Source organism: Bacillus sp. SA1-12, from assembly GCF_000981385.1.
Classification (GTDB): Bacteria; Bacillota; Bacilli; order Bacillales; family Bacillaceae; genus Metabacillus.
Map to the genome: position 1 here is coordinate 1 of NZ_LATZ01000134.1, position 54658 is coordinate 54658.

Annotated in this window: 74 protein-coding genes and 1 pseudogene; 20 read left to right on the top strand and 55 right to left on the bottom strand. The window is 34.9% G+C overall.

The genetic code is table 11. The annotated features are described in order from the left end of the window. Positions 1–55 precede the first annotated feature (55 nt). The 5 genes from WQ54_RS29475 to rarD all read right to left on the bottom strand — a co-directional run bounded on the left by WQ54_RS29475 (position 56) and on the right by rarD (position 3888). The gene (locus WQ54_RS29475) at positions 56–1411 is read right to left on the bottom strand and encodes an IS1182 family transposase (RefSeq protein WP_046590156.1); all 1356 of its coding nucleotides are present in this window, start codon (positions 1409–1411) and stop codon (positions 56–58) included. 141 nt (positions 1412–1552) lie between these two features. Next, positions 1553–2218 (bottom strand): bacillithiol biosynthesis deacetylase BshB2, encoded by a 666-nt coding sequence (gene bshB2 / locus WQ54_RS29480; protein WP_046590158.1) that lies wholly within the window; start codon positions 2216–2218, stop codon positions 1553–1555. Positions 2219–2266: 48 nt separating this feature from the next. Then, the gene (locus WQ54_RS29485; protein ID WP_046590160.1) at positions 2267–2617 is read right to left on the bottom strand and encodes a YojF family protein; all 351 of its coding nucleotides are present in this window, start codon (positions 2615–2617) and stop codon (positions 2267–2269) included. Between the two features lie 50 nt (positions 2618–2667). After that, entirely contained in the window at positions 2668–2931 is a 264-nt protein-coding gene (locus WQ54_RS29490) for a hypothetical protein (protein WP_046590161.1), read from the bottom strand. Between the two features lie 15 nt (positions 2932–2946). Beyond that, the gene (gene rarD / locus WQ54_RS29495; RefSeq protein WP_046590163.1) at positions 2947–3888 is read right to left on the bottom strand and encodes an EamA family transporter RarD; all 942 of its coding nucleotides are present in this window, start codon (positions 3886–3888) and stop codon (positions 2947–2949) included. Between the two features lie 142 nt (positions 3889–4030). Between rarD and WQ54_RS29500 the strand changes: the two genes are divergently transcribed. After that, on the top strand, positions 4031–4483 hold the full coding sequence (locus WQ54_RS29500) for an Hsp20/alpha crystallin family protein (RefSeq protein ID WP_046590166.1): 453 nt from the start codon (positions 4031–4033) through the stop codon (positions 4481–4483). 426 nt (positions 4484–4909) lie between these two features. Here WQ54_RS29500 and WQ54_RS29505 read toward each other — a convergent pair whose 3' ends face one another. From WQ54_RS29505 to WQ54_RS29515, 3 genes are all read right to left on the bottom strand, one after another. Beyond that, the gene (locus WQ54_RS29505; RefSeq protein ID WP_084822380.1) at positions 4910–5119 is read right to left on the bottom strand and encodes a hypothetical protein; all 210 of its coding nucleotides are present in this window, start codon (positions 5117–5119) and stop codon (positions 4910–4912) included. Between the two features lie 118 nt (positions 5120–5237). Beyond that, positions 5238–5978, bottom strand: coding sequence for an SDR family oxidoreductase (locus tag WQ54_RS29510; RefSeq protein WP_046590167.1), 741 nt, complete (start codon positions 5976–5978; stop codon positions 5238–5240). Positions 5979–5982: 4 nt separating this feature from the next. Then, positions 5983–6303, bottom strand: a complete 321-nt coding sequence (locus WQ54_RS29515; RefSeq protein WP_046590169.1) for a helix-turn-helix domain-containing protein — start codon at positions 6301–6303, stop codon at positions 5983–5985. Positions 6304–6449: 146 nt separating this feature from the next. Here WQ54_RS29515 and WQ54_RS29520 point away from each other — a divergent pair, with 146 nt between their 5' ends. Then, complete coding sequence (locus WQ54_RS29520; RefSeq protein WP_046590171.1) at positions 6450–7073, top strand: nitroreductase family protein; 624 nt, start codon at positions 6450–6452, stop codon at positions 7071–7073. Between the two features lie 199 nt (positions 7074–7272). Here the strand turns inward: WQ54_RS29520 and WQ54_RS29525 are convergent, their stop codons facing one another. After that, complete coding sequence (locus WQ54_RS29525; protein ID WP_046590478.1) at positions 7273–8631, bottom strand: S41 family peptidase; 1359 nt, start codon at positions 8629–8631, stop codon at positions 7273–7275. Between the two features lie 450 nt (positions 8632–9081). Here WQ54_RS29525 and WQ54_RS29530 point away from each other — a divergent pair, with 450 nt between their 5' ends. The 3 genes from WQ54_RS29530 (at position 9082) to WQ54_RS29540 (ending at position 10754) form a co-directional block, all read left to right on the top strand. Continuing rightward, positions 9082–9354, top strand: a complete 273-nt coding sequence (locus WQ54_RS29530; RefSeq protein ID WP_046590172.1) for a hypothetical protein — start codon at positions 9082–9084, stop codon at positions 9352–9354. A 58-nt stretch (positions 9355–9412) separates the two neighbouring features. Then, positions 9413–10129, top strand: a complete 717-nt coding sequence (locus WQ54_RS29535; protein WP_052738041.1) for a class I SAM-dependent methyltransferase — start codon at positions 9413–9415, stop codon at positions 10127–10129. Positions 10130–10496: 367 nt separating this feature from the next. Further along, entirely contained in the window at positions 10497–10754 is a 258-nt protein-coding gene (locus WQ54_RS29540; RefSeq protein ID WP_046590173.1) for a hypothetical protein, read from the top strand. A 121-nt stretch (positions 10755–10875) separates the two neighbouring features. On the opposite strand, the gene mug is transcribed toward WQ54_RS29540, so the two are convergent. The 3 genes from mug to deoD all read right to left on the bottom strand — a co-directional run bounded on the left by mug (position 10876) and on the right by deoD (position 13182). Continuing rightward, positions 10876–11382 carry a G/U mismatch-specific DNA glycosylase gene (gene mug, locus WQ54_RS29545; RefSeq protein WP_046590482.1) on the bottom strand — a complete coding sequence of 169 codons (507 nt, stop codon included), beginning with the start codon at positions 11380–11382 and terminating at the stop codon, positions 10876–10878. Positions 11383–11395: 13 nt separating this feature from the next. Beyond that, positions 11396–12229 (bottom strand): D-alanyl-D-alanine carboxypeptidase family protein, encoded by an 834-nt coding sequence (locus WQ54_RS29550; RefSeq protein WP_046590174.1) that lies wholly within the window; start codon positions 12227–12229, stop codon positions 11396–11398. A gap of 251 nt (positions 12230–12480) precedes the next feature. Further along, positions 12481–13182, bottom strand: a complete 702-nt coding sequence (gene deoD / locus WQ54_RS29555) for a purine-nucleoside phosphorylase (protein ID WP_046590175.1) — start codon at positions 13180–13182, stop codon at positions 12481–12483. A 183-nt stretch (positions 13183–13365) separates the two neighbouring features. On the opposite strand from deoD, the gene WQ54_RS34460 reads away from it, so the two are divergent. Together WQ54_RS34460 and WQ54_RS34465 are read left to right on the top strand one after the other, a co-directional pair. Further along, positions 13366–13506 carry a hypothetical protein gene (locus WQ54_RS34460; RefSeq protein ID WP_197089693.1) on the top strand — a complete coding sequence of 47 codons (141 nt, stop codon included), beginning with the start codon at positions 13366–13368 and terminating at the stop codon, positions 13504–13506. 5 nt (positions 13507–13511) lie between these two features. Next, positions 13512–13652 (top strand): hypothetical protein, encoded by a 141-nt coding sequence (locus WQ54_RS34465; RefSeq protein WP_197089694.1) that lies wholly within the window; start codon positions 13512–13514, stop codon positions 13650–13652. A gap of 40 nt (positions 13653–13692) precedes the next feature. On the opposite strand, the gene WQ54_RS29560 is transcribed toward WQ54_RS34465, so the two are convergent. From WQ54_RS29560 to WQ54_RS34470, 7 genes are all read right to left on the bottom strand, one after another. Next, positions 13693–14004, bottom strand: coding sequence for a YodL domain-containing protein (locus WQ54_RS29560; RefSeq protein ID WP_046590177.1), 312 nt, complete (start codon positions 14002–14004; stop codon positions 13693–13695). 74 nt (positions 14005–14078) lie between these two features. Continuing rightward, a complete protein-coding gene (locus tag WQ54_RS29565; RefSeq protein ID WP_052738042.1) occupies positions 14079–14705 on the bottom strand; it encodes a phosphatase PAP2 family protein in 627 nt (208 codons plus the stop codon). A gap of 190 nt (positions 14706–14895) precedes the next feature. Beyond that, a complete protein-coding gene (locus WQ54_RS29570; RefSeq protein ID WP_197089695.1) occupies positions 14896–15660 on the bottom strand; it encodes a MerR family transcriptional regulator in 765 nt (254 codons plus the stop codon). A gap of 186 nt (positions 15661–15846) precedes the next feature. Continuing rightward, positions 15847–16461: a PH domain-containing protein gene (locus WQ54_RS29575; protein ID WP_046590183.1), complete on the bottom strand. Its 615-nt coding sequence runs from the start codon at positions 16459–16461 to the stop codon at positions 15847–15849. 44 nt (positions 16462–16505) lie between these two features. Continuing rightward, complete coding sequence (locus WQ54_RS29580; RefSeq protein ID WP_046590184.1) at positions 16506–17276, bottom strand: sporulation protein; 771 nt, start codon at positions 17274–17276, stop codon at positions 16506–16508. A 16-nt stretch (positions 17277–17292) separates the two neighbouring features. Beyond that, positions 17293–18087 carry a protein kinase family protein gene (locus WQ54_RS29585; protein ID WP_046590186.1) on the bottom strand — a complete coding sequence of 265 codons (795 nt, stop codon included), beginning with the start codon at positions 18085–18087 and terminating at the stop codon, positions 17293–17295. Beyond that, positions 18087–18260 carry a hypothetical protein gene (locus tag WQ54_RS34470; protein ID WP_197089696.1) on the bottom strand — a complete coding sequence of 58 codons (174 nt, stop codon included), beginning with the start codon at positions 18258–18260 and terminating at the stop codon, positions 18087–18089. Before WQ54_RS34470 ends, WQ54_RS29585 begins: the two co-directional genes overlap by 1 nt. Positions 18261–18402: 142 nt before the next feature. On the opposite strand from WQ54_RS34470, the gene WQ54_RS29595 reads away from it, so the two are divergent. Then, positions 18403–19542 (top strand): DUF2515 family protein, encoded by a 1140-nt coding sequence (locus WQ54_RS29595; RefSeq protein WP_052738043.1) that lies wholly within the window; start codon positions 18403–18405, stop codon positions 19540–19542. Positions 19543–19632: 90 nt separating this feature from the next. Here the strand turns inward: WQ54_RS29595 and WQ54_RS29600 are convergent, their stop codons facing one another. Further along, on the bottom strand, positions 19633–19815 hold the full coding sequence (locus WQ54_RS29600; RefSeq protein WP_046590190.1) for a YozD family protein: 183 nt from the start codon (positions 19813–19815) through the stop codon (positions 19633–19635). A gap of 297 nt (positions 19816–20112) precedes the next feature. Between WQ54_RS29600 and WQ54_RS29605 the strand changes: the two genes are divergently transcribed. Continuing rightward, positions 20113–20301, top strand: coding sequence for a hypothetical protein (locus WQ54_RS29605; RefSeq protein ID WP_046590191.1), 189 nt, complete (start codon positions 20113–20115; stop codon positions 20299–20301). Between the two features lie 17 nt (positions 20302–20318). On the opposite strand, the gene WQ54_RS29610 is transcribed toward WQ54_RS29605, so the two are convergent. From WQ54_RS29610 to msrA, 7 genes and pseudogenes are all read right to left on the bottom strand, one after another. Next, positions 20319–20927 (bottom strand): hypothetical protein, encoded by a 609-nt coding sequence (locus WQ54_RS29610; protein WP_046590491.1) that lies wholly within the window; start codon positions 20925–20927, stop codon positions 20319–20321. A gap of 285 nt (positions 20928–21212) precedes the next feature. Then, complete coding sequence (locus tag WQ54_RS29615; protein ID WP_046590193.1) at positions 21213–21440, bottom strand: YozE family protein; 228 nt, start codon at positions 21438–21440, stop codon at positions 21213–21215. 234 nt (positions 21441–21674) lie between these two features. After that, positions 21675–22658 (bottom strand): biotin synthase BioB, encoded by a 984-nt coding sequence (gene bioB, locus WQ54_RS29620; protein ID WP_046590194.1) that lies wholly within the window; start codon positions 22656–22658, stop codon positions 21675–21677. A gap of 306 nt (positions 22659–22964) precedes the next feature. Further along, complete coding sequence (locus WQ54_RS33175; protein WP_084822382.1) at positions 22965–23081, bottom strand: YjcZ family sporulation protein; 117 nt, start codon at positions 23079–23081, stop codon at positions 22965–22967. Positions 23082–23231: 150 nt separating this feature from the next. Continuing rightward, positions 23232–23609 (bottom strand): VOC family protein, encoded by a 378-nt coding sequence (locus WQ54_RS29625; RefSeq protein ID WP_046590493.1) that lies wholly within the window; start codon positions 23607–23609, stop codon positions 23232–23234. 63 nt (positions 23610–23672) lie between these two features. Next, complete coding sequence (gene msrB, locus WQ54_RS35065; RefSeq protein WP_269431605.1) at positions 23673–24119, bottom strand: peptide-methionine (R)-S-oxide reductase MsrB; 447 nt, start codon at positions 24117–24119, stop codon at positions 23673–23675. 45 nt (positions 24120–24164) lie between these two features. After that, positions 24165–24746 (bottom strand): annotated as a pseudogene (msrA, locus tag WQ54_RS35070) (peptide-methionine (S)-S-oxide reductase MsrA); the annotation flags it as partial. 133 nt (positions 24747–24879) lie between these two features. Here msrA and WQ54_RS29635 point away from each other — a divergent pair. Continuing rightward, positions 24880–25302 carry a MarR family winged helix-turn-helix transcriptional regulator gene (locus WQ54_RS29635; protein WP_046590196.1) on the top strand — a complete coding sequence of 141 codons (423 nt, stop codon included), beginning with the start codon at positions 24880–24882 and terminating at the stop codon, positions 25300–25302. Positions 25303–25436: 134 nt separating this feature from the next. After that, positions 25437–25682: a hypothetical protein gene (locus WQ54_RS29640; protein ID WP_046590198.1), complete on the top strand. Its 246-nt coding sequence runs from the start codon at positions 25437–25439 to the stop codon at positions 25680–25682. Between the two features lie 54 nt (positions 25683–25736). Here the strand turns inward: WQ54_RS29640 and WQ54_RS35385 are convergent, their stop codons facing one another. Next, positions 25737–25868: a hypothetical protein gene (locus WQ54_RS35385; RefSeq protein ID WP_269431601.1), complete on the bottom strand. Its 132-nt coding sequence runs from the start codon at positions 25866–25868 to the stop codon at positions 25737–25739. A gap of 735 nt (positions 25869–26603) precedes the next feature. Between WQ54_RS35385 and WQ54_RS29645 the strand changes: the two genes are divergently transcribed. Then, positions 26604–26798 (top strand): hypothetical protein, encoded by a 195-nt coding sequence (locus WQ54_RS29645; protein WP_046590199.1) that lies wholly within the window; start codon positions 26604–26606, stop codon positions 26796–26798. A 70-nt stretch (positions 26799–26868) separates the two neighbouring features. On the opposite strand, the gene ypmT is transcribed toward WQ54_RS29645, so the two are convergent. The 10 genes from ypmT to ilvA form a co-directional block, all read right to left on the bottom strand. Further along, positions 26869–27063: a protein YpmT gene (gene ypmT, locus WQ54_RS29650; RefSeq protein WP_046590201.1), complete on the bottom strand. Its 195-nt coding sequence runs from the start codon at positions 27061–27063 to the stop codon at positions 26869–26871. Positions 27064–27169: 106 nt separating this feature from the next. Next, positions 27170–28294 carry a S1C family serine protease gene (locus WQ54_RS29655; RefSeq protein WP_046590202.1) on the bottom strand — a complete coding sequence of 375 codons (1125 nt, stop codon included), beginning with the start codon at positions 28292–28294 and terminating at the stop codon, positions 27170–27172. Between the two features lie 3 nt (positions 28295–28297). Continuing rightward, positions 28298–29458: an FxLYD domain-containing protein gene (locus tag WQ54_RS29660; RefSeq protein WP_046590204.1), complete on the bottom strand. Its 1161-nt coding sequence runs from the start codon at positions 29456–29458 to the stop codon at positions 28298–28300. 270 nt (positions 29459–29728) lie between these two features. Further along, positions 29729–30307 carry a YpmS family protein gene (locus WQ54_RS29665; protein ID WP_046590206.1) on the bottom strand — a complete coding sequence of 193 codons (579 nt, stop codon included), beginning with the start codon at positions 30305–30307 and terminating at the stop codon, positions 29729–29731. Between the two features lie 7 nt (positions 30308–30314). Further along, positions 30315–31121: an SGNH/GDSL hydrolase family protein gene (locus WQ54_RS29670; RefSeq protein ID WP_046590207.1), complete on the bottom strand. Its 807-nt coding sequence runs from the start codon at positions 31119–31121 to the stop codon at positions 30315–30317. 166 nt (positions 31122–31287) lie between these two features. Further along, positions 31288–31830, bottom strand: coding sequence for an SCO family protein (locus WQ54_RS29675; RefSeq protein ID WP_046590500.1), 543 nt, complete (start codon positions 31828–31830; stop codon positions 31288–31290). A gap of 146 nt (positions 31831–31976) precedes the next feature. Further along, positions 31977–32927 carry a nucleoside hydrolase gene (locus tag WQ54_RS29680; protein ID WP_231597701.1) on the bottom strand — a complete coding sequence of 317 codons (951 nt, stop codon included), beginning with the start codon at positions 32925–32927 and terminating at the stop codon, positions 31977–31979. A gap of 222 nt (positions 32928–33149) precedes the next feature. Beyond that, positions 33150–33992, bottom strand: coding sequence for a DegV family protein (locus WQ54_RS29685; RefSeq protein WP_046590210.1), 843 nt, complete (start codon positions 33990–33992; stop codon positions 33150–33152). Between the two features lie 278 nt (positions 33993–34270). Next, on the bottom strand, positions 34271–34522 hold the full coding sequence (locus WQ54_RS29690; RefSeq protein ID WP_046590211.1) for a DUF2535 family protein: 252 nt from the start codon (positions 34520–34522) through the stop codon (positions 34271–34273). Positions 34523–34754: 232 nt separating this feature from the next. Continuing rightward, on the bottom strand, positions 34755–36023 hold the full coding sequence (ilvA, locus tag WQ54_RS29695) for a threonine ammonia-lyase IlvA (RefSeq protein ID WP_046590213.1): 1269 nt from the start codon (positions 36021–36023) through the stop codon (positions 34755–34757). Positions 36024–36300: 277 nt separating this feature from the next. On the opposite strand from ilvA, the gene WQ54_RS29700 reads away from it, so the two are divergent. Beyond that, positions 36301–36942, top strand: coding sequence for a hemolysin III family protein (locus WQ54_RS29700; protein WP_046590215.1), 642 nt, complete (start codon positions 36301–36303; stop codon positions 36940–36942). A gap of 313 nt (positions 36943–37255) precedes the next feature. Here WQ54_RS29700 and WQ54_RS29705 read toward each other — a convergent pair whose 3' ends face one another. The 9 genes from WQ54_RS29705 to WQ54_RS29740 form a co-directional block, all read right to left on the bottom strand. After that, positions 37256–37747, bottom strand: a complete 492-nt coding sequence (locus WQ54_RS29705) for a dihydrofolate reductase (RefSeq protein WP_046590217.1) — start codon at positions 37745–37747, stop codon at positions 37256–37258. Beyond that, complete coding sequence (locus WQ54_RS29710) at positions 37744–38538, bottom strand: thymidylate synthase (protein WP_046590219.1); 795 nt, start codon at positions 38536–38538, stop codon at positions 37744–37746. Before WQ54_RS29710 ends, WQ54_RS29705 begins: the two co-directional genes overlap by 4 nt. A 42-nt stretch (positions 38539–38580) precedes the next feature. Then, a complete protein-coding gene (locus WQ54_RS29715; protein WP_046590220.1) occupies positions 38581–39321 on the bottom strand; it encodes a hypothetical protein in 741 nt (246 codons plus the stop codon). Positions 39322–39557: 236 nt separating this feature from the next. Beyond that, positions 39558–40160: a YpjP family protein gene (locus tag WQ54_RS29720; protein ID WP_046590222.1), complete on the bottom strand. Its 603-nt coding sequence runs from the start codon at positions 40158–40160 to the stop codon at positions 39558–39560. A gap of 755 nt (positions 40161–40915) precedes the next feature. Next, entirely contained in the window at positions 40916–41047 is a 132-nt protein-coding gene (locus tag WQ54_RS33180; protein WP_084822384.1) for a YuzL family protein, read from the bottom strand. 35 nt (positions 41048–41082) lie between these two features. Further along, entirely contained in the window at positions 41083–41856 is a 774-nt protein-coding gene (locus tag WQ54_RS29725) for a class I SAM-dependent methyltransferase (RefSeq protein WP_046590224.1), read from the bottom strand. 145 nt (positions 41857–42001) lie between these two features. After that, positions 42002–42436 carry a BrxA/BrxB family bacilliredoxin gene (locus WQ54_RS29730; RefSeq protein WP_046590226.1) on the bottom strand — a complete coding sequence of 145 codons (435 nt, stop codon included), beginning with the start codon at positions 42434–42436 and terminating at the stop codon, positions 42002–42004. 94 nt (positions 42437–42530) lie between these two features. Beyond that, complete coding sequence (locus tag WQ54_RS29735) at positions 42531–43655, bottom strand: conserved virulence factor C family protein (RefSeq protein WP_046590228.1); 1125 nt, start codon at positions 43653–43655, stop codon at positions 42531–42533. Between the two features lie 95 nt (positions 43656–43750). Beyond that, positions 43751–44362, bottom strand: a complete 612-nt coding sequence (locus WQ54_RS29740; protein ID WP_046590230.1) for an HD domain-containing protein — start codon at positions 44360–44362, stop codon at positions 43751–43753. A gap of 101 nt (positions 44363–44463) precedes the next feature. Between WQ54_RS29740 and WQ54_RS29745 the strand changes: the two genes are divergently transcribed. Beyond that, positions 44464–44700: a hypothetical protein gene (locus WQ54_RS29745; protein WP_046590231.1), complete on the top strand. Its 237-nt coding sequence runs from the start codon at positions 44464–44466 to the stop codon at positions 44698–44700. 122 nt (positions 44701–44822) lie between these two features. On the opposite strand, the gene WQ54_RS29750 is transcribed toward WQ54_RS29745, so the two are convergent. Genes WQ54_RS29750 through WQ54_RS29760 form a run of 3 tightly spaced genes read right to left on the bottom strand, consistent with a single transcriptional unit; the run spans position 44823 to position 47580 of the window. Further along, complete coding sequence (locus tag WQ54_RS29750; protein WP_046590233.1) at positions 44823–45314, bottom strand: glutathione peroxidase; 492 nt, start codon at positions 45312–45314, stop codon at positions 44823–44825. Positions 45315–45374: 60 nt separating this feature from the next. Then, positions 45375–45878 (bottom strand): hypothetical protein, encoded by a 504-nt coding sequence (locus WQ54_RS29755; protein ID WP_046590235.1) that lies wholly within the window; start codon positions 45876–45878, stop codon positions 45375–45377. Between the two features lie 10 nt (positions 45879–45888). After that, positions 45889–47580: a formate--tetrahydrofolate ligase gene (locus tag WQ54_RS29760; RefSeq protein ID WP_046590237.1), complete on the bottom strand. Its 1692-nt coding sequence runs from the start codon at positions 47578–47580 to the stop codon at positions 45889–45891. 213 nt (positions 47581–47793) lie between these two features. Here WQ54_RS29760 and metA point away from each other — a divergent pair, with 213 nt between their 5' ends. The 4 genes from metA (at position 47794) to WQ54_RS34475 (ending at position 51533) form a co-directional block, all read left to right on the top strand. Continuing rightward, positions 47794–48702 carry a homoserine O-succinyltransferase gene (gene metA / locus WQ54_RS29765; RefSeq protein ID WP_046590238.1) on the top strand — a complete coding sequence of 303 codons (909 nt, stop codon included), beginning with the start codon at positions 47794–47796 and terminating at the stop codon, positions 48700–48702. 300 nt (positions 48703–49002) lie between these two features. Then, a complete protein-coding gene (locus WQ54_RS29770) occupies positions 49003–50163 on the top strand; it encodes a diglucosyl diacylglycerol synthase (RefSeq protein ID WP_046590241.1) in 1161 nt (386 codons plus the stop codon). 48 nt (positions 50164–50211) lie between these two features. Next, positions 50212–51204 (top strand): metal-dependent hydrolase, encoded by a 993-nt coding sequence (locus tag WQ54_RS29775; RefSeq protein ID WP_046590242.1) that lies wholly within the window; start codon positions 50212–50214, stop codon positions 51202–51204. 182 nt (positions 51205–51386) lie between these two features. Next, positions 51387–51533, top strand: a complete 147-nt coding sequence (locus WQ54_RS34475; protein ID WP_197089697.1) for a hypothetical protein — start codon at positions 51387–51389, stop codon at positions 51531–51533. An 81-nt stretch (positions 51534–51614) separates the two neighbouring features. Here WQ54_RS34475 and WQ54_RS29780 read toward each other — a convergent pair whose 3' ends face one another. After that, positions 51615–51881, bottom strand: a complete 267-nt coding sequence (locus tag WQ54_RS29780) for a phosphocarrier protein HPr (RefSeq protein WP_046590244.1) — start codon at positions 51879–51881, stop codon at positions 51615–51617. 165 nt (positions 51882–52046) lie between these two features. Beyond that, complete coding sequence (locus WQ54_RS29785; protein ID WP_046590246.1) at positions 52047–52301, bottom strand: hypothetical protein; 255 nt, start codon at positions 52299–52301, stop codon at positions 52047–52049. A gap of 271 nt (positions 52302–52572) precedes the next feature. Between WQ54_RS29785 and cspD the strand changes: the two genes are divergently transcribed. Next, the gene (cspD, locus tag WQ54_RS29790) at positions 52573–52773 is read left to right on the top strand and encodes a cold-shock protein CspD (RefSeq protein WP_046590248.1); all 201 of its coding nucleotides are present in this window, start codon (positions 52573–52575) and stop codon (positions 52771–52773) included. A 125-nt stretch (positions 52774–52898) separates the two neighbouring features. Here the strand turns inward: cspD and WQ54_RS29795 are convergent, their stop codons facing one another. Beyond that, positions 52899–53099, bottom strand: coding sequence for a hypothetical protein (locus WQ54_RS29795; protein WP_046590249.1), 201 nt, complete (start codon positions 53097–53099; stop codon positions 52899–52901). A gap of 196 nt (positions 53100–53295) precedes the next feature. Between WQ54_RS29795 and WQ54_RS29800 the strand changes: the two genes are divergently transcribed. Next, positions 53296–53562, top strand: coding sequence for a DUF2564 family protein (locus WQ54_RS29800; protein WP_231597703.1), 267 nt, complete (start codon positions 53296–53298; stop codon positions 53560–53562). A gap of 57 nt (positions 53563–53619) precedes the next feature. Here the strand turns inward: WQ54_RS29800 and WQ54_RS33185 are convergent, their stop codons facing one another. Then, positions 53620–53796: a zinc-finger domain-containing protein gene (locus tag WQ54_RS33185; RefSeq protein WP_084822385.1), complete on the bottom strand. Its 177-nt coding sequence runs from the start codon at positions 53794–53796 to the stop codon at positions 53620–53622. Further along, positions 53789–54466: a ribonuclease H family protein gene (locus WQ54_RS29805; RefSeq protein ID WP_046590250.1), complete on the bottom strand. Its 678-nt coding sequence runs from the start codon at positions 54464–54466 to the stop codon at positions 53789–53791. The genes WQ54_RS33185 and WQ54_RS29805 overlap by 8 nt, the downstream gene beginning before the upstream one ends. Between the last annotated feature and the right edge of the window lie 192 nt (positions 54467–54658).

Sequence of the window (54658 nt, forward strand, 5' to 3'; positions counted from 1 at the left end):
AACCCCATTTCAAATCCTTGATTTGAAATGGGGTTTGCATTTTCTCTTTATTTTCTTAGGCTGGGCATGGATACTTCCATGCCCAGTTTGCCATTTTCTTGAGATTCATGGCAGCAAAAGTTAGCATCGCCTGCATGGCCACTTTTTTAATTCCTCTTAAAGTGGTCCATCGCATACCATGCTTTTCTTTAGCATCTGCAAAGACACGTTCTATTGTCTCTTTTCGTTTAGCGTATATGCTTTTATTCATTTCTGTATGCCGTAAATGATTAACTTCATCAATGTTATCTTCCCAAATATGTCGGTGAATCATTTTCCTCTTGTTCTTACTTTGTGTACAGGAATCAAGGAGTGGGCAATCCTTACAAATGGCTGGATTTGATGCGTATTGTCTGTAACCATCCCTGGTCGTTGTACGGTAAGGAAGTATTTGATCCTTCGGACAAATATAACAATCATAATATTCATCGTAGACATATTCATATTTTTTCATGAATTCATCTTTAGTGTGGGGTCTTGTGTAAGGCATAACAGGTCTAATTTCTTTGTCCATTAAATATTTCGCAACGGGTGGAGTTTTATATCCTACGTCTCCAGCAAGAGCATTAGGCTTGCCTACTTTTTCAATCAATTCATCTACAAGAGGATTTATTACCTGACTATCGTGTACATTTCCACTGGTCACTTGATTGGCAAGTATAAATCCCTTATTGTCACAAACTGTGTGAAAGGAGTAGGCAAATTGTTTCTCTCGTTCATTTTTAACATAATAGCCACTTTCAGGATCAGTTGTGCTTACTTTAATTTCTTTCGTCTCCGCCTTTGTTTGAGGGGGTAAAGGCTTTTTTCCATGTGCAATTCGATCTTCGTTTATCTCTTCTTCTAGTTGAGTTTGATAGCTTTTTGTTTCTGCTTTGACAGCTTCTTTTATAAACTTCCTCTTGTTTGCATTTGCTTTAACATGTGTAGAGTCTATAAAAACAACAGAAGGATCAACAAACCCTTTTTCTATAGCTTCATTAAGAATATGGTAAAAAATCTTCTCAAAAAGATCAGTGTCTTTAAATCGTCTCTCATAGTTTTTACCGAAGGTGGAAAAGTGGGGAATCTTTTTATTGAAGTCAAAACCTAAAAACCAGCGATACGCAACGCTCGTATCAATCTCATCTATTGTTTTTCTCATTGATTTAATTCCGAATACATATTGAATAAATACCATCTTTATTAACACAACAGGGTCGATACTTGGACGACCATTATCCAAACAATACAAATCTTCAACTAAGTCATAAATAAAACTAAAACCAATAGCGGCTTCAATCTTTCGAACAAGATGATTAGCAGGAACTACTTCATCAAGTGCAATCATCGATATTTGATAACGACCTTCCATTGATTGTTTCGATAACATATATTTGCACCCCTCAAACCAACTTTACTTCTTTATTCGACAAAAAAAGCTTGTAGACCTGCCTGAATATCAGACTTTGTCTACAAGCTGAAAGCTAATTCTATTTAGAATTAGCTTTTTGTAATATTTAATGAGGTTAAATTAATCTTTCCAATTATACGTATAGTACACTTCTGTTTCAAACCAATGCTTAGCTTCTGGATCTTTATTCAACAGTTTTTCCTCCATTTGCTTTAGCATTCCCTCCGTTTGTGAACGATGAGCCTTAAGAGCATTAAATTTGATATCTGCTACATCAGTTATATTGATTGTGACATCAGGATCCCCAATTTTCTCAAATCGATCATTGGAAAATGCTAAACAATATGTTAATGGGCGCTTTTCAACCGGTCGTCTTTTCAACGCACGGATCACAGCTGCCCCACAAGCATCATGATCAGGATGTACGGCAAAACCTGGATAAAAGGTTACAACAAGTGATGGTTCAATTTCATCAATAATCTTTTCCATCATATCTGCCAAAAGTTCATCATCTTCAAACTCAATAGTTTTATCACGTAAACCAAGCATTCTTAAATCTTGAATACCCATGGCTTCACAAGCAGCTTCTAGCTCTTTTTTACGGATAAGCGGCAAGGATTCACGATTTGCAAATAAAGGGTTCCCCATATTTCTTCCCATCTCGCCTAATGTACCGCAAGCATAAGTTACAGGAATACCTGCTTTTCTTTTTTGTGCAATCAGTCCTGCAACACCGAACGATTCGTCATCAGGATGTGGCAAGATTACTAGAACATGTTCTTTCATACTTCAATCTCCTTTTTTTACAAAGAATTTAATTTACTCCATATTGACTTAATATTTAAAAGGATTCTCACTTATTTGTAATGCAATGGCCAATTGACCTTCTGAGTTGTGTCCGGCCATAAGCAGCTGATTTTCTTCATTGTAATGAAAATCAGTTAACCCTTCGGCATAGATCCAGCCCTCAGCCAGCTTTAACCCAACACGGTAAGGACCATTTCCTGTAATTTTTGCTTGATTATAAACTACCTTAGTATTGCGAATGAAAGCAACCACAGTCATGTTTGATTCGTTTTTATGGGCTGAATAAGCACCAGTAGTTGTTTCTAAATGAATATATACTTGTTTATTTAAAAATTGATCAAGATATGCTTGTACATCCTTCTTATTTATAGGTAACATTATTAAATCCTCCTTCATAACCATTTATTATAAGCTTCACAGTTTCCACTTTAATTTTTAACTTCTTCTAATACCTTGCTGTGCAATTCAATTAATTTAACTTTATAAGTATCAGGTAATGATGATGAAATAATTCTTTTAATAGCTGAATGAAATTTCACATCCGGTGTTTTTCTTATCCGCGGGTGTGTCATTTCGTCCTTCAGCTCTATTACAATGGAAGACCAAAGTGTTTCAAATTCATCCTCTTTTACATGTAATGAACGATTTACCCATAATTGTCGATAAGCATCTAATAATTCCTTAGCATCCATTCCTATGTTCTCCCTTTATAAACCAATTGACTTTTTTCTTGTACGTCTTATTTCCACTTTACTTAAGTATTTTGAGTTAGATAATGTAAATAGAATTAACGCACTCCAAATAAACGAAAAGGTAATGATTTCAATAGTAGAAAAAGGTTCTTTGTATAAAACAATCCCAATAATCAAGGTGATTGTTGGTGCAATATACTGTAAAACACCGACCATGTATAATGGAATGCGCTGGGCACCACTTGCAAATAGCAATAAAGGTAATGCAGTTGCAATCCCAGCACCAACCAATAACGCATTTGTCGATATATCAAATGCAAGAAACTCTGCTTTCCCATTGCTGAAAATCAACCATAAATAATAAGCAGCAATTGGAGTTACCACCAATGTTTCGAAAGTTAGCCCGATGGCAGGACTTAGCTTTGTCATCTTTTTTGTTAATCCATAGAGGCCAAAACTTAATGCCAATGTAAGTGCAATCCATGGAACCTGACCATAATGGAGTGTCATAATCATTACTCCAATAGCGGCAATAAGAAAAGAGACCTTTTGCAAAAGATTTAGCTTTTCCTTAAAAAAGATCATCCCTAAAAGCACACTAATTAAAGGATTTATGTAGTATCCTAAGCTTGCCTCAATCATATTGTCATGGTTAACAGACCATATATAGACGAACCAATTAATGCTAATTAGCAATGATGACAATAGTAAAGAAAAAAATAACAAAGGCTGTTTGATGATCCTTTGGCTTGCAGTCTTAACATTTTTCCATTCTTTTTTAAATGTTAGTAAAACGATCATAAACATAAAGGACCAGAAAATTCGATGTGCCAATATTTCTTCTGCTGATACATGTTCAACCATTTTCCAATATAAAGGCAAAATTCCCCAAAGAAAATAAGATCCTGCAGTATAAAAAAGACCTATTTTGTATGTACTCATTTCTGATGTATTCATCTGATGACCTCACTCCTTATTTACCTAATGACCATTATAAACATTAAGCTTTATGTCCTACAACATATACGCTTTACTAACCTATTTATAGACCCATGCATATCATGCTAATATCTATTTTTTAAGGTAAGGATGTGGAAGGATGTTTCCTTGGAATAAGCAGTTTCCATTTGACCAAACAGGCTTTACCCAACACTTTAATAAAATGAATCCAAAGGAAGTTGAAAATTATATACAGACTGTTATGAAAAACGTTTTTGGAGGGGATTTATCACAACAATTCCCATTTCAAGGAGAGTTTTTGCAAAAAAATAAGAATGAGAGATCTTTAAAGCAAGGGACTCCTGAAATATTTGAAACGAATGATTATATTTATGTAAAACTACCTGTATCAAATGAGGAAGTTGGCAATTTAAAACTGCAGCACACCCGCCACCAATTTTTTATCCAGCGGGAGTCAGAAGAAACCATGCATATGTTGCCTGCTCCAGTTAAACGGAAAGGTACAAAAGCAAGGTATATCGACGGCTTCCTTGAAATCCAGTTTATTAAACTACAGGATGAGAGTATCTCTGAAGTTGAGATTTCTTTTTAATCAACTTGAATCATTAAAAATTAGAAAACTACCTGTTTTCACAGGTAGCTTCTTTTCTTTGTCCCACTCTTAACGGGCTTTAAATCCCCGCATCATTTTTCTAAAAATGTTTAGCTATGTTGTGGGATAACTGATAAATGCCCGGTAAGAACCGACGAGGAATTGTTTTCCAAGTCAGGTGAGACATAAGGATGATTATTTAAACGTGAAAAGTCTCACGATAGACTCTGTCATATGGAAAAATTCTTTTTAAAGCTTTGAAGAACAGGGCTTACAAGTGCAGTAAAGAGATAAGGACATATGTGTTTGACTGCCATGGTTAGCTGCATAAACCTGACCACTCAGGAACGGAAGACAAGAAACATCTTCTATTCCTGAGTGACTTATTGTTCTAAAGATGGTCAAGGCACACCATCTTTTTATTCCTTAATAAGGATAACCCCCGCCATAAGGGTAACCATAACCGTATCCATAACCCTTAGGAAAACCGCCATATGGATAATATGGGTAAAAAGGTGGTCTTGGTCTAAAAATGGCCGTTCCGACTAAACCGCCAAGTAATCCGCCTAAAAACGGTCCTCCAAAAAAGAACCTCTCACCTGGGTAAGGTCTATTGCGCATCATATAAGGTGACATTATTTACCTCCTCTACTATTTACCTACACTAAAAAGTATTCAAAAAAGTAAACATTGGAGTGGGCTAATAACTATTTTTAGGTAATTTGCTTATTTTTCTAGATTTAGACGTAACAACTTACTCTTCATATATCATCTTTTTTGTCATTCCTCCGTCAATAACAAGATTAGTCCCTGTTATAAAATCATTTTCCTCTATTGTTAAATACAAGCACGCCCTTGCAATATCTGATGGTTTTCCGACTCGTTTGGAAAAATGCTGCAAATGATCTATTTCACGTAATGATTCATATTCTCCAGTCTCAATCCAACCAGGTGAAATCGCATTCACCTGAATGTGATCTTCTCCTAATGAGGCTGCTAGGGCATGTGTTATTGCCAAAATACCCCCCTTTGCTGCCGCGTATGCCTCAGAATTTTTTTCAGACATGATTGCTCTTGTTGAGGCAATATTGATAATTTTCCCTCCCATAGGATTGAGTCTCATTTTTTTTGCTGCTTCTCGAGATGCAAACATAACACTTGTTAAATTCGTTGCAATGACTTTGTCCCACTCTTTGGACGTTATTTCATATGGAGATACCCATTTTGAAACCCCTGCATTATTAATTAAAATATCAATGGAATGGAACCGCTTTTTCGCTTCCGTCATCAGGGATTCAATTTCTGTTAGTTGAGAAACATCTGTTTTAATAAAGTAAACTTGCAAGTTTTTGACAAGACAGTCATTTTCAAGTTTTCTTCCGCACTCTTCATCAATATCAGCAATAACAACGTTGTATCCCTTCATTGCATATTGTAAAACAATCTCTTTGCCTATCCCCTTTGACCCTCCTGTAACGATAACGGTTTTTGCCATTTACTTAGTCCTCCTCAGGAACACAATATCTATTAGCCCAGATTCCAATTTCTCGCACCACACCTTCCAGGCTTTTCCCCTTATCAGTTAATTGGTAAATCACTTTAACTGGAGTTTCATCAATTACAATTCTTTCTAAAAGCCCTTCATTTTCCAATTCCTTTAGACGCTCAGATAACATCTTTTGACTAATACTAGGGATAATGTCTGTCAAATCCTTAAACCTTTTAGGGCCATCTAATAAAACATGAATGATAATTCCAATCCAGCGTTTACCTAAAAGACGAAAGGCTGATTCCATCTTTGGACAAAGATTGATTGACATTTTTTTCGCTCCTTGTTTTTAATTCTTGACTCATTTTATCACATCTATTATGATATGAGAGATGTTACACAACTTACGAAAAGTAAGTTTATTACTTTTAGTATAAAAGAAAGTTACTATAAATTCAACTAAGGAGGCAATTCAATATGAATGCAACAAATACATCTGATTTATTATCTGTATTTAAAGAACGTGCATCTGTACGTAACTATGATTCAAGTGCTGAAATTTCTAAAGAAGAAGTAGCTGAGATATTAACCTATACAACAAAGGCACCTTCAGCTTGGAATCTCCAGCATTGGCATTTTACTGTATTTAAGAGCAAGGAGTCAAAGGAAAGATTACTTCCCATTGCTTTTAATCAAAGTCAAATTGTTGAATCATCGGCTGTTATTGCGATTTTAGGAGACCTTGAAGCAAACAAAAATACAGATCAAGTATATGATCCTTTAGTAGAAGCAGGTTATATGACTTCAGAAATAAAAGATACACTAGCAGGGCAAATTGATCGTGCATATACAGATAAAGGATTCGCAAGGGATGCGGCTTTTTCGAATGCTTCATTAGCTGCAATGCAATTAATGCTTGTTGCAAAAACCAAGGGGTATGACTCTTGCGCAATTGGCGGCTTTAATAAAGATTTATTCATGAAGGAATTCAATATTACAAACAGGTATGTTCCAATCATGCTCATTTCCCTTGGAAAAGCCGTAAAACCAGCCCATCAAAGCAACCGTTTAGACTTAGACAATGTTTCAACATGGTTATAGTCAAAAGCGGAAGCGCCTTAATTAGCGAAGGGGCTAGGCAGATAAATGGGTAACGTCAATCTTCATGAATGCACATGCAAGTCAAGTGCTTCGAAGCTGATACATGAGCACTAATCCACAGTACTGCTTTTAAAAATAAAAAAGGCAGAACTCTCAGATTGCTTTATAGCAATAGAAAGTTTTGCCTTTTCATCAATATCTACATTTCTTCTTTTAACACTGATATTGCCTTTTCTAACTGTGTATCATTTTCTTTTAATTTATTTTGAATTTGTTCCATTATTTTTATAGTTGTTTCACCGGATATGTTTCCATCAACCTTTAATTTTTGTTGGGCTTGTAATTCTTCAACAGCCTGAACCGTACTTTCATCAAAATACCCTTCTACACTATTGTCAAATCCTAGTGCCTTTAACATTTGTTGCGCTGCCTTTACTTCTGCATTGGAATTTCCCTTTTTAAGGACTGTTTCCGGATTTATATAAGGCAAATTGGCATATGCCGGGAGCTCTGCTTTTACCTGTGGCTCTATTCCTTTTTCGTGTATCCATGTTCCATTAGGTGTCAGCCATTTTGCAGTTGTAAATTTCACTGAAGACGAATCCTTAAATGCCTGAGCTGTTTGAATAGTCCCTTTTCCAAACGTCTTTTCTCCAACTAAAGGAATTCCTGCTGATTGATGCAGGGCAGCAGCCATTATTTCACCTGCACTAGCCGTTCCTCCGTCTATAATGACAGTTGTAGGCAGGTCTATAAATGTATCGTCTTCTGCTTTATACACTTCTTTTGAACCATCACTATTTTCGACCTGTAAAATGTTCTTGCCTTTTGGAAGGAAGAGATCTGACATGGCTAGGGCTTGATCCATTAATCCACCAGGATTTTGTCTTAGATCAATGATTAGTCCTTTAACATTTTTATTCTGAAGATCTGTTAGAGCGTTAGCTAACTCTTCTCCTGTAGACTCAGAAAATTTCGTTATTTGAATTTTACCGATATTTCCTTCTATTATCTCAGAATAAACTGTTTCCAATGGAATGGTATCACGAGTTATCGTAAAGTTCAGTTGACCGACACCTGCACGTTGGACAACTAAGTTAACCTTTGTCCCCTTTTCCCCTCTGATTTTCATGACGGCTTCATTAACTGAAAGTCCTTCCATAGAAGCATCATTTACTTTAAGAATTATATCTTTGGGCTTTATACCAGCCTTTTCAGCGGGAGATCCTTTAATTGGCGAAACAATCATAATACTTCCATTGCTTTCTTGAACTTCTGCACCGATTCCTTCAAAAGAAGAAGATATATTTTCGTTAAAGCTTTTTGCTTCCTCCACATCCATATAAACTGTATATGGGTCCTCAAGGGATTCAACCATTCCCTTGATGGCTCCTTCTACTAACTTGTCAGTATCGACGTCCTTGTAATAACCATCTTGTAAAATGTCATATGTTGCTCGTAATTTTTGAAAGGGATCACCGTTATCGCCGCCTGCGATTGCTTTTAGCTGTACAGCACTGTATGTAGCTGCTGACGCGATAACTGCTGTAATGATCATCCATATAATAAATTTACTTTTCTTCACGTACCTCTCACACCACCTTTATGTATGTAACTATTATGTCTAAGCAACTTTCATACGTCAACTATTAAGGAATAGAATTATTGTTACGATATTGAGAAATTTGCAGCTGGCTCTGTCTTTTTTGGATGCACTGTTAAGCCAGCTAATTTTTTTGCTCGGTGTGATCAATTTACCGTTACAGGATCACATTATTCTAATTACACCTGCTTGTTTCCATAATTCTGTTTTTAATTGCAAGTGGTTTGGATATAACTTTCAAAAAATTCCCTTAAAATAAAGAAACCCGACTTTTTATCTAGAACGTTTTATTTTTTTTTGAATAGTTATAATATTGTTTTTTAATATTCGACAAATTGTACGATACTTTTTTATTGATTAATTGTAAAGTTTATTACACGAATGTAAATTTAGGAGGTAGATACAATGCAACTAACTGATTACATTGGAAAATCTGATTTAGAAATTATTCATTTTGTCTTTTCATTAATTAAAGAGATTGATTATAAAATTAAGAATAAAACATTTTTTTATAAAAATCAGGTTACTCATTATATAAATGAGCGTGTCGATCATTTCATCAATCGATTACATGTCAGATGTTCTTTACAAAAGATTTACAAGGCAGAAATTCATCATATGATTACGCCAAAACTAAAGAACATTTTCGAAAGACATTCACTTTTAAGCTGTGTCTAACACCTGCCAATCTGTTCTCGCATAGCTTAGCTTAGAGAACAGATTGGAGGAAGAATAGTTGAATTATTTAAAAATGCTGTCTTTGTTTGGAATTGGCGGTGCACATCCTGGCGGTCTTTCATTAACTAAAAATATTTTTGAAAGTGAACAAGTCCCTTTAAATATAAATATTCTTGATGCTGGCTGCGGTACAGGGCAAACGGCAAGCTACCTTTATCAATTGGGTTATACTATTACTGGATTAGACATTGATCCCCTAATGATTGAACATGCACAAATGAGAAATCAACAATTAGACTTTGAAATTCCTTACTTAAATGAAGACCTTTCGCATACATCTCTGCCTGCTAATACATTTGATCTTATTTTATCTGAATCGGTTTTAAATTTTACCTCGCTTTCTAAAACTTTACCTGAAATTTCTAGGATTTTAAAGCCAAATGGTCTGGTTGTTGCTATTGAAATGATTCGCAAAGCTCCACTTTCAACAGCTGAAGAAAATGAACTGAAATCATTCTATGGATGTAATGGCATCTTTTCTGTTAGTGAATGGGAAAGACAATTCACTGAAAATGGATTTATCATTTATAAGGTGTTACAAGAAGAAGATATTTTCCTTCAAGATCTGGGTGAACCCTCAACAGAATTTTCACCCGTTAAAGCATTACATGAAGATGCTTTTATGTTTCTTTCTGAACATGAAAAAATTTCCATTAAGTATAGTAATAAACTTTCTTTTTCTGTTTTCCTTGCCCGCAAGATAGCCCCGAAGTGAATTTTAATAAAAGAAAGTATTACTTCCATCAGTGGGGTTTTCTCTATTTAATGATGATTAAATGCCGACTATGCTACAGAACTTGGCGAAGTTAACCAAAGCCATCCCCCACTGACACTTAGTGATATTTATCACATTTCAACCCCCACATAACTTTAACTCGCCTAGCTTGGAAACCATCCCTCGTTAAATCTTTTCAGTCAGTTATCCCTATTTTTTTCTTAACAAACTTGAATTGTATAGAAGGGCTTTACTACCCGTTATACTTAAGCTAAAAATAATTGTGCATAGCTAGTATTTACGTACAATCCTTCCTTTTTAATTCACATAGTATGTGTTAAAGAACGGAAGGAGGGAAAAAAAAATCATGTCACAACATTATTATGGTTTATGCTGTCGATATAATGGAAAAGTAGTTCGTATCCATGAGAGAAATGGTCGTGTTCATGTCGGTAGAATCTGTCGTGTGACACCGAATAAAGTCTTTATCGAACCAATGAGGCAAAGAAGCGGATATGGACTTGGTTTTTATGGCGGTTACGGTTACGGCGGCTATGGGTACCCATATGGAATTGGCTTAGGTTTTATAACTGGAATTGCTTTAGCTGGCTTATTCTTTTGGTAATAATCTTTAATTTATAAAAATGGGGCTTGCACAATACAAAAGGGCCAGCCCCCAACAAATGAAAGAAACAAAAAGTTCTGAATCTAATCATTTGTTTGTGAGCTAAAGCCCAATTTTAATGTTAATTATGAAAAATATTATGAACTTGACGATAGATTGTTATGATTGTTTCTAAATCCATTCTAACTAAGCCACTTGATGAGGGTGCGACGAAATCAATAACACCTTCTATCATACTTTGTTCTTGTTTTCCCCATTCAGCGTTTTTTCGTTGACTGTATTGAAGATAAACACCTTTTCCTACAAAAAAAGCGACTTTAGGGCGATATTCAGAAATTTTCCTTTTTAAAATCTCTCTCCCTATCTTATACTCCTCACGTGTGATTTCATTTGCTGTTTTAGTTGGACGTGCGACAATATTAGTAAACCCAATTCCCCTTTTTACTAATGAGGCATCCTCTTCTGGTTTATACAGACGGTCCGTGATCCCCGCCTTAAAAAGGATCTTCCAAAATCGATTGTTTTTATTTGCGTAATGATGACCTGTTTTCCCAGATACAAGACTTGGATTAAATCCAATGAAAAGAATATCCAATTCCTTTTGAATGATATCCATTTTGTCATCCATATTCATCACCAAATTAAATCTTTTTCACCTTTTCGAAATATTCTTCTAATGTAAGGTCATTCTCATAGATAAGAGACGCCTTTTCCTTTCCAACATAGCGTAAATGCCAAGGCTCATATTGATAACCGGTAATTGGCTCTTTCCCTTTAGGATAACGGATAATAAAGCCTGCTTTATGAGCATTTTCTTTCACCCATTTTCCTTCTTTTGTTGCACCAAATTCTTCTTTTATTTCCAAGTTAACACTTCTGCTAGTTACATCCATTGCCAAGCCGGTTTGATGCTCACTTTGCCCTGGTAAAGCCACAGCCTGAAGCGCCTTTTCTTCTCCTTTATTTTCTTTTTCAACATTAAAGATTCCTTGTTGCCTTGAATAAGATCTAAATCCCGATACAGCAAGCAATTCAATTCCATCTTGTTCAGCAAGAACAAATAATTCCTCTAATGCCTTTGCTGCTTCTTCTCTAATATAACGCTGTGGTACATCTGCGTCGCCAAAAGAAAATTCTACATTAGGAACAACCAAGTCCTCTGGCTCATATGATTCTGGTAAACTAAACTCTTTATTTACCATGGCAAGTATGTTGGTTGGATTTTCAATAATTTTATTACCATTTGCCTCTTTCACAACATTAAAATATTGTGAATCTAATAAGAAATCTTCATCAATTTGTTCTTCATCTTGCCCTATATTTTGCTCAATATCGTTTTTTTGTCCAGATTGTTTAATTTCCTGTCCCTCATGTTCTCCGCTAAAAGAAATTCCTTTAGGTAATGAAAAACTCATACAAGCGGATAAAGTTACACTAAGCAGCAAAATAATCGTTATTTTTACATAAAAATACATTTTATCACCCTATCTAAAATCAATAACATTCACATTTTATCATTAATTGTCACCCGAAATAAATGATTATAAGCTCCTACTCTCATCTTTACCTTTATACCTAGAGATTAAAACGTGTATTTGCTCCTGATATTAAAATTATATCGACAAATTTTGCATTCATGCAAGACTTAAATATGCAGAATTCTTGGACATACAAAAAACGCGTGCTAATTGCACACGTTTTTTGCTCTAAATTACTATTAAATGTATTATTTTATTGTAGCATCAAGGGCTACAACAATCATATCATTAAAGGTTGTTTGCCGTTCTTCTGATGTTGTTTCCTCACCTGTTAAAATGTGATCGCTAACAGTTAAAACAGAAAGTGCTTTTCGATTAAACTTTGCTGCTAAGGTGTATAATGCTGCTGTTTCCATTTCAATTGCCAAGATCCCATACCGGGCCCATTTTTCTAATTCTGCGTTATCATTATAAAACATATCTGCAGTAAACACATTACCAACCTTTAAATTTAAGCCTTTTTCAACCCCAGTTTCATATGCCTTCTTTAGAATCTCAAAATTAGCGGTTGGTGCATAATCAACCCCCCCAAATGTTAAACGATTCATTTGTGAATCTGTTGAAGCACTCATCGCTAAAATGACATCACGAACATTTACATCTTTTTGTATCGCACCACAAGTTCCTACACGGATCAGCTCTTGAACACCATAGCTGCTCATAAGTTCATTTATGTAAATAGAAATTGACGGGACACCCATTCCTGTACCTTGAACAGAAATACGCTCCCCCTTATATGTACCAGTAAATCCCAACATTCCTCTTACTTCATTATAACAAGTCACATTCTCTAAAAAGGTTTCTGCGATATATTTAGCACGTAATGGATCACCCGGAAGCAAAACTTTATCAGCAATTTCATTTTCCTTTGCACCAATATGTACACTCATTTTGATTTCCTCCTATTTATGTAACAATAAAAGTCACCTAACTATACCATAAGTCATAAACGAATAACATTCATTACCTCTTTAACTTACCAGCTCTTTTTTATTCTAAGCATTATTTGTCAGCTTTATCAGGAAAATAATCGGATAACATAAAAATGCAAATCATTTTTTGGAGGGATCACCTTGAAAAAGAAATTAGCTCAAGCTGTTCAATATGCCAATGAAACAAATCCAGGGTCTCGTAACGGGGGACACCCTCATGAATCAAAAAAAGGACAAAAACAAAGAACTCACAATACAAATAAAACGAATGAATTGAGGTAATTGAGATGGGAAAAAAACACCGGAATAGAAATACTCCTAAAAAAAATAATCATATTCCACCTGAAGTAACAGCTGCAGAAGAAACTGCACATGCAAAGGAGCATACCTCTGCTAAAAGAAAAAATGGTCCAGGCCATCATTTGTAAACAAAACGAAGGCTGACATGATTAATAATAACAGTCAGCCTTATCTTACATGGATTCTATTTATTTTTTTCCAGCCTTCTGGATAAAGCTTATAATAAAACTGCCCTTTTTTTCCTTCATCAATTAACAAAATATCACCGGTGCAAATATAGCGAGCAACGTAGTCAGTCGGCATTCTGTCTGCTACATTAAAGGTTTGAAATACCTTTTCTAAAACATCCCTATGTTTATTACCATCAACTAAATAGCGGTAAACAACTTCATATCCTTTTTCTTCTCCAAATTTTGGTGTTTGAAAAATGGTAATATCCAATGTTTGGCTGCGTTTTTTGGTTAAAAAAGAATATACCATAAAGACGACTCCTCCCCATTAGCAACATTATGTATAACTACTTAATTAAAGATATAGAGAGGAATTTCCTTCTTCTAAATACTTCTATTTTTGTCGAACTTCTTGCCCATTTTATCAAAAATTGTTGCAACGATAATAAACCATGCAATTCCTGCACTAAATCCTGCAATAACATCAGTTAAATAATGAACACCTAAGTAAATTCTGCTAATCCCAATTAAGGCAATTAAGATTATAGTTGAGAGCAACATTGCTTGCTTTTGATATTTTTTGTGAATGAAACGTGTGATCAGTATATAACAAATAAAGCTGTAAATAGCAGCAGAATTCATAGAATGTCCGCTCGGAAAGCTATAATGTGATGCTTCATAAACAGCATTGAAGTGCGGACGCTCCCTGCTAAAAATCTCTTTTAACTGGTAATTCAATAACCTGACACTAAACAATATTGCTAATAGTAAAAGGGCATCTAATACTTTTCGCTTCAATATAAAAAAAACAGCAATTGCAGCAGATATGGGCAAATAAAATTTTATCGAGCCAATATCTGATATAAATAAAAAGAAATCGGTCAAAAAGGGAGATCGCATTTTTTCAGAGAATAGTGTTACATTTATATCTAAAGCTGTTATCATTTTGAGGGGATACGCTGCAGCACAAGCAATAAACAATAGGAGTGTGATAATAAACCAATTTCTCATCTTCATTTCCCCTTCAATATTATAGTAAGCAAAAACTCATACGGCCTTTCAGGACGAGCCTTACAAATCATTGTATACCATAAACACCGTGCCGTCATCTTTCTAATTTTGCTTACCTTCTTAATCTAAAATAGAAAAAACGACCGGCTAAGATAGAAGCCAATCGCTTTTTTTTTTTTTGATAAATAAATTAGTTTTTCATCCCTGTGTAAATCAAAATTGCATCTCTTAGAAATTCAGCCGTTCCAGGTTGATTCTTATCATAATATGCAGTAAATCTTTCATCATCAACATACATTTGTGCGAGACCTGCATGTGCTTCTTTAGAGTATTTATCCCAATAAAAACTTAACCATTTGCGATGGAGGTTTGCCGCCTTTTGTGCAAGTTCACCTGCAGGATCACCTGTTTGGTACGCTTCGTTTAGGGTTTTAAGCACTTTTTCTCCAAGCTGCTCAACCTCGGCATATTGCTCCTTTGTCATATTTTTAAATTTTTTGTTGCTTTTATCAACCTGTTCATCCCCATATTTAGAACGAATCTCTTCCCCATATTTTTTTTCATTTTCATCTATGAGCTTTTGTTTAAAGCCTTCAAATTTTTCATTATCAGACATCATTATTCTCCCTTCTGCTTCAGCTATTGTTTTATCAACATTAGCAATTAGCCTTTCAATTTGATTCCGCTTTGCCAGAAGCTGATGGCGATGTTCCTTCAGTGCATTTGTCCGATCAAAGTTAGGAGAAGATACAATCCGTTTAATTGTGTCCAAGCTAACCCCCAATTCCCGATAAAAAAGAATCTGCTGTAATTGATCAACCTCTGATCTGCCATACAATCGGTATCCTGATGAATTGATTCTTGCCGGCTTAAGAATCCCAATTTCATCATAATAACGCAGAGTCCTTGTACTGCAGCCTGCTAATTTCGCTAGTTTTTGCACTGTGTATTCCATCCTTTCACCTCCTGACAATTTCACTATACACCTTTACGTTACGTCAAAGTAAATAGGTTTTTAATAATATTTGTTTATCACTTATATTTTTCAAAATATTATGTTTAGGCTTATTGTTGATTTTGCTTAATACAAAAAAGCTGAAGGAACATATTCCTCCAGCTTTAATGAATGGTAAATAAATCTTTAGTTATTAATATATTTTTCAAATACTTTTCCAAAATCCTTTTCATGGTATTGTTCACGAGCTGAAGAAAGCCAATTAAAACCAAATTCAGTTAACCCTTTATATGTATCACCCAAATGGTTATCGTCTGTTCTTGAGTTTTGCAAAACAGCCACTGCTTTGTCTAAGCTTTGTGATGCCATTGTCAGCATGATCTCATTTTCATAGGAAATTTCCGAAATACGCAGCAACGCTTTGTAAAGATCTTTTAATTGTTCAATTTGATCTTTTCGCACATCAATATCCATTCTCTCGCTGCCAATTAAAAACTTTATTTCTACGTCCATATCAATTTTTCCAGCTGTTTCAAGCATGACTCCAGAGATTTTGTGTTGGGAATATGGATAGCGCTTGAGTGTTCGTTTTGATGAAGCTGCACTGGTACCATCTACATGGATAATTGCGAGATTTGTAAAACAATATTCATCAGATTTTGTTTTAATTAAAAAGTAAATTTTTTCATTATCTTCGTGCATCACATAATCGTCAGCATCTGTTTTATCAAAATCAGATGGGTGTATGATTGTACCTATATCAGATAATCCTAAAGCATCAGCAGCAATTTTTTTAAACATCTTTCATCCAGCTCCCTTTAAATAAATATTATATTCTCTTACTATTAACCATGCTTCTTTAAAATATCTGTAAATGCACCTTTTAGAGTCGATAATTCATGTTTATTCATTGTAAAACGAATAACGGATTCATCCATATCTAAAGCTTCTGAGAATAAACCTGCCAAACCTTTTGAACGTCGATCAACCTCTATTATAATTTCTAGTTTATCTTCGTTTATTGGAAAGAAGATTAACTCAACTTCATCAAATTTCCCATAATATTGACCCGAGCTAGGAAAAAATTCAAATTCTTGGATAAATGGCAGCCTTTTTCGAATTTTATAAGAAGCTTCCTCATTTTTTACTTTTCTTAATGTAAATCCAAGCTCCGAAAATACCTTTAATGTCTCATCGATCATATCATTAGGCAAGATTTCTAACATATCACGGTCACTTGGATCGACTGAACCTTTTATATCCACTCCAGTTTGCACCCATACTTTTGAAGTACCGGCACTAATTGGAGTATCAAGCGGAATTTCTAATTTAAACGGAATCGTTTTAGTTTCACCAGGCAAGATAACAAAAGGCTCGTTTAGCTTAATGGTTGAGATGACAGCCTGTTTATGAAAAACTTTGTCATCATCTTCTTTTTCATAAGTCGTATTTAATGTTAAGTAAATTTCATCAACCTTTTGTTCAATGTTTCCACCTTTAATTTCAACAATCCCATCTACCTCTTCGCCAGCTTTTATAGATGAATGTGCAAGTTTTGTGTCTACCTTCGCAGATCCTATTCCTACGCTGGCTAAGATTTTGTTAAAAAGTGACATAACTCTTTTCCTCCCATTATATACATGCCGCAACATCATTCATAAGCAATGATACCTCATAATATGGTTCATCTAATTGCAGCATTTTCCGCAATATTTTTTTTGCAGAATACGATATTTGCAATTCTTCTTCCCAGCTTTGCTGTTTCTTAGATGTTGGTTCATACGAGGAATAAAGTAAAAACAATAAAAAATGTCCTAAAGCATAGAAGTCACTTTTAAAGGAAACTTCCCTAAACAATCGCTTCTCTAAATGGTTTATGTTTTCTTCAATTTTATGAGATTGATCATTTATTTTTCTGGCAAGCCCAAAATCGATGATATAGTATTCTTCTTCATTTTTTAAAATGTTTGGAATTCTTAAATCACGATGAACATAGCCATTTCCATGGATATACCGTACTAATTTTAATATTTCGTATAGTTCTTTCAAAGCAGCTGATTCTGAAAAGGCACTATTTTCTTGGAAGATAAGATCCTCAAATGTTTTACCTTTTTTATACTCCATCACAATAAATTGCTTTTGATTGTCCTCAAATTGCTCGTAAAAGACAGGAAAAGCCGGATGGTTTAGAGCCTTTAATGTATGGGCCTCGCGTTTAAATGCTTCACGTCCTGATGCTTCGAGCATTTTATATCTCCGTAATTGTTTTAATACAGAAATTTGGCCAAGATCATCTTTTACTAGATACGTAAACCCATAACTGCCCTTCCCTATCATTTCAATAATCTTGTATTTACCGCAAATCCAATCAGAGGTCTTTAAAGGAGTTTCACTTAATTCTATTAATTTTGAATAAATTCTTTTCATTAACTGCTGTAGGAGCTAAAAAAACCACTTGATTTATGCTTTTTCTTATAATATTGATGGCCATATTTTGATGGATGATAACCACTCTTACGGCGTTTAAAATCGCTTGAACTATAATGGCGTTGATGGGAATGCTTGTTTGAGACAATTGATTTAAGGATTTTTCGTAACATACTTGATCCCTCTTTTCACATTTTATAAATATATATACGACATAAAAGAACAAAGGTTTCACTTTTTCATACAATAATACATCCATTATAACCTAAAGTTATTATGAGAGTATTAATTCCTCTTTACAAAAGGATGAAACAAATGTACGGAATGTTAAAGCTCTTTAATTTTCAACAAAAAAACAAAAATGAATATAATGAATCCTCTTCTATATCAGAGGATGCTCGGCAGAACCTATACAATTATCTTAAAGAAACTTTAGCCCATCCTTCCCCGGTTATAACAACCCAAAATGAGCGCAGGTTAATACGAACTATTCAAAGTGAAACCGAAAAACATAATGTTAATAATCTAACTCGTACAAAAGCATATCTCCATTTCTTTAACAACCATAATGAAATTCATTGGTCTTTACTTGCACATATGGTTTCCCGTAATGGAGGATATAATATGACTGACTTAAAGAGCTCTTTAATCGGACGCTTTTTATCTGAGAAAGAAAAGAAGAAATTATTCCATTTTATAGAACGAGCAAACGCCTTAATATTTCATGATGCCTATCCACAGCTGCTGCTTTATGAATTAAGTAAAAGAGAAAACACCTCCTTCTTTCACTTGCTACCAGCGTTAGGAATAACAAAATTTATGATACCGGTATGGGAGCATTTTCTCTTGTCAGCTAATTCACAATTTTTAACTTTAGCTTTAATTACCAATGAACAACATTATATTGAAAAACATTTGATCAATTTAAAAACAACAAATGAGTCAATTTTTAAGACTTTCACCTTTATTTTGCAAGAAAAAATGGGCTTAACTCATGTTATTTTTCCATTTAAACGTTATCCTTTTTTAAGAACTTATTCATTGGCTGGTATTGAAGTACGTGAATTTTCTTCTGTGCAGGACCGAATAAAGATTGGGAAGCAGCTCTATTCCATATTGTTTTCAAATCTTTATTTTGACTCTATCATGCATTTTGCAAATCATATCATCCATACTGCGTCTAGAAGCGACTATTGGCCACACAATTTTTCTAAACAAGTTCAAAATGATCAAAAAATATTAAGTCCCTCACTATCTAATGCATGGGATGATGTCTCACATCTTTTTCCTTATCGTAGTGATTGGTTTACTGAAATTTCCATGATTAAAGATTTTGAAAGAGGAATGATCGTTGAGGATGGGGATATTACAAAAGAAGTAAAGCGTGATCTTCACATGTTAATAGCAATGGGTAAACTGCCACTGCCTTCATTGGCCGAAAAAAAAAAGAGATAGCTAGTATCTCAAGTAAAAAGTAAAAATTACTTCTGGTTGTGGCTGACGGCTACAATCTTTTTTATGGTCAGCCCCCAATGTCAGCAATTATTAATCACCCATATCAAAATCCAAATCTTCATCAATAATACATTTTTTTAGAAGGTAATCGAATGTTATATCTGCTAATTCTTCCAGTTCTTCTTCTCCTGGAACATACCCTCTTTTTGTGAGCTCATTGTAAAAGAACTCAGCAATCTCCTCTGTATCAATTATCACTTCAATTTCCTTCACAATATCGCCCCCCTCTTATTGTTTATGTCCAAAGAAAAGGACATATGTCAGTAAATTTAAAAAATTAATTACGGAAACAGAGGAAGGATATTAGAGCCTTCCACCCTACAGTCTTAAGGATGCTTCTTGACACATGCTGAAAAGGTGGTAGAAGTGGCAGAAATTATTCCGGCAAGTTTTACAGTGCTCAAAAAAATGAGAAATTGGAGTCTTAAATGGAGGAATAAAGAAAAACCTTGTACATATAAATAGTTTTAGATGGACAAGCTCTTACATTACTATACAGGGGTGATCGAAATGTTAAAAGTAATGAATCAAAAAGAGATAATCGTGAAAGAGGAACATCAGACCAATAAATTCCTTCAGTTTATAGATGGTCCGGGTTATGAAAAGCTTTTACAATTAATGATAAAAGGGTTATTTTCAGGGATTCTATTTTTCTGTATCCCTTACTTTTTATATCTTTTATTGACTTTGTTTAATTAATGCTCCAAGTCCGTTATTTAATAGTTACGCAGCCTTTTCAAAATGTAATCCATCATTTCTTTATATTCTGGTTCTTTGAACAGTTCGTATAAAGCTTTATAATCATTATAAATATCCAATAATTCATCAATCATTTTTTTTCGTTTCAGCAGCTCTTTTGAAGCTTCTGTTTCACCTTTATTATGTTGATTCATCATCATTATTGAAAAATGCCCTTTCTCTCCGATTGTATTATTTAGGTGAAGTTGCTGAATGAATGAATCCGCCTCTTGGTTGCCCACCATTAAGCTCATCTCATCTTCAGTTGCTTCCAGCCATGCACCATCTGAAATCCTGGTTAATTCATATGTTAGTTCTTCCCATCCATCATCGGCATATCTCCAAACTTCTGTTCGAATACCCACGATGCGGAATAATGTACTCCCATAACCTTTAACAATCACAATATCCCCAATTTGATAGAGGATCTCTATACTAATCTGCTCCGATTCAATCACCGTACCATCATAATCAGAATATAATTGCAAAGCGTTTTCGAAGAATAAGGTGTCACTGTGATTTACTTCATAAACAAAGTGCTGATCAACCTTATGCAACTTTGTAATTGTCCCAACTGTTCCATACATAATAATCACGACAATATCCCCAATATTAAATTTTGGCCTGTTTGTATTTTTCACTATCCATCTCTCCTTTGTCGTGATTATGAAGGATATGATAGTATATGCTAATTTTCAAAAATCGTCATGGGCATCTATTGGTTAGATCTTTGCTGCCACTAAGAATAGCCGAATTCATTATTTATCCATTAAAACAAAAAGCTGGTCCAATCAGTCGTCAATATCGACTAACCAGAACCAGCTATTAATAAAAAAGGCAATTTGATTGCTTAATGACAAATTTATTATCCATTATAGTTGTTTTAAAATCTCATTTTGATAACGATCCCACGCCTCATCAAATATCGACATACTTGATAAATAAAGACCATTCATCTCTAAATAAGAACTTACCTCATCATATGTATCGGCATTTTTTGGAAAGCTATGATCTTGATATGCCTCATTGGCAAATTTTGAAATCTCGTCCTTTGGCTTAGGATGCCGATATTTCATTAAATAATGATAAAAAGATTTCATTCCTCATTCCCCCAGCAATAAGATTTTTCTATTATAGCTTGTTATGAATTGGAATGAAACCTTAAAGCTTAACTGGGAACAAGAATAATCCCATCTTAACGGGCAGTATAACACCAAATTCAAAACTGTCGACGAATTATTGAATTAGTTTGTGTTAACAGAACATAAAGATCCGATACGTCTTAGGACAACCAACAGTGGGAAGAAGTAAATCGCACTGTTGGTTGTCTCGCTTTAATTGCTATATACGTGAAAATCTATTTCGAAGCCTAAATCTTCAAGCATTTTGTGATCATCTGTACTTTCTTGACCCTTTGTTGTTAAGTAATCACCTACAAATATTGAATTTGCCGCATAAAGTCCTAGGGGCTGTAATGTCCTTAAATTCACTTCTCGTCCGCCTGAAATTCTTATCTCTTTTGTTGGATTAACATAGCGGAATAATGCCAAAACTTTCAAACAATATCTTGGGTTTAATTCATCAGTTCCTTCTAATGGTGTTCCATCAATGGCATGCAAAAAGTTTACAGGTATAGAGTCTGCATCCAATTCTCTTAAATGATACGCCATGTCAACGACATCATTAAGAGATTCACGCATACCAATGATTACGCCAGAACAAGGTGATATCCCGCTCATTTTGACTGTTTCAATCGTATTTATTCGATCATCATATGTATGACTGGTTGTAATTGCAGAATGATGGCTGCGGGAGGTGTTGATATTATGGTTATAACGATCAACACCAGCATCCTTTAGCCTTTTTGCTTGATCAGGCTTTAAGATTCCTAAGCAAGCACATACTTTTAACCCATATTTTGATTTAATTTCCTTTACTGCATCTGCAACATGTTCCACTTCCATATTTGACGGTCCTCTTCCGCTTGTAACAATACAATAGGTACCAACATTTAAATGATGGGCTTGTTGTGCACCTTGTAAAATTATCTCCTTATCTAGCATTCTATATTTTTTTATCGGTGCTGTTGACACAGCAGATTGTGAGCAATAACCGCAATTTTCAGGACATATCCCTGATTTTGTATTCATGATCATGTTGAGTTTAACTTTCTTTCCATAAAAATGTTTTCTAATTTTAAAGGCACCGTTTAAGAGTAATAGTATATCATCATCAGAACATTGCAGGATGGCCCTTGCCTCCACTTCATTTAATTTTTTTCCTGCAATGACTTCCTCAGCTAAATGTTGCCAATTCATCTTCATTCCCCCATTATTTTTGTACTAAATTAATGGTAATGGAGGGAAAGATTGTATGTCAACTAAATTATTATTTAAGTTAACATATTTCACAGTTATATCAGTAGCTTTTGATTATTGATTTTCCAACATAGGCACATTCGCTCTGCTCCAGAAGTAGCTCTCTTGTCCTGTTTTTTCCCGCAGGAGTCTTGCACACATACCCTCCAATCAACAGAGCAGCAAATTCAATAATCAACTCTCATATACCTTATGAAATGATAAAAAAAAGAGCTCACATACGGAGCTCTTTATCAATTGTGTATTTTATAGGTAAGCTGCACCAACGATAATTAATAAGATGAAAAGTACAACGATTAAAACAAAGCTAGAACCGTATCCACCGTGTCCGTAAGGATATCCATGATCATAGTAGCAATGCATTTTCTTTCACTCCTCATTTGCCTATTTTAGATTTCCCTTTACTTTATGTCATGGGTGGGTGTTTGGTATGTGCATTCGCCCATTTTTTAGGCAAATAAAAAAGGGCTGCTTTATATATACAACAGCCCCTTTGAGACATCCTATACGATTTTACTTCTCAAAAAACTCGATCCATTCCTGGTCTGGCCCTCTAAAAAAGATGTATTTTGCACCATTAGGAAGGGTTGTAATTTCTTTATTAATCCATTCAACCCCTGCCTCATCAAGTCTTTTTTGTTCTTCCTCGATATTATCAACTTTAAAGGCAACATGATGCACTTTTCCTTCGTCCGGAAGATTAGGATTATACCCTTCAATAAATTCAACAATAATTTCCCCATTTACACCTAAAAATGCAAGGTCCTTATCTCCGTCAGTATGTATGAATCGATCCAATAAATCAAGCCCCACTACTTCTTGATAAAATTGAATTGACTTTTCTATATTTGCAACTTGAATACCGACATGCTCAAATCCCAAAACTGCCATCTTATCATCTCCCATAATGTAAAACTCTTTTTTTACCTATCAATGGCAACGCATTCTTACCTCTTATTGAAATAAAGAAACGTACCTTCCATATCCCTCTTTTTCTAGATCTTCCCTTGGTATAAACTTTAAAGCTGCTGAATTAATGCAGTAACGGAGCCCGTCAGGTCCAGGTCCATCATTAAAGACATGACCTAAATGGGAATCTGCTGTTTTACTTCTAACCTCTGTTCGGACCATCCCATGTGAGGTATCAAGTTTTTCAACTACTTCGAATTCTTGAATTGGTTTTGTAAAGCTTGGCCACCCACAGCCTGAGTCATATTTATCCTTTGAACTGAATAACGGCTTTCCTGAGACAATGTCGACATAGATCCCTTCTCCTTTATGATTCCAAAATTCATTTCGGAAAGGTGGCTCAGTACCGCTGTTTTGGGTTACTTCATATTGCATCGGTGTTAAAGATTCTCTTAAACTTTTCTGTTCTTTGTTTTTCCAATAAGATTCAATAAATTGGTCTCTTCCAGAACCTGATCGGTATTGTTTATACCTAGTTGTATTTTTTTTATAAAAATCTTGATGATACTCTTCTGCCTGATAAAATGGTTTTGCTACAAGTATTTTCGTAACAATCGGCTTTGAAAAACGTCCGCTTGCTTCTAATTGCTGCTTTGATTCCTCAGCCAATTTTTTTTGTTCTGGAGAATGGTAAAAAATCGCTGTTTTATACGATTCTCCACGATCAAAAAATTGACCGCCCGCATCTGTTGGATCGATTTGCTGCCAAAATAACTGTAATAGTTTTTCATATGGGAAAATTTCCGGCTGAAAGGTAATTTGTACAGCCTCAAGATGCCCGGTTGTATTTGAGCAAACTTCCTCATAGGTAGGATTTTCTTTATCACCACCTGTATAACCAGATATAACACTTACAATCCCTGGAAGCTCATCAAATGGCTGCACCATACACCAAAAGCATCCCCCTGCAAAAGTTGCAAGTTCAAATCTGTCACTATTTACCAATGTGAAATGCCTCCTTATTTTATCATTGTCCTTATTATATAGCATATTGCAAAATGGATGAAAGTAAACTGTTTGATTAGATAATAGCTTTTCATATCGGATGTACACCTTCATTTCCTCTAACTATTGTAAAGCAACATAAAAATAGAGGTAATCATCTAAGTAATCTTTGTTTACAACTTGACACATTTAAAAACATTCCTTAGTCTAAAAAAAAGAATATTTTGTAGGTTCGGAGGAAATTAGCTTGAAAAGTCGTCAAGATAAAATGTATGAAATGGAAGCACTTATGCGCCATGTATACAGAAAATTACGTCAAGATATGAATCTTGTTTATGAAAATGAAATGTCTAGAAATGAATTTTTCATATTAAAAACCCTTTACGAACAAGGATCCAAAAAATCATCTGATTTATCAAAAATGTTAAATGTATCTGCTTCCCATATTACTGCAGTAACTGACTCATTAATTGAGAAAAACTGGATCCAACGTGTCCGCTCTGTTCATGATAGAAGAATTGTAGATCTTCACTTAACTGATAAAGGTAAAAACACATTGGAATTATTTGAAAAAAAGAAAACTGACTTTTTATTAGAAAAGTTTAATGACTTTAGTGATCAAGATATCGAAAACTTTATTACCTTATTTAATAAATTATTGAAGGCATAACATGCATAAAAAAAACGATAGAGCCTGCTATCAAAGGTGTTTAACCCTTTAATAGCAGCCTCTATCGTTTTTTATACATATTTTTTACGATTTTACACATGCTAGTTTGTAAAATACTAGGAGGTGTAATAACTATGCCGGCACCCTACTTATGCCCGAACTGCAAGACAAATCGTTCACGATTTAATATAATTGAACAACATGTTAAATCAGTAAAATTAAATCCGCAAACAGGAGATATTGTAGAGGAATTGGAACAAGGAACTCTGGATCCTTTTCATGTTGCATACAAAGGGCCAGAATATAGAATTCAATGTGGAGTATGCGGTCTTATTGAGGATGAGCTTTCATTTATTAAAAGAGCTCAGCTAAACCAATAAGAATAACAAAAGCTCAAGTGGCTCCTCTTAAAGAGAAGCCACTCTCCAATTTGCTTATTCACTATTTTGCGTTGAATTAAAAAACAGTTGTTTGTCACTTTTATCCGATTGTTTCGTTAGCTGTTTTCTTTCTTTTCCCATTTTTCCATCAGATTCATAACTTAAGTTATCCTTCTTTTTAGTCAAAACAACCCCTCCTTGTAAAGTGTTACCTACATTTTTTCCAGCTCATAAAAAAATATGTTTAGAATGCTTTAATAAAGCGAGACTTCCAACAGTAAGGAATTTTCTACTGTTGGATAGTGAGACTTATCGGATCTTTACGGGCAGTTTCCTCCCTCAATTATCAAATGAATAACTATCCTATCTTGGTTAAGGGATTACTGCCCGTTAAGATGGGATAAAGCGAGACTTCCATTAGTAAATGGTTTTCTACTGTTGGATAGTGAGACTTATCGGATCTTTACGGGCAGTTTCCCCCCTCAATTATCAAATGAATAACTATCCTATCTTGGTTAAGGGATTACTGCCCGTTAAGATGGGATAAAGCGAGACTTCCAACAGTAAATGGTTTTCTACTGTTGGATAGTGAGACTTATCGGATCTTTACGGGCAGTTTCACCCCTCAATTATCAAATGAATAACTATCCTACCTTGATTAAGGGATTACTGCCCGTTAAAATTGCGAAAATAATACCTAAGACTACTGACCGATTAAGTACGGGAGGAATAACCATATTACCTACTTTTTCAATAATTTACTGTAAATAGTATTAACAAATTTTAACTGCATTTAAAGTTTTTAAAGAGTATGTACAGATTTTGTAAAAAACGTATACACGCCGAAAATATCCATTATTATTAGATTGAGCCAGCTGGTTCAAAAAAGATTACTCATTCGTTACATGGGAGGAAAAAACAATGAAAAAAAGCTTATTATTAAAAGTCGGAGCATCATTACTTGCTGTATTTTTAATGGCTGCATGTAACAACACAGAGGAAACAGATACTGAAAACACAAATACTGAGGAAACTGAAGAAGGCGTTGAAACAGAAGAAGGAACAGAAACTGAAGAAGGCGCTGAAGCTGATACAACAGAAGAAGAAGCTCAATAATTATCATACTTAAATAGTAATGGGCTATCTCAAAATAATGGTCATAATTCCTTTTGAGACAGCCCGTTTTTCAACCATTATTTTTTTGTTTTTCGTCCTTCATATGCCATAAATAGACTGCAATACTTAAAAATAATGTACAATATCCAATATTCAAATAGACTTCATCCATATTTTCCGCGACAAAGTGTTGGTAGGCAAACCCTCCAAAAATGATTGAAATTAAGATCGCAACAATCCCGAATAATACAAACTTATTCTTCATTAAGAATCCCCCTATCATCTTTTATATGCCCAAGGTTTCCTCACTTGATTAGTATGAACAGCAAAAAACAATCACTATTCACATCAGATGAAAATGAACCAGATGATCATTCTATTTTTTTCTCTGTTATTATTTTAGCTTGGTCATTTTCATATGCTACTTCAAAGTTCACCTTATAGTTATTAGTCACTTGTTCTCTGCCATTTCTCTCTTTAGCAGTTAAGGCAGTTTTGACAAGAATATGATTATTCCTTACCTCTGTCTTTAAATCCGTAATACTTATAGAAATAGTATTCAAATATCGTCTGCGAAATGTATCATAGTCCATATTTGTTTGCCATTTACTACCCAGCAAAGAGTAAGCTGTGACAAAATCACGATAATGGATACTTTCAATAAAATAGGTTACTAAGTAATCAGATGTCTCTAGCATTTCATTTTCATTAATTTCGGCTGAAACGTCTGCTTTTGAAGGTGCGGGAAGATTTTTCATCGGGGTTTCAGACCAACTATTAACAAGTGGTAAGACCGAATTCATTGGAATGCTAAACCCAATATTCCCTTGCTCGATACGAGCAGAGTTGATTCCTACTACCATTCCCGTTTGACGGTCTATTAATGGACCACCGCTATTGCCAGGAGCTATAGGTGCTGAAATTTGATAAACATTTTCATATACATAGGGGTCTACATGTAATTCTCTGTCAGTCCCGCTGATAATTCCGGTGGTCACTGTATTTTGAAAGCCGAGGGGACTGCCTAAAGCCAGTATTTCATCACCGATTTCAAGCTTTAAGCTAGGTGACAAAGGCAGAGGCTCGGTTTCTTTTAAGCCATCCACACGAACTACAGCAACATCTGTCTCTGTACTCATCCCAATTACTCTTCCTTCAAATCCCTTTGCATCCGTCGTTCTAATTTTTACTGACTTTGACCCATTAATGACATGAGCATTAGTAATGATATCGCCTTTGTTATTATATAAAAAGCCTGAGCCTACTGAACCGTCATCTAATTCCACCATGACAACCTTTTTCTGAGCTTCACGAATAATTTCCTTTAAATCAGGAATTGCTTCTTCTTTTTCCAGAAAATCATCATTCTTAAGAAGCAAGGATTCACTGAATACCTGTTTAGCCATTTTATCTTTTATATATAAAACACCAAATCCGCCACATATCCATATAATAACTGACAAGCAAATACTTAATACTAAAAGCTTCTTATTCATAATTTATCCTTTCTTCTCTTCTAGTAGCCAGGATATGTTCGTTATTTCTATCTTCGCATTTTCTTTTGCAGAATATGTGACATGTTCAAAATCACCTAATTGACCAGGTTCTAGTTTATTCGGAAAAACAGAGGTTTTACCAGACTCCAGCTTTTTCCCATTTTGGTCTAATACATTAAATTCAATCACGATTGAATGTACTGTATCAGTCCCACTATTTTTCACTTTTCCATTTATATAGGCATCACCGTATTTATCAACCTTTATATTACTGATTGCTAACTGAACAGCCTCTCTTGTATTCCGTTCTTGTTCTTTTTTTGCAGCAAGCATGGCTTTTTCGATTCGCTCCTGCTCCGCCTTTTCAAAGGTTGCTTTTTCGGCAATGACTCTCTCTTTTAATGATAATAACTTTTCATTATTCACTACATATTGCAGTGCTTCGTCAATTACTCTAACTGCTTGATTAAAGTGCTTATCCTCCATACGTTTTTCAGCCTCTATAGCGCTAATCGTCACCATTTTCGTATATATTTGCTGTTTTAACTCCGACGCTTCAGCAAGCTCCAAAGTATATAAGGTAGACAACTTACTGGCAAGTTCATCAATTGACGTAAGTTTATTTATTTCCTCCTTCATTTCGCCAACCGTAATACTTATTTCTACTTGTTGAATATCTTGTGAAAGGCTGATATATAACGGTGATTGATTATTATGATCAACCTGGCTCTTTAATAAATCAATCTCACTCTTTGCAGCATCAAATTGCTCATTCATTATTTTCTTTTCCACTGCATCTAACTCTTCTTTTAACTCTTTAATCACAAGAATCATTTCTTTATCCTGCTTTAATATTTCGTAATCATTACGATATGAGAGGCCGTTTTCAATGTTACGTAACGCTTTATCGTACTCCCCTGCTAAAGCCGCTTCCTCTGCTTTTTCTTGGAAGGCAATAACTTTTGCATTCACTTTGGTTTCATAGAGTTTTGTAGTATAGAGAATAATAAAGACAAGAATAAGACTTAATAATGGCAGGAGGAATTGTAGTCTTTTTAAATTCTTCGCTTTTGGATCATCTGGTTTATTGAGCGGTTTCCCACAAAGATAACAGTAATTAGCATTGGCTTCAATATGATTGGCCCCACAGTTTGTACAAAACATAAAAAAATCCTCCTCTTTTCTGTGGTAAAGGGGATGGAGCAAAGTATATAGTAAATTCATCTAAATCAGGTTTAAGTGATCATACTTAAAGAATAACAACTTCTGTTTCCCCTGTTTTTTAAAAGGAAAACCATCATTTTCTTGCTTATTTTTTAGTATACATGTTTTACCAGCTTCATACTAGGCTAAAAATAGAGGGTATTTCGAATCATTTTTTATCATGTGAATTTATAACTACTTTTGAGGGCTAACATTTATCATGTCAGCCCTTTAAGGCAAAGGTACAAACAGTTGAAAAGTAATATTGTCCTCTTTTAAATTAAAACTTTCCGCTCGTGCGCTGAGTCCATTTTTAAATGTTAACTGATCTAGATTGATATCAATTATTTTTTTTCCTGAGTCAATCACCACATAGTGAGGAAGGTCATAGTATGTGGTCATATATTTTAATACATATGATACAGGCAACTTTAACCTGCCAATTGATAGCTCTTTGACATATAATTGCATATTCCCATCAGGTTTTACGATTGGTTCGAGAATTAAGGCCATATTAATATCTTTATTAAATGCATTTATGACCCCATAAACATTGACATTTTCTTTTAGTTCTACGCGATATTGTAAGTTCTCTTGATCTGTCTCTTCAACTAAGTAATGATTTATTAATTCTGTTAACGATTTTTTGTCAGTACTTATCATAAAAGGCACGGTTTTTTCTGCATTGTCAGCCTGATTTATTTGTTCAGAAGGCTTTTTATCAGGTGTTAATAAGAAGGCAGAAATCAAAAGTACGAACAATAAATTCAAGCTAAGTAAGATTAAAAACGATATTTTCCATTTATTCAAAGGACACTCACTCTTTTCTACCAATTAAATCTTGGTCAAGACCCTCAATTTTTAACGTATTATACACTTTATCTGCTATTAAGGAATACCCTATTTCGTTTGGATGAAACTCATCTTTATAAAGCAATCTTTCATCTGATTCGTTTGAGAATATTTGTTCAACTGAAACAAAAACAGCTTTATCGTCATTTTTAATGATTTCTTGTGTAGCTGTATTCCATTCTTTAATAATTGTATCGATTTCAGGTAACTGCGGAAGCATATATTTAAAAGGATTATAAAGGCCGACATAAATAATCACTGCTGAAGAATTATACTCACGTAAAGTATTGTAAATATCCTTAAATCTTTTTTCATAGTTTTTTTGTTCTTCTCGAAAAGGTTCAAAATCAAGAGAAAAAATATTTTTTCGGACAACATGCATAATATCATTTCCCCCAATTGTCATGACAATAATATCAGCATCTTTTATACTTGAAGTCACTATTTCATCCTTCAGCTTTCGAAGAAGATCCCTTGTTTTATACCCTCTCACACCAAAATTTTCTACTTTTACCTCATGAATATCGTCTTGTTGTTCAAGCTTTTCAGTTACCATTCCTACATAACCGCCGCTATTTGTTTCATCCCCTACTCCCTTAGTTAATGAATCCCCAATTCCAACTAATCTTATCCTCTTTGGAATGAACTCTTCAGCAGGCTGCTCTTTCGTTGGCAGAGAATATGGTTTCGATTCCAGCTTTGCGCTTTGTTCTGACACACAACTTGTTAACAACAGACAGATCAAACATATTATAGTAAGTTTTCGAATCATACGATCACCTTGGTTTTTAGTCTAATGCCCCCCATTATATCATTATAGGAAGTTTTAAAGCTATCTTAAAAGGGGCCGACTCCTCCAATACATCAATATACGGAATCCTAATCACTTTAGACTTCTATATATTGTGTTAGAGTAATCTGCCCCCTTGGAAAACAGTTTATTCCGAAAGTAATGCTTTCATATCCTCTATGATCTGATCATAAGGAGGGTTTTCAACTCCGCTATAATCTTTCATTACAACCCCGTTTTGATCGATTAAATAAAAGCTTGTTCCATGAAGAACTTGATCTGAGTTGGACGGTTTTTGAACAATTGTTTTAAAGCTTTCCATGGCGAAATTCTCAATTTCCTTTTGAGTATAACCAGTTAAAAAGCTCCAATTATCAAATGTAATGGAATATGGTGCTGCAAACTCCTTAAGTTTATCAGGTGTATCCGTTTCTGGATCTACACTGAAAGAAATGATCTTAGCATTTATATCTTCTTCTTTCATTCGATTTTGAATTTCTTTCATATGTGCAGTCATTGGCGGGCAAACTGTTTCACAACTAGTAAAAATAAAGTTAGCAATCCAGACGTCCCCTTTTAAACTCTCTAATGAAACATTTTGTCCGTCCTGATTTTTGAATGAAAAGGACTGAACCTCATAATTTAAAGGATTTTTTATTGGCGATGTATTGCCACATGCCGAAATGATCATGATGGCAAAAACTGATATGGCAAATACAAGGCATTGTTTTATTTTCTTCAACTAATCTTCACCCTTCGCTTTTCATTACCTTGTAAAAGTGTACCAAATTAACTGCCTTAATAAAAGGTAAAGCATGTGAAGATTTTTTGTCATTACTAAGTCAATCCCTTTTTAAAGGTCTTAACAACATCAGAAATAAATTGATGATAATCGAATCGTATGGCAATATTATGGATTGGATAGTCCGCAAGCTTCGAATACGGTCTAAAGTCACCTATACTTAATCCCCTTGCTTCCCCGTTACTAGTATCTATCTTCACTGGTTTTCTTAAGTATTGAAAATATTCATTATTCGCAACAGCCCATAAAGTAAGAAGGTCATGCATTGGCCCCCCTGAAATAGTAGGATCTCTCTTTTTATACCAATCTGAGTAAAAATCAATCATTGGTTTAAGCATCTGACCAATTTGGTCCTGTTTTGCCATGGAATATGAATGTAGTTCTTTCATTACAATTTCTGGGATAATCGCATAATTTGTTATATTCAGCGGAAATAGTTTCACATTTTCCATATATGTAAGAACAAGGTTTGCAGCATATTGATCACTATAAAAATTAGCCTCTGCTACTGGGGATGCATTACCAGGGTAGAGGAATGCCCCTCCCATCACATAAAACTCTTTTACACGTTTAAGCAAATTGGGGTATAGCACAATTGCTGTAGCAAGGGATGTTAATCTTCCAACATTAACGATTACAAGATCTGATTCGTATTCATTTATAATCGTTGTAATCTCGTGGAAATTTTCAAATTCAGATGGGGGTTCCTTTTTTAATTTTGGGATGATTGGCCCCATTCCATATTCTCCATGAATTTCAGGATAAAAGATTGGATATTCTCCTGTCAAAGGACGAACAGCTCCTCCAATAATCGGAACATTTGTACGTCCTGTAATCTCATGCAGATAGGTTGCTGTCCTTGTTGCATTTTCTTTTGGGATATTTCCATAATCAACAACTACTCCTGCAAGGTCAATTTCTTTACTATAGAACGCATAAAGCAATGCAATAATATCATCAATGCCAAAGTCTCCAAAAAACAACACTTTTTTTGCGATTATCCCTCACCACCATAATGATCAATTTGTATTGTTAAATTATATGTTAGGAATATCAAGTTATTTCAAAACATAGATGGTATATGTGGTTCAAATAATGAACAAATTTTAAGGGAGACATACCAAGAGTTATAAAAGCATAAATGAAGAGGCTGCCTCAAAAAGACGGAATCTCTTCGAGGCAGCCTGCATGCTTCTTATAATTTCTTATTACTCTGCAAAATACATAAATCCAATAGCACCGGGACCAGTATGTGTTGAAATAACTGGAGTGGTATACGATATATCAACTGCAAAATCAGGACTTATTTCCTGTATCGATTGTTTAAGCTTTAAGGCAAAATCTATTGCATCTGCATGAGCAATCCCAATAGATTTTACCGTTTTTCCTTTTACATCCTCAGCAAACTGTTTGACCAGAAATTTAACAGCTTGTGAATGGCTTCTTACTTTACCAATCGGAGTATATACACCGTTTTGAAGACTTGCAATAGGTTTGATGTTTAGCAATGATCCAATTAAGGCTTTTCCCTTGCCAATCCTTCCGCCCTTCACAAGGTTTTCTAGAGTGTCTACAGTTATATATAGGTTCGTATTTTTCTTAATTTCCTCAACTCTTTGTACTATTTCTTCACGAGTTAAACCGTTTTTCGCCATTTTAGCCGCTTCAATCACTTGGAAACCTAATGCTTTAGAAATAAATAATGAATCAATAACTGTAACCTCTGCTTGAGACATCTGTGCCGCAGCCTGTGCCGACTGAATCGTTCCGCTTAAGCTATTTGCCATATGGATCGATATAACTGTATAGCCTGCCGCAGCGAAAGACTCATAAACTTCTAGAAACTTCCCCACAGCCGGCTGTGAACTTTTAGGCAGTTCATCCGTTTTTCTCATCATCTCTATAAATTCATTAGGGAAAAGGTCTACCCCATCTGTAAAGGTGGTCTCATTAATGGTAATTGATAAAGGTATAACGGTAATATCATATTCTTCAAGTATTTCTTTGCTGATATCTAACGTAGAATCTGTCACGATTTTCACGTTGCTCAATTTACATCACATCCCAAAAGTACTATCTTCTATTTTACCTTCTGTCCACTATGTTTCAATACCACAATGAACAGCATTTGTAAACGTTTTATTACACTTCATAAATTTTAACTATATCAAAAACAATTTTCACCTTTACCTAAAAAAAAAGGGCTGTCTCATATTATAGGGTCCTACCTCCAAATGACACTATTTAGTACCAACCTAGCAGGAAGGTCCTGTATAGCGGTGTTAGTTGGAGGGGTTACCCTTTTGAGACTGCCCCATTGTTTCTGTTACTATGCATTGTTTTTCAAAATAAAGGATCCAAAGATCGCCTCATAATCAGGCCATTTTATCACCTTTTTTAAGTAATCTTTAAATGAATAAATGCTTTTTGGTTGTTTTTGAGCATAAATTGTGGTTAAAAACGTTTGTAAACGGATTTGAAGCATGAAACGGTATTTGTTATCTTCCTCCAATACTGGGATATCAGTAATTTTTACCTTCTGTCCATTCATCAGCTTGAACTCTAGGCTTTTTAATAACAAGTTATCAATCCTCTTTTTTACCCGTTTCTTATATTATAACCCAATTTTTTAATGAAGTCTGTCTAAAAATGTCATGTATAAAGATTTTTTTATTCGTTTTGTCACAGCCTATCTTTGTATTGACGGCTATGAAGATGATAAATGAAATAACTGCTGTATAATGGAAAAGGAGACTCCGCAGGTTTGTGCTACAGAGTCTCCCAGAAGTCAAGAGGCTGATTAACAGAGCTCTTTAAATCAGTAAATGAAATAAATTGCTATCTTTATTAACCTCTGTAAAATGGAAGCCTTTTTTCTTCATTCTTTGAACTAATGGACCATAATCTTCCCGCTGTTTTAATTCGATTCCGACTAGGGCAGGACCATTATCCTTGTTATTCTTTTTGGTATATTCAAAACGGCTGATATCATCGTTTGGTCCAAGAACTTCATCTAAGAATTCTCTTAGTGCTCCGGCACGCTGAGGGAAGTTTACAATAAAATAATGCTGTAAACCTTCATAAATCATTGATCGTTCTTTAATTTCTTGCATTCTGCCAATATCATTATTACCGCCGCTAACAATACATACAACGTTTTTCCCTTTAATCTGATCACCTAATAAATCAAGTGCAGCAATTGACATCGCCCCAGCCGGCTCTGCCACAATCGCATTTTCATTATATAATTCTAGAATTGTTGTACAAATTTTACCTTCAGGAACAAGTAAAACCTCATCGACAACTTCTTTGCAAATTTCAAAGGTTTTGTCCCCGATTCTTTTAACAGCCGCACCATCTACAAATTTATCAATTTCATCAAGTGAGACAACTTGATCTTCAATTTTGGATTTAAATAATGATGGTGCACCCTCTGGCTCAACCCCAATCATTTTGGTTGAAGGGGAAATACTTCTAAAGTAAGATCCTAAGCCAGAAATTAAACCACCGCCTCCGACACTGGCAATAACGAAATCGACCTCAACATCAATATCATTTAAAATTTCAACCGCAACGGTTCCTTGCCCTGCAATGACATCAACATCATCAAAAGGATGAATGAATGTCCGATTTTCTTGCTCACAGCATTCTACAGCTTTTTGATAGGCATCATCAAATGTATCTCCTGTTAAGATAATATCAACATACTCTTTACCAAATAATTCCACTTGCGATACCTTTTGGCGGGGTGTTGTAGAAGGCATAAAAATTTTACCGTGAATTTTTAATTGCCGGCAGGAATATGCAACACCTTGTGCATGATTCCCGGCACTTGCACAAACGATGCCGTTAACAGTTTGTCCTTCATTAAGCTGTTTAATCTTATTAAACGCTCCTCGAATTTTAAACGAGCGTACAACTTGCAAATCCTCACGCTTTAAATATACATTACATTGATATTTATCCGAAAGCTGTTCATTCTTTTGCAAGAGTGTATGAGTAACAACATCCTTTAACAAATGATGCGCTTTTAAAATATCTTCAACATATACCTTCTGTAAATCATTGATAGTTTGCTTCATGTTCACGACCCTTTCAACTGCTTGTTAATAGAAAATTATATCATGAATATTCAAAATATAAAGGAATTATCGAAAAGTTTTAATAAATTTTAAAATGTAACAGCTTTCATAAACTGCAGAGATTGGAAGCTTGATTGAAAATGCTAAATTCTTTAAACTAAGTTTGATAAATGATCTGTCCTATTAAGATTGAAATTAACTATTGAACCCTTTAAAAGAATATAATGTGTTAAGATAAAAACATGATCGAAATGCTTTCATATGAAAGGGGACCTATATGGCAAATACACATACATTTTCAAAAGGCGAAGAAATTGCCAATTCAATTACTCATGGAATTGGCGGATTATTAAGTATGGCAGCACTTGTTGTCTTAATTGTCTTTTCTTCAATATATGGAACAGCATGGCATATTATTAGCTTTACTATATTTGGAATTACGATGTTGCTATTATATACGGCATCGACCCTTGTTCATAGCTTTCCAGCTGGAAAAGCAAAGGACTTTTTTGAAATACTTGATCACTCCGCTATTTACTTTTTTATTGCAGGAACCTATACACCCTTTTTATTTATTGCTGTTAAAGGCTGGGTTGGCTGGACGTTGTTCGGAATTGTATGGGGACTAGCCATCGCCGGGACAATCTTTAAAGCATTTTTTGTTAAAAAATTTGTGTTCCTTTCCACCGTAATGTATGTCATTATGGGGTGGTTAATTGTTTTTGCTTGGAATGATATTACGGCGAATATTGCTGCCAACGGGGTTGCTTTATTAGTTATTGGAGGAGTCCTTTATACAGTTGGTGCCATTTTTTATGTATGGAGAGGATTTAAATATCATCACGCTATTTGGCATCTGTTTGTATTAGCAGGTTCTGTCTTTCACTTTTTTTCAATTCTTTTCTACCTCTTGCCATAAAAACAAAAGCGAAAGCGCCTGCGACCAGCCTTGGGCAAATAAGAAGCTAAGGAGTAGAAGACGTTCTTTGGCATCAATTCCTTAGCTTCTAGACTTGCGGGGGCTAGACGTTGGAAGTAAAAAGCCCGACATCTGTCGCACGGACTGCACTTACACTTCTTGGTCCTTCTAAACTGGATGTCAAGGAGCATGTCCAACTTATTGGGATTTTAATATGTCTAATAAAAACAAAAAGCAGACTCAATCAAAAACATGCTCGCTTCTGGCCCTGCTAAGGGATAAAGTGAATATGTTTTAGAGTCTGCTTTTTAACTTAGTTTTTCATTCTTTCATAAACAACAAAATCAAAATCGTAAGGATTTTTTTCGTCCTTTATACCTGGTTCTTTAGAGATCACTTTCCAATCGTTATCCTCAGTTTCTGGAAAGTATGTATCCCCCTCAAAATCATGATAGATATGTGTAACGTATAAACGATCTGTATAAGGCAGGATTTCTTTAAAAATCTCGGAACCTCCAATAACAAATATTTCTTCCTCACACTTATTAGCGAGCGCTAAGAATTCATCAATGGAGTGAAGAACCTTGCAGCCTTCACATGAAAAATTTTTGTCTCTTGTTATAATAATATTTTCCCTGCCAGGCAATGGTTTTCCAATCGATTCATAAGTTTTACGTCCCATTACAATTTTATGATTCATGGTCACTCTCTTGAAATAGGCTAAATCTTGAGGCAAGTGCCATGGGAGCTGATTATTCCTTCCGATTAATCGGTTTTTATCCATTGCATACAGTAAAGAAATCACACGCTTACAGCTCCTTTAATATGTGGATGCGGATCATAGTTTTCAATTGAAAAATCTTCAAAATTGAAGTCAAAAATCGATGTTACTTCTTTGTTAATTTTTAAAGTTGGCAAAGGTCTAGGCTCTCTTTGCAATTGTTCTTTTATTTGATCTAAATGATTTAAATATATATGGACATCTCCAAAGGTATGAACAAACTCCCCTGCCTCTAAATTTGTTGCCTGGGCCATCATATGAACTAACAATGCATATGAAGCAATGTTAAATGGTACACCTAAAAAGACATCAGCGGAGCGTTGGTATAGCTGGCATGATAATTTGCCTTCTGCAACATAAAACTGAAAAAAGCAGTGACAAGGCGGTAAGGCCATGTGATCAACGTCAGCCACATTCCAAGCAGACACGATTAATCGTCTGGAATCCGGATTGTTTTTTATTTGATTGACAACATTGGAAATCTGATCAATAGTTGAACCGTCTTTTCCAGGCCATGATCTCCATTGATGACCATAAACAGGGCCCAGCTCTCCATTTTCGTCAGCCCACTCATTCCAAATTCTGACACCATTTTCTTGGAGATATTTCACATTTGTATCTCCTTTTAGAAACCATAGCAATTCATGGAAAATGGATTTTGTATGAAGTTTCTTGGTTGTCATTAATGGAAATCCTTCTTGGAGATTGAATCTCATCTGATAGCCAAATGTACTAATAGTACCTGTACCAGTTCGATCTTCTTTTTTTACCCCGTTTTCTAAAACATGTTTGCACAAATCTAAATATTGCTTCATTTTGCCACTTCCCTTACATATACTACTTCATGTATTTTACCATTATTTATTGAGATTATCATAGTGATTATTAAGGCGTTCCGCTGCTTGTTTTTCTAATGATCGTATAAACCATGATGTCATCGGTGCCTTTTTATCAAGGGTGGATCTTGTATTTTCACTGAAATAATACAAGGCAAACGATTCTGCAAAATACTCTTCTGGAAAATTGCCATAATAAGATTGGAGTGGGAATAACTGGCCAACCTCTTGCTTCCAAATGGAAAGAAATTTAGGGTCTTTTCGGATATAATGAAAGACATAACGATCGATGGCATGTGCCATTTCATGAAGTTCAAGTGAAACGGATCCATGGCCCTTTCCATATTCACTATGGCCAATTTTGGCATATACAACTCTATCTAAACTTAATCCAGGAACTTGATTCCAGTTGGGGTCTGATTCAGAGTAACCCCTTGGTTTTGTATCTTTCAAACTCCTTAACCCATTTTGATTTGTTAATGATCCATTAAACAATTTAATTTGAATCTTTTCATTTGCTGCAAGAATCAAGATATTTTCATCTATTTTTTGTAAATTATTGATCATAATAAGTGCATCTTCTTCAGAAAAAGATGTATCAGGAAGCAAGATCATACCACCTAATACCGGTTTTGATAATACTTTTTCAGTTGAAACAAAGGAATAGGACGAAAGCGGTATCCCGTCGGGAGAAGCAAATGCTAAATGATAAAAGGGGGTCCAGATAAGTGATACAAGAAGGAAAATTAAACCCTTTTTCATGATGTACATCCTCTCAGGTGTAATAGATAATATGGGTGGTAGATTCAGTAATTTGGGCGTTTAAGCCACACAAAAATGGCTGGCAACTTTAAACTATTTCCTCTACAATTCTTTTACTCTATCATACCATATATCGGTCTATTAAACTATCTTCCCCTGTTACCTGACGGCATATAAAAAAGCACGCTATTATACTACGTGCTTTTTAGTATCGTTTATTTATCATTTTTACCAAATTAATTAACATAGCTCATCCAATTTGGCGGGGTATTTTTATCCCAAAAAATACTTCCTAAATCTTTATGGGATTGGAAAGAATCGTGATACGTATGATAATGGAAATTGAACCAATAGCCTTCTAAAGGACGATTTTCTCTGCGAACATGAAAACGCAGAACATCTTCACCTGTTTCCGTATTATAAATATGAAAGATTTTTTCGCTTGTTCCGCCGGATGGTTTTGAAACAGCGAGCTGTTGAAATAATTCGTCATCCTCTACATTTAAATAATATGTAATGATTTCTTCCATTTTTGGAAAAATCACTTCTTTAAATTCATCTTCAATTACAACGCTAATTTTATCTCCAAATTTACTATATGATTTCTCTTCTGCTTCTAACAGAATGGTCGAAATAACTTGATCTTTTGAAGGTGGGAGCTGTTCTACTTCAATACTGGCAGCTGCAGATTGATCTACGCTTTCATCTTTAAGCGGAGATTTAGAAACAGTATCTTCTGCAGGCTTTTCCTGTACGGCTAAAGAGGCAGGAGGTGTAACAAGCCCAAAGGTTGCGATTGAAAACATAATGAAGAGTGATTTTCTTAACCATTTATTCATACTGGCTCTTCCTTCCAAAAATTCTAGTATACTACAATCTTAACATATACCTAGTAGTATGAATATATCAAATTGGTTACAAATTTATACAAACCATCAATAAAATCAACGATAATTCTTTTAATAAATAGAAAAAACGTTTAAAATAAGTTGTACGAACGCATATTAAGGATATCACTTTAGGAGGGCTAAATGATGAGCTATGATACAATTTTCTTTATTGGCTGCTTTATAACTCTTGCCTACTTTATTTATGTAGAGATTACAGACTAACTTACATATTAAAAAATCGGAAACGCCTTGCCCAGCTACGTATGCTGAAGCCTGATGGTTAGCGAGACTTATCTGACCTTTATGGGCAGTAGATTTCTAACAAATATACTTTACACGAACTCACTATACTGCCCGTTAAGGTGGGAAAAATGAGACTTTCATTTTTATCCATACTGATGATTAGCAAGACTTACCGGACTTTTACAGACAGTTATAATTAAAAATTCATTTAAACACTAACTCTCTTTACTCCACGTAAAGGTGCGGCATAGGAAACACGAAGAGCAGATTGACTTAGCATATATGGAAGGGGAAGTGCATTTTGTTTTGGCGCTGGCCGTCAATTACACGACTTCCATCACCCTGACTGCACTTTCACGTCTCGTTCTTAGGAACAAGACACCAAAACTAAGTAAATAGAGTCTCCTTTATACTTCACATAAAAACGGATGCTTCAATTTAGGGCACCCGTTTTTACGCTTCTAGGTTCTTTTTGTTTTTTTTCTAGCTGAATCCAGTTGTTTTCCCTCTGCTTCATTCATCGTCGTTCCTTGACCCTCCACATTAGGAGAACTTAAACCTGTTCTTGAAGGATCTTTTCTTCTCTTTGGCATCTTCAACACCTCCACATTTTTATCATTTACTATCGCTAAATTTCTATTACGCCATAATGGAATTTAGCTGATTTTCGAATGTGGACAGTAAAACCGAATTCTTGAAATCGGCTGCTTCTCCAATGGTCTTTTAAGACAACCCTCCGTCTCGCAACTCGTTTCGCTTCCATTATTGCTTCTTTATGCAGTGCTGAAAAATTAGCGACACTTTTTAAAGGTAAGATTCCAATTGATCCTTCAATGGTTTCTTCAAACATTGGGTCAAAATAGATAACATCATATGAACGATCAGGGCATTGTCGTAAATAGGATAAATGATCACTAATCGAAACATTAATCCTTTTCATCGCCTGATCTAAAACATCTAAGCCCGTTTGCCATTGCTTCAACCCTTTTTTTACAATGTAAGCTAAGCTTTTGCTTTCTTCAATCCCTTTAACAAAGCCTTTATCACCAACTATGTAGCTAGCAATAATGCTATCTGATGCCAAGCCAAGTGTACAATCTAAAAAGAAATCTCCTTTTTGAAGGTTGCACGCTTCGCAAAAAGGATCCTTTTCGCCTCTTAAAAGCCTTTTAATCCGAAACATTGCAGAATTTGGGTGAAAAAACAAAGGATTTTCTTGATCTAATAAATGAAGCTCTAAACGATTCTTTCCTACAACAAGGATATTTTCCTGATGAGTTTTTTTAAAATCAGAAACAGCTTGTTTATTGCGTTTTAAAAATTGTGCACTCAATTCAGAAGCAATCTCCATAGCTGTTTGGATTAAATGAGTATCTGGCCTTCCTGAAGTTGTAACAATCATTACTTTTCTCTACTTTCTTTGCAATTAAAAAGACTGTCTCAAAACTAAAGGGCCAGCCCCCTCGAACTCAATATATAGGATCTTAAGAATTCTATATACTGAGTTTAGTGGAGGGGGTCAGACCCTTATGAGACAGCCTCTTCTCTTAGCAATATTTATTAAAGGCACTTTCTAAATTTTGCATGATCGCCTCTATTGAATTCCCTTCAATATCATGACGAGGGATAAAGTGAACAACCTCGCCATCCTTTACTAGCGCCATTGATGGTGATGATGGTTCATATCCTTTAAAATATTCACGCATCTTGCTTGTTGCCTCTTTATCTTGTCCGGCAAATACAGTAACAAGATGATCAGGCTTTTTCTCAGTATTTAAAACAGATTGGGTAGCTGCAGGGCGTGCCAAACCTGCTGCACAACCACATACAGAGTTAACAACAACAAGCGTTGTACCTTTTGCAATATTTATAAATGCTTCTACTTCCTCTTCTGTCGTCAGCTCCTGAAATCCTGCATTTGTCAGTTCTGCTCTCATGGGCATCACAATTTGTCTCATATATTCTTCATATGCCATTGACATAATAATCCCTCCGAATCTTTCTCCAAGTAATTAAAGAATACTATAGAGAATCTGCCTTTGCAAATACTCAAAAGTGATATTTAACAATAAGATTTTATCCTTTTCTGCTTTCAGTCATTTGCTTCCAGACTGACCCTTTTGCCGCTTCGCCGCCTTCAATTCGTTCAATCGCCATTCTCACCTGCATGCTAACCTCGAATTCATTGTCATCCTCTGCTTGTTTTAAAGCAGGAACTGCCGTTTTATCCCCTACTTCATATAAAAACATGGCCGCTCTCCATCTTACCAGTTTATTCTTATCTTTTAATGCTTCCATCATTGGAACTATTGCTTGTGGATCACCAATATCAGATAAGCAATCTCCCGCTGTTCTTCTAACAGTAACAGACTTATCCTTTAATGCTTTATATAATAAAGGGAGGACAGAAGGCTTTTCGATCATTCCCAAATAAACTGTAGCAAGCCTTCTAATTGACGGTTTCTCATCATTTAAAGCTTTTTCTAAAACAGGGAGATCATCTTCTGTTGGATCCATTTGCTCCAGATGAGCAAATCTTACAGACCAATCTTCATCATCTAACATTTCAAGTGTTACTTTATATGATTTTCTTTTCGGCGGATTTGTTTGCTTATCAATTGCAGTGGCAGCTTTCAAAAGTCTTTGTAATCGCTCATCAGAGTACGCAGCACTTATCTCATCTACAACTTCCTTACCAATCTCAGCAAGCTCGCCATATCTTACTCCATGTTCCTTCCACTGACGATCCAGTACAATGTTTTCGTTCGCTTGTTGTGCTGCTAAAACAGCTGTTTTAAAACGGTCAGGTAAACCAAAACGTTCTTCTGACATTCCATCGGTTAATTTAACCTGCATAGGAATATTATTAAACATCTGAACGAAAACCTTCACTTCACCAAACGCTTCATCTAGCTGTTTGCCGTCCCGGCTTTCTTCGTCTACAGCCTCCCCAAAAGCTTGGCGAACCTGAGCAAGTATATCCTTCCAATCATATTTAGCATTTCTTTCAACAGCGAGAAAATCCGCTACATGATAAACTCCTTTTACTCCTTCAATTTTAAGAATTTCACCAATAATACCCGGCGCTTCTTCCGCTTGGTCCTTTTTATAATTATTACTTTTTCCAGAGGGAAGCTCTTCTGTCAAAAGCACCTTCATTGTATTTGGACTTGGAGTAGGTTCAATTGATTTTATTTTCATTATGAGCACTCCTTCTTCTCATCGTAATATTAGTGTAACATAGCAGTTTTTATCGTGCTATTTTCATGTTTCGGGCATCTATATGCATCTTTTGACTATTTTCTCCCATTCCACTCATGATAAAACTGACTTAAATAGAGTTCAAGGAATTGATGTCTTTCTTTTGCAAGAACTCTGCCTGCATTTGTGTTCATTAAGTCTTTTAACTTAAGTAATTTATCATAAAAATGACTTATAGCATCAGTATTTCCCTCTACATCTGGATGATAGATGAGGTTTCCTTTTGAACCTGCATAGGCAAATGTCCGTGCAATTCCAATTGCTCCAATTGCATCAAGCCTATCAGCATCTTGAACCACCTTGGCAGCAAGGGTTAATTGATCTTGAGGTATCTTTTTTCGAAAGCTTATCACTTTAATAATGCTGATCACATCATGTGTCACCTTTTGGTCAATACCTAAATCCAGTAAAAACTGTTCAACTTGGCTGACATCAAGCTTAATGTTCTCAGAAAGCTTATCATCTATTAAGTCATGAAGTAATGCAGCTAATTCAACAATGAACAGATTTGCATTTTCTTCTTTCCCTATATACAATGCATTCCGTCGCACACGGTCGATATGCCACCAGTCATGACCGCTTCCTTCATTGTAAAGCCTTTTATAGACAAAATCTTCAACATTCTGAACTATTAATTTGTTATCCATACGGCAACTCCTATATATGTTATAAGCGAACGATTATGATATTAACACTTACAAACGAGTGATCATATAGTATCATATCAATTTTTTAAAGGTGTGTTTTGATGAGAAATCCACAGCAAATCATAGGTCAAGCTTGGACTGGAAGGCATGTTGTCATCCTGCAGTGCAGTGAAACAAATAAGCTGATAAAGGTATACAAGAGCTATCATGCTCCAATCGAACCCCCTCGTTTCAATTGTGCGGAAACACTTTCACAGTTACTTAGCATTGGTTATCGTATTCATGCAATGGCTCCATTGCCTAATCAGCGGATCCAGTATGTATTGGTATTATTCTAATATGGCACTCTTGTCATAATAGAAAGTCTGTCAGCCATTCACCAATTGCTTCAAAGTCCGGCTTCCCCATCTCTCACTTCATGCAAATATGTCTGCCCTAACAGAAATAAAAAGAAGAAGCCTTATTTTACGACTTCTTTTAAAAGATTTACGATATCTGGTTTTATTTCAATTGGATTCGTATTTGGTGAATAACGCTTTACGACTTCCCCATTAGCATTTATCAAAAACTTTGTAAAATTCCATTTTATTGCCTTGCTTCCTAATATCCCCGGAGCTTTTTCAGTTAAGAATACAAATAGTTGATGAGCATTTTCTCCATTTACATCAATCTTTGAAAACATCGGAAAACTTACGCCGTAATTCACTTCACAAAAGCTTTCGATTTCTTTATTTTCTCCTGGTTCCTGTCCCATAAACTGGTTGCAAGGAAAACCTAAAACGGTAAATCCTTGATTACCATATTGTTCATATAGCTCTTGCAATTCTTTGTACTGAGGGGTAAATCCACATTTACTTGCTGTATTTACAATTAATAACACTTGATTTTTGTATTTACTTAAAGTTGTCTTTTCCCCATTTATTGTTTCCACTTCAATTTCGTAAATACTCATAGTCATCCCTCCCAGACTCCATCTTTACATATCATTCATGTAAAATTCAACTATAAACAACTAATGAGCGATCATTACCTGTAGCAGTGAACGTAAATGATCAATTATTTGCAGCAGGTCCTCAATATCATCTTCACCATAAGATCTTTGAAAATTCACCTCATAGCAATGATAATAGATTTCTGAGTTTGCAGTTACTTCTTCAGTTACTAATAGCTTAATCGAATGTTCATCCCACAGTTTCTTTAGCTTTCTTAGCAGGAGTTCATCATATGTCTTACTCCTCTTCTCCTCTAGAAGGAGTACTTTTATATAGCATCCTGGTTTTTCAATGGTTTGACTTAGTTCTCCAGAAATTTGATCTTGGTCCATGTAAATTTCCAGTATAGCAGAGGGACTTTTCTTCTTTTCATTTCCAAACGTTATCTTAAACTTTCTAGTCATTGTCGCTAAATCTACAATATCACTTCTATTCAAAACTTTGATCATATCTTCTAGGTCTAAATCATAGACATAGCCTTCTACGATCACCTTTAAATTATCAAAAACAGTTGGATCAAACATGACATCCTCCTTAAAACAATCCAGTTGCAAGACCTTCATCCGTAACATTCATAGCTAGTGCGGCTGGTTTCTTTGGTAAACCTGGCATTGTCATAATACTCCCAGTTAACGCAACAATAAAACCTGCCCCAAGTGAAACCTTACATTCTCGAATAGTGATCATAAAATTTTCCGGTCTTCCTAAAATGTGAGCCTCATCGGTTAATGAATACTGTGTTTTCGCCATGCAGATTGGTAAATGGCCCCACCCCAGTTTTTCAAACTCACTTATTTGTTTTTCAGCTTTACTAGTATATTGAACTCCTGATGCACCATAAACAATCGTTGCGATATGAAAGATTTTTTGCTTTATAGAGGAAGACGTAGAATATAAGTATTGAAATTTATTTTGTTCACTTTCAATTATTTCTAAAAGTTTCCTTGCTAACTCTATTCCCCCTTTCCCTCCATGTTCCCACACTTCACAAAGTGCTGACGGGTGAGAATTTTCTTTGCACCATTCCAAGATTCCTTTTATTTCTTTCTCTGTGTCTGTGGTAAATTTATTGATTGCCACAACATACGGCAGCCCAAAACTTTTAATTGTTTCTATATGCTTGGTTAAATTAGCAACCCCTGCCATTAATGCTGCAGTGTCCTCATGCTGTAGCTCATCCTTTTTCTTACCTCCATGCATTTTTAATGCTCTAATTGTTGCAACAATCACCACTGCAGAAGGATGGATCTGGCCAATTCTCGCTTTTATATTAAGAAATTTTTCAGCGCCCAGATCTGCTCCAAAGCCAGCTTCTGTCACGACATAATCTCCTAGTTTTGCTGCCATTTTCGTAGCTAAAAGACTGTTGCAGCCATGGGCAATATTAGCAAATGGCCCGCCATGAACTAGAGCAGGAGTATGTTCAATCGTTTGTACTAAATTAGGCTTGAGCGCATCCTTCAAAATTAGCGTCAAGGCACCCTCATACCCTAAATCAGCAACCGTTACTGGTTTATTTGAATATGTATACCCAATCACGATTCTGGCAAGTCTGGAACGCAAATCAGCCAGACTGTCAGCTAAACAAAAGATAGCCATAATCTCTGATGCAACTGTAATATCAAAATGATCTTCACGTGGAACGCCATTTGTTGGTCCCCCTAGACCAATGGTAATATTTCGAAGCGATCGATCATTTAAATCTAATACTCGTTTCCAGGTTATCCTTCGTGGGTCTATTTCCAACACATTTCCTTGATAGATATGATTATCTATAAAAGAGGCTAACGCATTGTTCGCTGTTGAAATAGCATGGAGATCACCTGTAAAATGTAAGTTTATATCTTCCATAGGAAGGACTTGTGAATACCCTCCTCCTGTAGCCCCGCCCTTAAGACCCATTGTTGGTCCTAAAGAAGGCTCTCTCATTGCCACTATTGCGCGTTTCTTTAATTGATTAAGCGCTTGTGCCAATCCAACGGTTACCGTTGATTTTCCTTCTCCTGCTGGTGTTGGATTAATTGAGGTTACTAGAATAACTTGACCTGATGACTGATCTTTAAGTCGATCAAGAACGTTCAATGATAACTTTGCTTTATATTTTCCATAAAGTTCATATTCATCATCCTTTAGTTCTAAATAATCTTCGGCAAGTAGTTTGATTGGTTTTAAGAGTGCTTCTTGAGCAATCTCAATATCTGACTTGAAATGATTATTTGTATTCACACTTTTTTCCTCACTTTGCTAGATTTATCCTTCATAATAATTTACCATGTATTATGAATTTATTTGTTTGCCTTTAGATTCTTCAAACATAACATTAGAATTCCCCATTTGTGATTAATGAATAAAAAAACATAAAATTCGAATTGAATTATTTTTCTAAACTTTCTATAATAAAGAATCAATGAAAGATGAATTTTTACGGGGGTGCTTTTATTGCCGATTAACATACCTAGTCATTTACCGGCTAAAGAAATCTTAGAACAAGAGAATATATTTATTATGGACGAAAAGAGAGCATATTCTCAGGATATTCGCCCTTTAAATATCCTTATCTTAAATATTATGCCTGAAAAGGAAAAAACAGAAACTCAATTATTACGATTATTGGGGAATTCTCCACTGCAAGTAAACATAACATTTTTAAGACCTGAGACTCACACGTCAAAAACGACGGCAATGGAGCATTTGAAGGAATTCTACACAACCTTTAAACATATTCAGCATCGAAAATTTGACGGCATGATTATTACGGGAGCACCAATTGAACACTTAGAATTTGAAAAAGTTTCTTATTGGTCTGAATTAAAAGCAATTATGGATTGGACAAAAACAAATGTAACCTCAACTTTACATATTTGTTGGGGTGCACAAGCAGGACTTTTCCATCACTATGGCGTAAATAAATATAAACTGGATAAAAAATGCTTTGGTATTTTCAAGCATGAAATTGTCAATCCAACTATAAAATTATTAAGAGGCTTCGACGACCAATATTATGTTCCACATTCAAGACATACCGATGTATTAAAAGAAGAAATTGATGGAATAAAAGAGCTACAAATTCTTTCTTATTCACAAGAGGCCGGTGTTTGCTTGGTAATGTCTGAAGATGGCAAACAAATATTTTTAACCGGTCATCCTGAATATGAACGGACCTCTTTAAAAGATGAGTATGAAAGAGACCTTGCAAAAGGTTTGGCAATCGATCTGCCTGTTAATTATTTTGAAGACAATGATCCAAGTAAAGAGCCGATTCAATGTTGGAGGTCACATGGAAATCTTCTTTTTGTAAATTGGCTTAACTACTATGTTTACCAGGAGACACCTTATATTTGGAATTGAAAGGGTAAGAATAAAATACCCATTGCTTTAAAATGAATGAAAAAGAATAGGGCAGAGAGAATGCATGCTTTCTGCCTTATTCAATCATGCATTACGTTTTGCCATATGAATAATATTCTTTTCTAAAATTCAATCTTTTTACGATATTTTACATCTTAAGAAATACTTAATAATTGCTTTATAAAAAAGTAACAATTATATGGTAATCTTTAAGACAAATTCGGTTCAATCTGTCATATATATTCATAGTGAGGACTGGATTTGATAATTTGATCCGTTTCCGATTAGATTGAGGTGAAAATGTTGAAAAGAAATTCAAAGGTGTTAATATTAACAGCAAAATATGGTAATGGCCATGTACAAGTGGCAAAAACATTAGAAAACAAATGTAAGGAGCTCGGTTTCGAAAAGGTCATTGTCTGTAATCTTTATTCTGAGTCATTTCCCGTATTTTCTGAGATTACTCAATATTTATATTTAAAAAGCTTTTCGATTGGAAAGCAATTTTACCGATTGTTTTACTATGGTGTAGATAAAATTTATAACAAACGAATGATGAATCTCTATTTTAAAATGGGACATAAACGATTACATGAAATTGTAAAAACTGAGCAGCCAGATATGATCATTAATACATTCCCTATGATTGTTGTACCTGAATATCGCAGAAAAACCGGTACGATCATTCCCACCTTCAATGTCTTAACTGACTTTTGCTTACACAGAATCTGGATTCATGAAAATATCGATAAATATTATGTAGCAACAAACCATGTGAAGGAAAAGCTGATTCAGTTAGGCGTTCATCCAGGCAGAGTAAAGGTTACTGGAATCCCTATACGTTCACAATTCGAGGAGGATCTAAATAAACAAGATATTTATACAAAATATAATTTGGATCAAAATAAAAAAACACTGTTAATCATGGCAGGTGCACACGGTGTCTTAAAAAATGTGAAAGAATTGTGCCATTCTTTTATTTCTAAAAGCGAAAACATTCAAACGGTTGTTGTTTGCGGAAATAATACCCCTTTAAAGGAAAGTCTTGAACCTCTTGCTAAAAGTTATCCAAAACAATTTAAAGTTTTAAGCTATGTTGAAAGAGTGGATGAGCTTTATCGGATCACATCATGCATGATAACAAAGCCAGGCGGAATCACCTTAACAGAAGCAACCTCTTTAGGTGTGCCAGTTGTTCTCTTTAAGCCTGTTCCTGGTCAGGAAAAAGAAAATGCTCATTTTTTTGAAGACAATGAAGCTGCAATTATTGTTAACCAAATAGAAGATATAGCTGAGGAAGTCCACAAACTCCTTAGTGATGAAACGAAATTAACACAAATGAAGGAAAATATAAAAAGAATTCATGTACCAAAATCAGCTGACTTAATAGTGGATGATATGGTGAAGGAAGCTGCTTTTATTAGAGACAAACAGCTGATCGCTGGCTCCGTAAATTATTAAAATTGTTTAAAAGGATGATTTGGGGTAATTTTTCCCTGGAGGTTTAGCATGGACACAAGTACACATATTGCGATTGGATTTGGGTTGGCAGGACTTGCAAATATTGATCCCGCCATTGCCTCTAATCCGATGTTAGCTCAAGCCATCCTGTTAGGAACTGTTATCGGATCTAATGCGCCGGATTTTGATTATGCAATTAAGCTTTTTAAAGGAAATGGAATGTATACGGAACACCATCGCGGAGGATCTCATTCACTCCCTGCTATTATCTTATGGTCATTCACTATTTCAGCTCTTATTTTTATCTTTTATAACCAAATACCCTTTATGTCCCTTTTGTTTTGGACATTATTGGCAGTTAGTGTACATGTTGGCTTCGACATTCTAAACGTATATGGAACACAGGCTGGGAGACCCTTTACAAAGAAATGGCTCTCATTAAATTTCATTCCGTTATTTGATCCGATTATTATGTTTGGACATTGGATTGGTTTTATCCTGTGGTTAGCAGGTGTTTCACCTGGTATTACCTTTATGTATGTATATATCGTATTAGCTATTTATCTCACCTTACGGTATATCATTTCAGTAAACAAACGAAATTTATTATATTCAACAAAAAAAGCAGGAAACTTTACCATCATTCCATCTATGTCATTGCACAAGTGGGATTTTGTTTATGAAACTGAGTCTGATTATGATGTCGGCTCCATTATCGGCAAAGAGATCCTTTGGGTTCATCATTTTAAAAAATCGGATCAAGAAGATGCTATTGTTCGAGCCTCATTAGCTGATAAAAATGTTCAGCATTTTTTAGCAAATTCAAAACATACACATACTATGTATTTTTCAACATCATCAGGTATAGAAGTTCGCTGGATTGATTTGCGTTTCCGACATAAGGAGCATTATCCTTATATGGCAATTGTTAAGCTTGACCCCGCTTTAAATATTTTAGCTTCATATGCTGGCTGGGTACACCATTCAAGAAAGTTGAACGAAAAACTAATTACTGAAACGAAAAAAGCAATGCCTTTATAATCGAAAAAAATGTCTGATACTCCCTTTAGGTTTGTTTACAAGGTTTCACGATGCTGTATGAATCTTTTATTAGCTGCATTTCAATATAAGTGCATGAAGAGCATCATAACTTGGAGATATTAATGAATACCTACCTATAAAGGTATGGATATCCAAACTGGAACAATGTATAGGAGGCCACTATGACGAAGAAATTTAACAAGGGGAGCAAAAATCAAAATTCACCTGAAAATGGATCATATCAAATGGAGATTGCACAAGATCACTTACCAGGTGACAATAGTAAAGGCAATAAGAGGAATAAAGTTAAAAAGGATAAATCCAATTAATAAAACTTCAATAAAATAGAGGCTGACTTTTTAGAAGTCAGCCTCTATTTTTTAACTTAGTTGCTTTCTGCGTGCAATTATTTATTCGCCAAGTCCTTCTGTAGCTATTGCCCGTTTAACAGCTTCAAGAGCTGCTTCTTCATCGCTGCCGCTTGCTGAAATTTTAACTACGGCGCCTTTTGCAATACCTAAAGACATGACACCCATTATTGATTTTAAATTTACTGTTCTTCCATTTGCTTCAAGGTTGACATCAGCTGTGAAAGAATTTACAGCATTTACTAATGCAGTTGCAGGTCTAGCATGCAAACCTGCCTCGCTCGTAATTGTAAAGGTTTGTTCTACCATTTCCATTCTCCTTCCATTATCGCCAATATTTTTTCCAAAGTAGCTTTATCTTATTTATGTATGATGAATATGTATGATTTCTTTCATCTCATGAAGCTGTTAGAAAAAGCTACGTTAGTTATTACCATTATTATAAACTTTTTTTAAAAAAAGGGAACTAGTTTATTAGTCAATTTGATAGACATTTTCACATTTTATTGCATATTGAATATGTAAAGTAAAAGTATCTGTATTCATCCTTTCTATTAAGATTGAATTTCGTTCATAATCATGTAAAAGAGCGATTTCAGACTTCTTTAACTTTAATATGGCCCTGTCACATCTTTTAATAAATTGATAAGCTCTAGTAAATCCTGCTTCATCTATATTTCGACTACTCGTTAATAAAATTTCTGCTCCATGTATGTTCAGCTTGTGCATACATATCCTCTCCACTGTTTTTTATTCATTATATGCTTGGTCAGTTGTGACTATATCCACTATTATTAGCAGGATGGAAAGTTTCTGAAAGTTTTGTTAAAATATTCTGCATAACCTTGACGAAGTTCATAAAATTGTTGTATATTAAAAACATCATTAAGCTGAGTATATATGATAACGTTTTAATAACATCTTTTTACATATTATATTCATTAATGATAAAATTTGTTTTAGCACCACCTGTGCTACAGTATTAGGAGGATTAAGTACTATGCAAAACGGTAAAGTAAAATGGTTTAACAACGAAAAAGGATTCGGTTTTATCGAAGTTGAAGGCGGAGACGATGTATTCGTACACTTCACAGCTATCCAAGGCGACGGCTACAAATCATTAGAAGAAGGTCAAGAGGTATCTTTCGAAATCGTTGAAGGTAACCGCGGACCACAAGCTGCTAACGTTACAAAGTTATAATCACAAGGCAACTTACAACTTGTGATTTAACCATAAACACTCAAATGAACAGAGGCTGAGTTTACTCCGCCTCTTTTTTATATATCTTTTTCTATTAATTATTTCCTCTTTCTATTTCCGCTTCTTTAACGAGACGAGTTCGGCTTCTGACTGACAATTAAGTACTCGATCGCCTTAATATTTTGCTTAATGCTTTTCTCTATTCTACTTACCTCCATTTGATTAAAAATATTTGCGTTGTTCGCTATAAAGACTAATTTATCTAGATCTCTATAAATTTCTGAGAATGCTTCTTTGATCGTTGAATCTAATGGCTCATTACCCATGTCATTTTTCACTCCTCAAGACTATCTTAAACCGAATTTCTAGTTAAAAGGGTCCATATATGTGCTATATTTTTACAAAGTCATCTTCTCATTCATTTTAACATGACATTTCCGTTTTAGATATATATACATGTTTGTTTTTTTTAGCGAATATTTTTCCCTAAATTCCAAAACCTATAAAATGGAGGTGTTTCTATTGGATCAAATCAATCATACTGGATTAATTAGCGGATTGAATGAGTTAAGTCAGATTGAAATGTCTGTAAAAGCAGCACAGAAAATGGTAGGATCAGCTACAATGCAATTAGACCCAGAAGCCATTCACCATGCAGAAAATGCAATACGTGATGCAAAAGATCTAATGAGCCGTACAACCAAAACAGGCGTTGATCAAGAGTTTTTATCAAAACAGCAAGAGCTATTAGAACAATGTGAACATCAATTATCAGAGGCTAAGCAATAAAAAAATCCGCATAGGCGGATTTTTTTATTAAATATGCATTTATCGTAATGACATTTTTTAAGATAATTTTTCGCCAACTTCTTTTATCTTTTGGCCAACTGTGCATCGATTAATGCAAAAAGAATGTGCAAATCGCTTCCCATATTCTTCACGGAAATGCTTCTTTAATAAACAATTCACACAATAAGTATCTAAGATTTCGCTTAGTTCTTGCAATGTTTGTTTTTTATTCATTTTCGCCAACTTCCTCATTTATGATCATTTTACTGTTTATTTGTGTACCGCTCATTGCTTGAGTTGCAAGGCGATCTGCTTCACTGTTCTCTTTTCTCGAAATTGCCTCATATGCAGGTGTTATATGGAGCTTTTTTAATTTATCTTCAATTCGGTCCAGCCAAATAGTGAACTCTTCCTCATAACATGGCCATTCTCCAGCAAGCTGATTTAAGACAACCTGCGAGTCTCCTTTAAATTCAATTTTCTGTCTAGACATACCATTTTCTTCAAGAGCATTTACTAAATAATAAAAAGCTGCATACTCTGCTTCATTATTAGAGGCTAACCCCTCTGCCCTTTCATTTAAGCGAATACGGTAACGACTACCGCTTTGCGTATAATATATGACAACACCAAACCCGGCCAATTTTGTTTGTTTATGATAGCCGCCATCAAAAAAGGCGACAACATCATGAGGTTCGTCCTTAACTATATCTTTCAGACGCTTTAATTCCTTTAATGTCCATGTTTGCCCGTCTTCTGATGAAAAAGAAAGCTGTTTCGCTCGACCAGTTTGTAAAAAATCTTCAGCAAATACGATTGTTTCATCTAAAGTTAAAAAATCTGTCGAAACGATCGTCTGCATTTTTCTTTTCGTATGATAAGTCCATTCAATTTTATACTTCAAAGGCTTCACTCCTGAAATTTGGTAAGTCTGTTTCCAATCTTTTTTTATTAAAGCTTCTTGTTTTCTAATAAAACCTGTTGATTAATAACACTTTCTATTTAATAATGTTATCAATGTGCTATAATCATATTCGATTTCAAGATATTTTAGTAAAGCACTGTATAACCTAAGCCTTTTATTTATAGTATTACC

Bases quoted from the DNA above. Each gene is read 5' to 3' on its own strand.
- WQ54_RS29625 (WP_046590493.1), bottom strand. From the start codon at position 23,609: ATGGCAGTTTTGGGATTTGAGCATGTCGGTATTCAAGTTGCAAATATA.
- WQ54_RS29615 (WP_046590193.1), bottom strand. From the start codon at position 21,440: ATGAAATCTTTTTATCATTATTTAATGAAATATCGGCATCCTAAGCCA.
- WQ54_RS29655 (WP_046590202.1), bottom strand. From the start codon at position 28,294: ATGAATAAGAAGCTTTTAGTATTAAGTATTTGCTTGTCAGTTATTATA.
- WQ54_RS29750 (WP_046590233.1), bottom strand. From the start codon at position 45,314: ATGAGTATTTACGAAATTGAAGTGGAAACAATAAATGGGGAAAAGACA.
- ypmT (WP_046590201.1), bottom strand. From the start codon at position 27,063: ATGAAGAATAAGTTTGTATTATTCGGGATTGTTGCGATCTTAATTTCA.
- WQ54_RS33180 (WP_084822384.1), bottom strand. From the start codon at position 41,047: ATGCCAAAGAGAAGAAAAGATCCTTCAAGAACAGGTTTAAGTTCTCCT.
- WQ54_RS29550 (WP_046590174.1), bottom strand. From the start codon at position 12,229: ATGTATTTTTATGTAAAAATAACGATTATTTTGCTGCTTAGTGTAACT.
- WQ54_RS33175 (WP_084822382.1), bottom strand. From the start codon at position 23,081: ATGCATTGCTACTATGATCATGGATATCCTTACGGACACGGTGGATAC.
- bshB2 (WP_046590158.1), bottom strand. From the start codon at position 2,218: ATGAAAGAACATGTTCTAGTAATCTTGCCACATCCTGATGACGAATCG.
- WQ54_RS34465 (WP_197089694.1), top strand. From the start codon at position 13,512: ATGGGAAAAAAACACCGGAATAGAAATACTCCTAAAAAAAATAATCAT.
- WQ54_RS29715 (WP_046590220.1), bottom strand. From the start codon at position 39,321: ATGAAAAAGGGTTTAATTTTCCTTCTTGTATCACTTATCTGGACCCCC.
- WQ54_RS29755 (WP_046590235.1), bottom strand. From the start codon at position 45,878: ATGTTTGATCCAACTGTTTTTGATAATTTAAAGGTGATCGTAGAAGGC.
- WQ54_RS29745 (WP_046590231.1), top strand. From the start codon at position 44,464: ATGAGAAATCCACAGCAAATCATAGGTCAAGCTTGGACTGGAAGGCAT.
- WQ54_RS29780 (WP_046590244.1), bottom strand. From the start codon at position 51,881: ATGGTAGAACAAACCTTTACAATTACGAGCGAGGCAGGTTTGCATGCT.
- WQ54_RS29610 (WP_046590491.1), bottom strand. From the start codon at position 20,927: ATGTATGGAACAGTTGGGACAATTACAAAGTTGCATAAGGTTGATCAG.
- WQ54_RS29795 (WP_046590249.1), bottom strand. From the start codon at position 53,099: ATGGGTAATGAGCCATTAGATTCAACGATCAAAGAAGCATTCTCAGAA.
- WQ54_RS29525 (WP_046590478.1), bottom strand. From the start codon at position 8,631: ATGATCATTACAGCAGTTATCGCGTCAGCAGCTACATACAGTGCTGTA.
- WQ54_RS34470 (WP_197089696.1), bottom strand. From the start codon at position 18,260: ATGTTACGAAAAATCCTTAAATCAATTGTCTCAAACAAGCATTCCCAT.
- WQ54_RS29500 (WP_046590166.1), top strand. From the start codon at position 4,031: ATGTTTCCTTGGAATAAGCAGTTTCCATTTGACCAAACAGGCTTTACC.
- WQ54_RS29520 (WP_046590171.1), top strand. From the start codon at position 6,450: ATGAATGCAACAAATACATCTGATTTATTATCTGTATTTAAAGAACGT.
- WQ54_RS29730 (WP_046590226.1), bottom strand. From the start codon at position 42,436: ATGTCAATGGCATATGAAGAATATATGAGACAAATTGTGATGCCCATG.
- mug (WP_046590482.1), bottom strand. From the start codon at position 11,382: ATGGATGACAAAATGGATATCATTCAAAAGGAATTGGATATTCTTTTC.
- WQ54_RS34475 (WP_197089697.1), top strand. From the start codon at position 51,387: ATGACGAAGAAATTTAACAAGGGGAGCAAAAATCAAAATTCACCTGAA.
- WQ54_RS29775 (WP_046590242.1), top strand. From the start codon at position 50,212: ATGGACACAAGTACACATATTGCGATTGGATTTGGGTTGGCAGGACTT.
- WQ54_RS29640 (WP_046590198.1), top strand. From the start codon at position 25,437: ATGCCGGCACCCTACTTATGCCCGAACTGCAAGACAAATCGTTCACGA.
- WQ54_RS29725 (WP_046590224.1), bottom strand. From the start codon at position 41,856: ATGATTGTTACAACTTCAGGAAGGCCAGATACTCATTTAATCCAAACA.
- deoD (WP_046590175.1), bottom strand. From the start codon at position 13,182: ATGAGTGTACATATTGGTGCAAAGGAAAATGAAATTGCTGATAAAGTT.
- WQ54_RS29595 (WP_052738043.1), top strand. From the start codon at position 18,403: ATGTACGGAATGTTAAAGCTCTTTAATTTTCAACAAAAAAACAAAAAT.
- WQ54_RS29720 (WP_046590222.1), bottom strand. From the start codon at position 40,160: ATGAATAAATGGTTAAGAAAATCACTCTTCATTATGTTTTCAATCGCA.
- WQ54_RS29485 (WP_046590160.1), bottom strand. From the start codon at position 2,617: ATGTTACCTATAAATAAGAAGGATGTACAAGCATATCTTGATCAATTT.
- WQ54_RS29560 (WP_046590177.1), bottom strand. From the start codon at position 14,004: ATGGTATATTCTTTTTTAACCAAAAAACGCAGCCAAACATTGGATATT.
- WQ54_RS29645 (WP_046590199.1), top strand. From the start codon at position 26,604: ATGAAAAAAAGCTTATTATTAAAAGTCGGAGCATCATTACTTGCTGTA.
- WQ54_RS29490 (WP_046590161.1), bottom strand. From the start codon at position 2,931: ATGGATGCTAAGGAATTATTAGATGCTTATCGACAATTATGGGTAAAT.
- WQ54_RS29540 (WP_046590173.1), top strand. From the start codon at position 10,497: ATGTCACAACATTATTATGGTTTATGCTGTCGATATAATGGAAAAGTA.
- WQ54_RS29660 (WP_046590204.1), bottom strand. From the start codon at position 29,458: ATGTTTTGTACAAACTGTGGGGCCAATCATATTGAAGCCAATGCTAAT.
- WQ54_RS29700 (WP_046590215.1), top strand. From the start codon at position 36,301: ATGGCAAATACACATACATTTTCAAAAGGCGAAGAAATTGCCAATTCA.
- WQ54_RS29670 (WP_046590207.1), bottom strand. From the start codon at position 31,121: ATGATTCGAAAACTTACTATAATATGTTTGATCTGTCTGTTGTTAACA.
- WQ54_RS33185 (WP_084822385.1), bottom strand. From the start codon at position 53,796: ATGAATAAAAAACAAACATTGCAAGAACTAAGCGAAATCTTAGATACT.
- WQ54_RS29710 (WP_046590219.1), bottom strand. From the start codon at position 38,538: ATGAAGCAATATTTAGATTTGTGCAAACATGTTTTAGAAAACGGGGTA.
- WQ54_RS29735 (WP_046590228.1), bottom strand. From the start codon at position 43,655: ATGAAAATAAAATCAATTGAACCTACTCCAAGTCCAAATACAATGAAG.
- WQ54_RS29580 (WP_046590184.1), bottom strand. From the start codon at position 17,276: ATGTCACTTTTTAACAAAATCTTAGCCAGCGTAGGAATAGGATCTGCG.
- WQ54_RS29770 (WP_046590241.1), top strand. From the start codon at position 49,003: ATGTTGAAAAGAAATTCAAAGGTGTTAATATTAACAGCAAAATATGGT.
- WQ54_RS29570 (WP_197089695.1), bottom strand. From the start codon at position 15,660: ATGGAATACACAGTGCAAAAACTAGCGAAATTAGCAGGCTGCAGTACA.
- WQ54_RS29505 (WP_084822380.1), bottom strand. From the start codon at position 5,119: ATGTCACCTTATATGATGCGCAATAGACCTTACCCAGGTGAGAGGTTC.
- rarD (WP_046590163.1), bottom strand. From the start codon at position 3,888: ATGAATACATCAGAAATGAGTACATACAAAATAGGTCTTTTTTATACT.
- WQ54_RS29565 (WP_052738042.1), bottom strand. From the start codon at position 14,705: ATGAGAAATTGGTTTATTATCACACTCCTATTGTTTATTGCTTGTGCT.
- WQ54_RS29530 (WP_046590172.1), top strand. From the start codon at position 9,082: ATGCAACTAACTGATTACATTGGAAAATCTGATTTAGAAATTATTCAT.
- WQ54_RS29740 (WP_046590230.1), bottom strand. From the start codon at position 44,362: ATGGATAACAAATTAATAGTTCAGAATGTTGAAGATTTTGTCTATAAA.
- WQ54_RS29785 (WP_046590246.1), bottom strand. From the start codon at position 52,301: ATGCACAAGCTGAACATACATGGAGCAGAAATTTTATTAACGAGTAGT.
- bioB (WP_046590194.1), bottom strand. From the start codon at position 22,658: ATGAATTGGCAACATTTAGCTGAGGAAGTCATTGCAGGAAAAAAATTA.
- cspD (WP_046590248.1), top strand. From the start codon at position 52,573: ATGCAAAACGGTAAAGTAAAATGGTTTAACAACGAAAAAGGATTCGGT.
- WQ54_RS29515 (WP_046590169.1), bottom strand. From the start codon at position 6,303: ATGTCAATCAATCTTTGTCCAAAGATGGAATCAGCCTTTCGTCTTTTA.
- WQ54_RS29675 (WP_046590500.1), bottom strand. From the start codon at position 31,830: ATGATCATTTCGGCATGTGGCAATACATCGCCAATAAAAAATCCTTTA.
- WQ54_RS29575 (WP_046590183.1), bottom strand. From the start codon at position 16,461: ATGTTTAAAAAAATTGCTGCTGATGCTTTAGGATTATCTGATATAGGT.
- ilvA (WP_046590213.1), bottom strand. From the start codon at position 36,023: ATGAAGCAAACTATCAATGATTTACAGAAGGTATATGTTGAAGATATT.
- WQ54_RS29585 (WP_046590186.1), bottom strand. From the start codon at position 18,087: ATGAAAAGAATTTATTCAAAATTAATAGAATTAAGTGAAACTCCTTTA.
- WQ54_RS29475 (WP_046590156.1), bottom strand. From the start codon at position 1,411: ATGTTATCGAAACAATCAATGGAAGGTCGTTATCAAATATCGATGATT.
- WQ54_RS29510 (WP_046590167.1), bottom strand. From the start codon at position 5,978: ATGGCAAAAACCGTTATCGTTACAGGAGGGTCAAAGGGGATAGGCAAA.
- WQ54_RS29605 (WP_046590191.1), top strand. From the start codon at position 20,113: ATGTTAAAAGTAATGAATCAAAAAGAGATAATCGTGAAAGAGGAACAT.